Source organism: Microbacterium sp. KR10-403 (genome assembly GCF_040196215.1).
Classification (GTDB): domain Bacteria; phylum Actinomycetota; class Actinomycetes; order Actinomycetales; family Microbacteriaceae; genus Microbacterium.
Map to the genome: position 1 here is coordinate 112,857 of NZ_JBEGDC010000003.1, position 54,006 is coordinate 166,862.

The window sequence follows — 54,006 nt, forward strand, 5'->3', positions numbered from 1 at the left end:
CAGTCCGGCTCGCTCGAGGCCGACAAGGTGCTCATGTCGGTCGGGTTCGCCCCGAACGTCGAGGGCTTCGACCTCGACAAGACCGGTGTGAAGCTCACCGAGCGCGGCGCGATCGACATCGACGACCACATGCGCACGAACGTGCCGCACATCTACGCGATCGGCGACGTGACCGCCAAGCTGCAGCTGGCCCACGTGGCCGAGGCGCAGGCGGTCGTGGCGGCCGAGACCATCGCGGGCGCCGAGACCATGACGCTCGGCGACTACCGGATGATGCCCCGCGCGACGTTCTGCTCGCCGCAGGTCGCCTCGTTCGGCCTCACCGAGCAGCAGGCGCGCGACGCCGGCTACGACGTGAAGGTCGCGAAGTTCCCGTTCTCCGCCAACGGCAAGGCGAACGGCCTGGGCGAGCCGGTCGGCTTCGTCAAGCTCATCGCCGACGGCGAGCACCTCGAGCTGCTGGGCGGTCACATGGTCGGCCCCGACGTCTCCGAGCTTCTGCCCGAGCTGACCCTCGCGCAGAAGTGGGACCTCACCGCTCTCGAGGCGGCGCGCAACGTGCACACGCACCCGACGCTGTCCGAGGCGCTGCAGGAGGGCTTCCACGGCCTGGTGGGGCACATGATCAACCTCTAGACTGTCCGCCGTACGACGACGCCGCCCTGCTCGAAGCCGAGGGCGGCGTCGTTCTTTTCGGGACCGGAGACAGTAATCTGTGTGCATGGCCATCGCACGTCTCGCAGGAGGCCCGCTCGACGGGCAGATCATCCCGCTCGAACCGGGAGTGACCGACTCGCTCATCGTCCCCTACGGGGAGGGGCAGCTCATCTACCGCCGTGCCGGCGCGGATGAGAACACCGGACCGCACGACGGCCCCACCGAGGCGCGGTTCGTGTACGACGAGGCCACCGAGGACATCAACCCCGACCCCGACGGCCGGGACGAGTGAGCGCCGAGGCGAACCATTCCCTCGAGGTCGAGCGCAAGTACGACGTCGACGAGGCGGCGGTGCTGCCCGAGTGGACCACGCTGCCCGATGTGGCGAGAGTGGATGCCGCGGAGCACCGTGCCCTCGACGCCCGCTACCTCGACACCGCCGATCTGAGCCTCGGCCGCGCGGGCGTCGCCGTCCGGCGGCGCGAAGGCGGGCCCGACGCGGGCTGGCACATCAAGGCGTCGGCCCCCGAAGGCAAGCACGAGTGGCACTGGCCGCTGGGCGACGACCCCGCCGAGGACATGCCCGCCGCGGTCGTCGAGGCGCTCGCGCGCTGGGCGACGGGGCCGTTCCTGCCGCTTGCCCGCATCCGCAACGACCGCGTCGCCTACGCGCTGCGCGACGAGGCCGGGCGGCTCGTGGCCGAGGTGGTCGACGACCACGTGCACGCCACCGCCGAGCGCGGCGGCACCGCGTCGAGCTGGCGCGAGTGGGAGGTCGAGCTGGGACCCGCCGCCCCGACCGACCACGCGGCGTTCTTCGCCGCGGTGGACGCACTCGTGACCGCCGCGGGCGGCCGGGTGGCGGCATCCGACTCGAAACTGGCCCGCGCCGTCAGTGGGTCGGGAACCCCAGACTGATCTGGCTCTCGCTGGGCTCGGGCCAGCGAGAGGTGACGACCTTGCGGCGCGTGTAGAAGTTGAAGGCCTCCGACCCGTACATGTGCGTGTCGCCGAACAGCGAGTTCTTCCACCCGCCGAACGAGAACGATCCGACCGGCACCGGGATGGGCACGTTGATGCCGACCATGCCGACCTGGATGTCGTACTCGAACTGCCGGGCGGTCTTGCCGTCGCGCGTGAAGATCGCCGTGCCGTTGCCGTACGGATTGTCGTTGATCAGCTGCACGGCCTCGTCGTAGCTGTCCACGCGCACCACCGAGAGCACCGGCCCGAAGACCTCTTCGTCGTACACGGCCATGCCGGGCTTCACCTCGTCGACGAGGGACGCCCCGAGGAAGTAGCCGTCGGAGTCGAAGCGCTGCTCGCGTCCGTCGACGACGAGGCGAGCGCCCTCGGGCTCGGCACCGGCGACGAAGCCGCGGACGCGTTCGCGCGCGGCCTCGGTGATGAGGGGGCCGATCTCGTTGTCGGGGTCGAAGCCGTCGCCGATCTTCAGGCCCTTCATACGCTCGGCGACCTTCGCGACCAGCTCGTCGCCCACCCCGCCGACGGCGACCACGGCCGAGATGGCCATGCAGCGCTCCCCGGCCGATCCGAACCCGGCCGAGACCGCGGCGTCGGCCGCGGCATCCAGATCCGCGTCGGGCATGACCACCATGTGGTTCTTCGCCCCGCCGAGGGCCTGCACCCGCTTGCCGTGGGCCGCGGCCTCGGTGTAGATGTACTTCGCGATGGGCGTCGAGCCGACGAACGAGACGGCCTTGATCGTGGGGTCGGCCAGGATCGCGTCGACGGCGCCCTTGTCGCCGTGCACGACGTTGAGCACGCCGTCGGGCAGGCCCGCTTCGCGGAACACGTCGGCCAGCCACACGGAAGCCGAGGGGTCGCGCTCACTGGGCTTGAGGATCACGGCGTTGCCCGCCGCGATCGCCGTCGGCGCCATCCACAGGGGCAGCATCGCGGGGAAGTTGAACGGCGTGATGCATGCGACCACGCCCAGGGGCTGGCGCACCTGGTGCACGTCGAGGCCGGTGGCGATCTGCTCGGAGTACTCGCCCTTCATGTGGTGCATGAGGCCGGTGCAGAACTCGACGTTCTCGAGCCCGCGCGCCACTTCGCCGCGCGCGTCGGCGACGGTCTTGCCGTGCTCCGCGGTGATGATGCGGGCGAGCTCGTCGGCACGCGCGGTGATGATCTCGCGCACCCGGAACATGATCTGCGCGCGCTTGACGAGGCCGACGTCGCGCCAGGCCTTCTGCGCCTCGGCGGCCACGCGCGCGGCCTCGGCGACCAGGGCCGCGTCGGCCAGGCCGATCTCGCCGGCCGCAACGCCCAGCGACGGGTTGTAGACGGTGCCGCGCCGCTCGCCGGGATCGACGCGCTGCGCGCCGATCACGTGCGGGATCTGGGTGAGGGTGGTCTCGGTGACGGTGGTCATGGTGGGGTTCCTTCTTCTTCGTTTCGACGCGTATCGCTCGCTCAACGACCGTCGAGCGACGGGTCGTAGCCGCGCAGGGAGCCGTCGGCGGTGACGAGCTTGGTGATGAGCATGGTGTCTTTGGCGCCCAGTCCCTCGCCGATGAGCTGTTCGAACTGCGAGAGGGCGAGCTCGGCTGCCGGCAGGTGCAGGCCCGCGCCGGCGCCGGCCTGCAGTGCCAGCGAGCAGTCCTTCCGGGCGAGGTCGAGCGAGAACGTGGCGTCGAAGTTCTTGTCGGCCGCTCCCGTGGTCACCACACCCGGCACGGGATACCAGGTGCGCTGCGGCCAGGACTGCCCCGACGCCGCATCGGCTACCTGCCAGAAGACGTTCGGGTCGAGCCCGAGCTGCTCCGCCAGCTGCGATCCCTCGGCGACGCCCACGGCCGAGACGAACAGCATCATGTTGTTCACGAGCTTCGACGCGATGCCCGCCGTCGCCGTGCCGCACAGGATGACGGTGCCGGCCATCGGCTCGACGAAGGCCTTCGCCCGTTCGAGGTCGGCCGGCGCCCCGCCCAGCATGAACGCGAGCGAATGCTTCTCGGCGCCGGCGGTCCCGCCGGAGACCGGACTGTCGACGAAGGTGAAACCACGTGCGGTCGACTCGTCGTGGCACCAGCGCGACGTCTCGACGTCGACGGTGGAGGTGTCCAGCAGCAGTGTGCCGGCCGATGCGTGCGCCCAGATGCCGTCGGGGCCGTCGTAGACGCTGCGTACGTGCGCGGGCATCGGCAGCGAGGTGAAGCAGGCGTCGGCACCCTCGAGCGCGTCCGCGACCGAGGCCACGGTGGTCACGCCCCGGGCGGCGGCCGCCTCGATGCAGGCCGGCGAGATGTCATAGCCGCGCACGGTGTGACCGGCGGCCACGAGGTTTCCGCTCATCGGGGCCCCCATGTGCCCCAGTCCGATCCAGGCGATCGTCGACATCCTGCCTCCTCGAAGGTGTCGCACGGCGTCTCCGTCGACGTCGTGTCCCCGCCAGGATAGGCGCGCCCGGCACTGCAGTTCAATGCACAAAGACGAGAGAATGTTGCACGCTCCCTGTGCGTGAATGCACACTGTCAGCATGACCCGCGAACTGCAGCCCGAAGCCCTCATGACATTCCTGGCGGTGGCGCGGCTGGGCCGCTACACGGCCGCCGCCGAGGTGCTCGGCCTGAACCACTCGACGGTGTCACGGAGGATCGCGGCTCTCGAGGCGGCGATGGGCGGCCGCACGCTCGTGCGCACGTCGGGCGGATGGGAGGTCACCCCGCTCGGCCGACGGGCGATGGCCGCCGCCGAGAGCATCGAGGAGTCGCTGCGCGCGCTGGGCACCGACACCGGCGGCGACCCCGTGCAGGGCATGGTCCGCATCGCCGCTCCCGAGGCGTTCACCTCGGCGTTCCTGGTGCCCGCGGTGGCGCGGTTGCACCGGGACCATCCCACACTCGCCGTCGAGCTGCTCGCGGCCACGCAGCGGGTGCGGCAGAATCGCTCGGGCGTCGACCTCGAGGTCGTGGTGGGACGGCCTCAGGTGCACCGCGCGTATGCGACGCCGGTGTGCGACTACTCGCTGCGGCTGTATGCGAGCGCCGATTATCTGGAGCGGCACGGGGCTCCCGCATCGATCGACGAGCTGTCGCGGCATCCCGTCATCTACTACGTCGAATCGTCGCTGCAGGTCGACGATCTCGACCGCGCCGTGCAGCGACTGCCGGCTTCTCCCCCGTCCATCCGCTCGACGAGCGTGTTCGCGCACGTCGAGGCGACGGCCGCGGGCGCGGGCGTCGGCGTGCTTCCCGACTTCCTCGCCGACGCCGACGAACGACTCGTTCCGGTGCTGCGGGACGCGTACGCTCATCCGCTGTCGTACTGGGCCGTGGTGCGCGACGGCCCGCGTACGACGGCGGTCGCGGCGACGCTGGAGGCCCTGCACGCGCATGTGCGGTCAGTGGGAGCCGCCTGACTCCTTCTGATCCGCCTCGCGCTCGGCCGTGCGCGCCCGCTCGAGCTCATCGACGGCGAGCGCCACCGCGTCCTCCGCCTGCTGCACGCGCCGGTGCGCCATCGTGGGCGCCCCGTAGCGTGCGCGCACGCGGTCGTGCTGCTCGTCGACGGCGACGACGATGTACGACCCCGCCAGAAGCAGCACCTGCGCCGAGAGATTCATCCAGAGCAGCAGGGCGATGAGCGATGCGAACGAGGCGAGGAGCGGGTTGGATGCCGCGCCGCGGACGAACAGCGTCGACAGCTGCTGCAGCACCGTGAGCCCGACTCCTCCGAGCACGGCACCGCCGATGAGCGCACGGGGGCGCGGTCTCACACCCGACAGCGCCACGAACACCACCGCCACGATCACCGCATCGAACACGAAGATGACGAGGATCGCCGCAGCCTGCGTGCCGATGGCGGCGAACGACGCGATCGATGGACCCACGGCATCCTGCACCGCGTCGGCGAGCACACCCACCGCGAAGGTGGCGACCGCCGAGAGGATGATGCCGACCGCGATCGCCAGCGCGACGCCGATGTTGCGCAGCAGGACCCACACGAAGAAGACGTCGTCGTGACTGCGACCCGCGATCGTGCGCAGCGCCGTGCGGGTGGACGTGATGGCGCCCAGCGCCGCGCCCACCAGGCCGACCACGGCGACGACGCCGGCGACGGTCAACGCGCCGGGCGCCGTGATCGCACTGGGCGTGATCAGCCCGTCGTCGCCGAGCAACCCGGGGATGACGTCGCCGACGGTCGCGGTGAGCCGGTCCATCGCGTCGGGGTTGCCCGCCAGCCATGCCCCCGCGAGGCTGAATCCGAGCAGCACCGCCGCGAACACGCTGAAGAGGGCGCGGTACGTGATCGCATCGGCCAGCATCGGCCCATGACGTTCGCTGTAGTGCAGGTACGTCCGCACCAGCCTGAGCGACAATGCCCACGCGGTGATCCTCCGTACCCGTTCACGCACGCTTTTCACCCTAGCCGGGGGCCGCGCCGTCCGCTCAGGCCGTCAGTGCGGTGAGCCCCGAGTACCACGCCGTCAGCGCAGGTCCGGCGATCACGCCGATCCATGCTCCCGCGATCATCCATGGCCCGAACGGGATGCGGGTCTTCCCGGTGGCGCGTCGGAAGACGAGCAGCACGACGCCGAAGACGCCGCCGAAGAGGAACGCCGCACACCCGCCGATGACGAGCGCGGGCCAGCCCACCCACCCCAGGTGGATGCCGAGAACCCCCGCGAGCTTGACGTCGCCGCCGCCCATGCCCCCGGGCTGGATCAGGCGGAGCAGGGCGTAGAAGAGATAGAGCACCGCGCCGCCGATCAGCATGCGGACGACGGCCGCGACATCCCCTTCGATCAGTGACGCGGCGCCGAGCAGCACGACGCCGACCACGTAAGACGGCAGCACGATGACATCCGGCAGGCGGTGCACGTCGAGGTCGATCAGCACGAGCGCGACGCTGACGGCGGCGAGATACAGGAAGGCGATGAGCACGAGGGATGCCGCCACCCAGCCGCTCGCGGCGCCCACGTCGGCCGCGCCGAGGCCCGGCAGGTCGCTGCCCAGCAGCCACGCGACGACGCCGACGAAGGCGATTCCGGTCGCCAACGGGACCAGCCGGGGGCGCACACCACCCGCCACCGGCACCTGCGCGGGCACGCGTGTCACGACGACGTTGACGAGCGAACCGACGGCGACACCCACGAGTCCGACGATCACCAGCGCGATGACGAGCGCGGGTGCGGGAATCACGAGTCCTCCGGTACGAGTTGCAGAAACGCCAGATTACCCCGCGCGAGAGGCCGCACCGTGTGCGTCTCGCGCGGGACCCGGACATGTCGTCGGGCCCCACGCGGACACAGTCCCCACATAAGAAGATTAGAGGGATCTCATCTTCGGCGTCAAGCACATGGCAGAGTGGACATGTGCGCGCATCCGAACTCGACACCGCCGTCGACGCCGCCGTCGACGCAGGCGCCCCGCTGGTCATCGCCGGCGTCACCGGCCCCGACTCCACTTCCTACCTGCATGCGGGGCGCGCCGACACCGACACCGTGCTCGCCTTCTACTCGGCGACCAAGGCGTTCACCGCGACCGCCGCGCTGCAGTGCGTGGAGGACGGGCTCATCGACCTCGATGCGCCCGCACGCCGGTACGTGCCCGAGATCGCCGCCCTTCAGGTGCTGGAGGAGCTGGGTGACGACGGCACCGTGCGCACCCGGCCGCCGATCCGCGACATCACGCCGCGCATGCTGCTGCTGCACACCTCCGGGCTCGCCTACGACATGTTCGACAAGCGCTACGCCCTCCTCGCGCGCGAGCGGATGCGGCATCCCTCCGCCACTCCCCTGTGGGATTCGATCCAGACGCCGCTGCTACACGACCCGGGCGAGCGGTGGACCTACGGCACCTCGATGGACTGGATGGGTCTGATCATCGCCGCCGTGCGCGGACAGCGCCTCGAGGACGTGTTCGCCCAAAGGATCTATGCCCCGTGCGGCATGCACTCGACCTCGTTCGACGTCACCCCCGCGATGCGCACCCGACTGTCACCTGTCTACCGCCATCAGCGCGACGGGTCGATCGTCGCCACCAAGGTGTCACCGCCCGACACCCCCGAACTCGACATGGGCGGGCAGGGGCTCTTCTCCACTGTCCCCGACATGCTCGCGCTGATGCGCGTGTGGCTCGGCGACGGTTCCGCACCCGGCGGGCGCGTGCTGCGGCCCGAGACGCTCGCCTGGGCGACTCAGGCTGCGCCGGGAGTCGTCGTCACCCCTCTGCCGTCGGCGATCCCGGCGCTCACCCGCGAGGCCGACTTCTTTCCGGGTGCGCGCAAGAGCTGGGCGTACTCGTTCCTGCGCAATGAGGACGATGTGCCCGGCGGCCGGCGAGCAGGGTCACTCACCTGGGCCGGGCTGGCCAACGTCTTCTACTGGATCGACCGCGCGTCCGGAGTGGCCGCGGTGTGGGCGACGCAGCTGCTGCCGTTCTTCGACCCGATCGCCGAGGAGGGTGTCGCGGCCTTCGAGCGCGGCGTCTACGCCGGGTGAATCACCAGAGCGGGTGGATGTCGGCGCGCAGGCGACGATCGTAAACGTCGCGGACCGCGGCGTCGAACGCGTCGGTGTCGAACCCGTCGTCGAGCAGCGCGCCGGCCTCGGCGTTCGCGGTGGCCTGGGCGACGCTGCGGGCGCCCGGGATGACGGCGGTGACACCGGGTCGCGAGGCGATCCAGGCGAGGGATGCCGCGGGCAGGCTCACCCCGTCGGGCAGGGCCGCGGCGAGTTCGCGCGCGGCATCCACCCCGGTCTCGAAGTCGACGCCCGAGAACGTCTCGCCGCGATCGAATGCCTCGCCGTGGCGGTTGAACGTGCGGTGGTCGTCGGGAGCGAACGTCGTCTGCGCGGTGTACCTGCCGCTGAGCAGTCCCGAGGCCAGCGGCACGCGGGCGAAGATCGCGACGCCTGCCGCCCGCGCCGCCGGCAGCACCTCATCGAGGGGCTTGAGGCGGAACGGGTTGACGATGATCTGTACGTTCGTGACGCCCGGATGTGCGATGACGGCGAGCGCCTGCGCGCAGGTCTCGACGGAGACGCCGTACGCGGCGATCGCGCCGTCGGCCACGAGCGCGTCGAGGGCCTCGTAGGTCGCATCGGCTTCGACGACCGCCGTCGGCGGGCAGTGCAGCTGCACGAGGTCGAGCGTGTCGACACCGAGGTTGCGGCGACTGCGATCGGTCCAGGCGCGGAAGTTCTCCGGCGTGTAGTTCTCGGGCACCTGGTCGACGCGGCGGCCCATCTTCGTGGCGACCGTGATGCCGTGGCCCGGGCGGGAGGCGAGGAAGCGGCCGATGAGCGACTCCGAGCGCCCGTCACCGTAGACGTCGGCCGTGTCGAACAGGGTCACGCCGTGATCCGCGGATGCCGCGAGCACCGCGAGCGCGTCCTCCTCGCGCACGGCGCCCCAGTCGGCTCCGAGCTGCCAGGTGCCGAGTCCGATGGACGAGACGTCGCGGCCGGTGCGGGAGAGGGGATTGTGTCGCATGGTTCCAGCCTGGCATGCACACGCGGGGCCCGCGGCATCCACCCCTCAGAGCATGCTGCGCGCGGCGCGCAGCGCGCGGGCGCTCCACCGTCCGTCGTGGTGCGCGACGCCGATGGGGTGCTCGAACGCGCGCGTGACCGTCTCGGTCGTGACGGTCTCGTGGATGGGTCCGGATGCCACGATCCGGCCGCGTCCGATCAGCAGCGCATGCGAGGTGCTCTCCGGCAGCTCCTCGAGGTGGTGGGTCACGAGTACCGAGGCGAGCTCGGGCATCTCGACCGAGAGGTGGTCGACGGTTTCGAGCAGCTGCTCGCGGGCCGCGACATCCAGCCCCGTCGTCGGCTCGTCGAGCAGCAGCAGCTGCGGTTCGGGAGCGAGCGCACGGGCGATGAGGGCGCGTCCGCGCTCGCCCTGCGACATCGTCGGCCAGACGGCGTCACGACGCTCGGTCAGCCCGACCTGGGCGATGCGCTCGCGCGCCGCGGCGATCTGGGCGGCGGTGGGCTCCCAGCGCAGCGGCGTGTCGATCGTGCCGGTGAAGCCGGTGAGCACGACCTCTTCGACCGTCATCGGCGAGCGGATGGGATGCCGCGGGTTCACATGCCCGATGTGCCGCCGCAGCTCCTGGAGGTCGACGCGTCCGAGCCGGTGACCGAGCACATCGACGGTGCCGCTGGTCGGGTGCGCGCTCGCGCCGCACATGCTCAGGATCGTGCTCTTGCCCGCGCCGTTCGGGCCCAGCAGCGCCCAGTGCTCCCCTGCCGCGACCTCGAACGTGATGTCGTCGAGGATGAGCCGCCCGTTGCGCCGGAAGGTCACATCGTGCAGGGACAGAACGGTCATGCCAGGTTCTCCGCGAGGTCGGCGAGGTGGGAGCGGGTGCGGGATGCCGCGGCTGCGGCATCCTTCTCGGCGATCGCGTCGACGATCCCGCGGTGCACATCGCGATCGGCGCCCGCGTCGCGATGCGCGGGGCGGATGCGCAGCATGTCGATCATCGCACGCCGCACCCGCGGGACGAATCCGTCGAACAGCTGCGCCAACACCTCGTTGTGTGCTGCGGCGACGATCGCACGATGGAAGGCGATGTCGGCGTCGACGTACGCGGGGACATCGCCGTCGTGCGCGTCGCGGGCGTCGAGAAGGCGGTGCAGTGCGCGTAGCTCGACCGGGGTGCGGCGCGTCGCGGCCAGGGCCGCGGCCTCGGCCTCGATGGCCGTCCGGGCCTCGAGCACCGCGACGATGTCGGCCCGGCGCAGCAGCTGATCCCAGTCCTCGGGCGCCTGCAGCGCCAGGACGAAGACGCCGGCCCCCTGCCGCGACTCGAGGACCCCCCGCCCGGCCAGCTGCCGGATGCCCTCGCGCACGGTCGAGCGACCGACGCCGAGTTGCCCGGCCAGGGTCGTCTCTCCCGGCAGCTTGGCGCCCAGCGCCCACTCCCCGGCGGCGAGGCGCGCGAGCAGCGCGTCGGCCGCCTGTTCGGCGAGCGGTGCGGATCGTTGCAGCTGCGGCATCCTTCATCTCCTTCTTGTCAGCTTGTCTGAGGAGTTGCTACAGTCTACGACATGCCGCAGCGCATACACCTCCTCCTTCGTCGCCACGACGGGGCCTGATCGACCGGCTCCCCGTCGTGGCGTCGATCGCGCCGGTCGACCTTTCGACCCGCTTTCGAGGAGCACCACCATGAGCACGACCTTTCCCACCCTGACCACACCGGACCGCGGCATCCCGTCGAACTCCCCCGAATGGAACCGACAGCAACGCTCACACATGCCGTCGGACCGGTATCGCGACGTCTTCGCGCGTGTCGACGTGCCGTTGACCGCGCGCGCCTGGCCCTCGCGCACGCTCGAGCACGCGCCGTTGTGGGTGCCGGTCGACCTGCGCGACGGCAACCAGGCGCTGGCCGAGCCGATGGATCCGGCGCGCAAGCGCCGCTTCTTCGAGCTGCTGGTGGCGATGGGCTACAAGGAGATCGAAGTCGGCTATCCGTCGGCGTCACAGACCGACTTCGACTTCGTGCGGCTGATCGCCCAGACCGACCTCGCGCCCGACGACGTGACGATCGTCGTCTTCACTCCGGCGCGGGCGGACCTCATCGAGCGCACGGTGGCGTCGGTGCGCGGCATCCGCAATCCGGTGGTGATCCACATGTACGCGGCGACCGCGCCGACGTGGCGGGAGACCGTGCTGGGAGTCGACCGCGACGGGCTGCGCGAGCTGATCGTCGCCGGCGGACGCGAGATCCTGCGACACACCGGCGACCTGCCGCGGGTGCGGTTCGAGTTCTCACCCGAGGTCTTCATGCTGACCGAGCCCGACTACGCGCTCGAGGTATGCGACGCGATGACCGCGCTGTGGGAGGCATGCCCCGACCGGCCCGTGATCGTCAACCTGCCGGCCACCGTGGAGGTGGCCACACCCAACGTCTACGCCGATCAGATCGAGTACATGCACCGCAACCTCGCTCGGCGCGACGGGGTGATCCTCTCCGTGCATCCGCACAACGACCGCGGCACGGGCGTGGCCTGCGCCGAACTCGCGATGCTCGCCGGGGCGCAACGCGTCGAGGGATGCGTGTTCGGCAACGGCGAGCGCACCGGCAACGTGGACCTGGCCACCCTCGCACTGAACCTGCATGCACAGGGCGTGGATCCGATGATCGACTTCTCGGACATCGACGTGATCCGCGAGGTCGTCGAGAGCTGCACGCGCATGCCGGTAGGGCCGCGGCATCCGTACGTCGGCGATCTCGTGCACACGGCGTTCAGCGGCACGCATCAGGACGCCATCCGCAAGGGATTCGCCGAGCACCGCCGGCGGGCCGTGGCAGCGGGGGTCGACGAAGCCGAGCTCGAGTGGCGCGTGCCGTATCTGCCGATCGACCCGGCCGATCTGGGCCGCACCTATGAGGCGGTGATCCGCGTGAACTCGCAGTCGGGCAAGGGCGGGATCGCCCACGTGCTCGAGACGGAGTTCGGTGTATTCCTCGATCGCGACGACCAGATCGCCTTCGCCCGGCACGTGCAGGCCCACGCCGACGCGACGGGAGGAGAGGTGGATGCCGCGACCCTGGGGCTGCTCTACCGCGAGTGGGACGCGGCTCGTCTCCTCACGCCGAGCAGTGCGGTGTCGACGACGGCGAGCAGCGCGGAGGTCACGAGGTAGAGCACGATGTCGCGGGCGTCGAAGACGGTGCCCAGCACGAGCATGGCCGGCGGAAAGGCGGCGCCGAGTGCGAGCGGAACGCCGGTGAGCTGGAACAGCTCAACGGCGACGCACCACGCGGCCGCGATGGCGCCCGTCGCGAGAGGTCGAAGTCGCGGCGCCACGATGACCACTGCGAGGTACGCGGCGGCCGCGTAGAGCACGTCGCCGGAGATATCGGAGACCGTGCCTTGCGGCGCCCCGTAATGGATGCCGATGCCCGCCGCGATCGCGCAGAGCAGAAGGATGAGCGCGGTGAGGCGTCGGCGGGTGGCGTTCCGCGGGTGCGAGGTCACGGGGCGAGCGTAGCGATCGCATCTGATGAATGGCCCACTCCCCTACGGTGCCGGCGCGCGATAGAGTGTTTTCCACAGTGTTCACTGTGGAAAACATCGACGATGGGAGCGATATGAGCATCGCGGTTCGCAATGCGACGACGACGTGGGACGGGGCACTCGCCTCGGGCAAGGGAACGTTCGGCTCGACCAGCAGCGGCGCGCTCGACGGCCAGGAGGTCACCTGGGTCTCGCGCACCGAGGCGCCCGGTGGCAAGACGAGCCCCGAAGAGCTGCTCGCCGCCGCTCACTCGTCGTGCTTCTCGATGGCCCTCGCCCTGACGCTCGGCGAGCACAAGATCACGCCGACGCGCCTGGTCGTCAGCGCCGAGGTCCACCTCGACCCGGTCGACGGCGTCCCCACCATCACGACCTCGAACATCACGGTGCGCGGAACGGTGCCGGGAGTGGATGCCGCGGCCTTCGCAGACCTCGTGGACGAAGCCGCGAAGCTCTGCCCCGTGTCGCGGCTGTTCGCCGGCGCGACGATCTCGGTCGACGCGCAGCTCGAGCAGTGATCGGGCGATGAGCGCCGCCACCGTCCTCGCCGACGCGCTCACCACGGAGCACCACGAGATCGACACCGGCATCGAGACGTACCTCGCGGGGCTCGATGCCGGCGGCGGCGACGCCGCTCCGCTCCAAGCCGCCATGCACGCGCTGCGTCGGCACATCTATCTGGAGGAGACGTTCCTGTTCCCCCCGCTGAAGGCCGGCGGGCTCATGATGGCGATCATGGTGATGGAACGCGAGCACGGCGAGCTGTGGCGTGGCATGGACGCACTCGAGCACACGCTGGTGGCCCCGCGCGACCCGGAGGAGCTGCGCGACGCCTGTCGCAGCCTGCTCGCGCTGCTCGACGACCACAACAGCAAGGAGGAGCCGGTGGTCTACCCACGCGCCGACGCCGACCTCACCGGCCAGCAACGTGATCAGCTCGCGGCGTTCCTCGAGTCGGGCACGTTCCCCGACGGCTGGGTGTGCGCCAAGGCGTGAGCATCGCGGGAGAGCACGAGGTTCGCAGCCCCGGCGGCCACGACGATCGCCGCCGAGACGATCGGCGCGATCAGTGCCGCCGGGGTCCCGAGCCTCTGCGCGAGCTCACCGGTGACCGCCGAGCTGAGCGACTGCCCCACGATGACCGCCGATCCCAGGATCGCCATGACGGTCGACGAGCGGCCGACCGGGCTGCGCTCGGCCCCGATGCTGTACTGGGTGACGAGCGTCGGGCCGATGCCGAGGCCCATGATCGCCAGCACGACGGCCATGCCGCCGAGGCCCGATACGAACGGCAGGGCGAGTGATCCCGCGAGGATCACTGCACCGAACACCAGCCACCGCCACCCGCGGGTGAACCGCTCGGGGAACAACGCCACGCCCAGCGCGAGGGACGCCGAGCCGATCCCCATCACGCCGTAGAGGAGGCCCGCCTGCTCGGCCGCGCCGCGATCGTCCATGAACGCGGTGAGCGAGGTGAGCATCGCGCCGAAGAAGAAGCCGACCCCGAGGATGCCGACGACCACGACCACCAGCGCCGGGCGGAACAGCTCGGACACCGGACCCGCCGTCATCCCGTGCGACCGCGTCTGCGGCGGCGGAGCCGTCGGGTGCACGGCGAACGCCGTGACGAACACGACCGTCAGCAGTGCGGCACCCACCAGCGGCGCCCAGGGTGCGAGGAACGAGGCGAGGATGCCGACGATGAACGGCCCGAAGACGAACACGGTCTCGTCGGCCGCCGACTCGTATGCCATCGTCGAGTTGAAGACCCGCTCGTACCGGCCGCGATCGATGCGCAGGCCGATGATCGTCACGAGCCGCGCCCGTGACAGCGGAGCCACCTGCGGGGCGGTCGCGCCGATGAGGAACGCCCCGATGAGCATCACGGCGTCGGGCGCCGGACTGTAGACGAGCCAGGCGAAGCCCGCGAGCACGATCCCATTCGCGATGCCGACCGTCAGCAGCACGGGGCGCTGGCCGAATCGGTCGGATGCCGCACCCAGCAGCGGCCCGAAGCACGCCGTGCCCAGCCCCACCGCCGCCGAGTTCAGGCCGCCGAGCGACAGCGATCCGCGCACCGACACGACGAGTGTCAGAACGCCGACCACCATCATCGCAAACGGCATGCGCGCGATGAAGGCGATCACGAAATAGGGCAGACCGACCTGTCGCAGCAGGCCCGGCGCCGGGGCGTCGGATGCGCTCATGCCGTGCGCGCCGCCAGATGCGCGGTGCACACGTCGGGGTCCTCGCGGCGTTCGAGGGTGTCGACCGACGAGTCGCTCCCCCACGCCTGCAAGGCCCCCTGCATCAGTCCGAGGTGCACGGAGCACACGACATCGGGGTGCTCGCGCGCGAGTTCGAGGAACGGGCAGCGGCACACGTCGACGCGCCCGTCGGCGGTGCACGCCCGCGGTTGGAAGCCCACGCGCTCGAGCAGGTTCACAAGCCCCTCGATGGGCTCGCGCGCGGGATCGCGCTCGGCCTCGCGACGCCCCCAGCGGCGGCCGGCCTCGATCGCCGCGCGCTGCGGCTGCGGCGACTCGGCGAGCTCGTCCACGAGGATCTCGGCGAGCATCCGATACCGACCGGGGTCGGCCCCCGGCTCTTTGCACGCGCGACGGTACAGTTGCGCGGGACGGCCCGGGATGCCGCGGCCGTCGGAGGTGCGCTCGACGTGGCCCTCGGCGACCAGCCTCTCCAGGTGCAGTCGCACGGTGTTGGGGTGCGTGCCCAGGCGAGCGGCGAGCGCTGCCACGGTGAGCGGCTCGTCTGCCTCGTCGAGAAGGCGCAGCACGTCTTCTCGTCGGCTGGCCCGGATGCCGGTTGCCATGACCGCCATCCTACCGAGCGCAGCGGGCACGGGCTCCGTTTCCGGTCGTAGAGTCGAGGCCATGGGTGAGCTCACCGTCTGGACGATCGGCCACTCGACGCGCACGGTCGACGAGTTCGTCACGCTGCTGACCGCCCACGGCGCACGGGGCGTCGTCGACGTGCGCACCGTGCCGCGCTCACGGCACACTCCCCAGTTCAACGAGGACGTCTTCGGCCCGGAACTGGCCGGCCGCGGCATCCCGTACCGACATCTGAGCGCGCTCGGCGGTCTGCGCCACACACGCAAGGACTCGATCAACACCGGCTGGCGCAACGCGAGCTTCCGCGGCTACGCGGACTACATGCAGACGCCCGCTTTCGCCGCGGGGGTCGACGAGCTGCTCGAGATCGCGAGCGAGACCCCCACCGCGATCATGTGCGCCGAAGCCGTGCCCTGGCGCTGTCACCGCTCGCTCATCGGCGACGCGCTGATCGTGCGCGGCGTGCGCGTGCTCGACATCGTCGGCGCAGGCGAGGCACGCGAGGAGACCCTGACCTCATTCGCGCACGTCGACGGACCGACCGTCACCTATCCGGGAGACGAGGAGAACGATGCCTGAACCCATCGCCGTGCAGGGCGACATCACCGCGCAGCACGTGGACGCCGTCGTCAATGCCGCCAACAACGCCATGCGCGGCGGCGGAGGCGTCGACGGCGCCATCCACCGCGCCGGCGGCCCCGCGGTTCTACGGGACTGCATCGCGCGCTTCCCGAACGGGCTCGCCACCGGCGACGCCGGGTGGACCACGGCCGGCGATCTGCCCTCTCGCTGGGTCGTCCACACCGTCGGGCCGAACTTCAGCGCCGGCGAGCGCGATCGCGCGCTGCTCGTCTCGTGCTATCGCCGCAGCCTCGAGGTGGCCGACGAGCTGGGCGCTGAGTCCATCGCCTTCCCGCTCATCAGCGCGGGCGTGTACGGATGGCCGAAACGGGATGCCGCAGCCGCGGCCGTCGACACGATCCGAGCGGTCGAGACCGCCGTTCAGGCGGTGCGGATCATCGCCTTCGACACGGCGACGTTCGACCTCATCACCGACGTGATCACATCTCGCTGAGCGCGCCGATCAGAGCGTCTTCGACGGCGGCACGCGCGACGGCCACGCCGCCCGGCACCTCGTCGCGCAGAGTGCCGAAGGTCGCGGCATCCCACTCCAGCCCCAACGCCGCGTTCACCGCCACGAGCACGTCGACCAGGTGTGCGACATCGCCGAGTGCCACCATGCCCGAGAGCAAGCGCGCCCCGCGCACCGCGCGCTGCGAGGTGCCGATGAGCTTGACCGTCCCCCGCGCGTTGACGCTGAACTCGCCCGGGCAGTACTCTCCCGGCACCTCGCCGACGCGCGCGTCGGCGCCCAGCCGGCGCATGCCCGCGACCAGCGCCTCGCCGACGCGCAGGAAGAACGCGCTCTGATCGCCGAGCCCCGCCTCGCGTTCGATGACGTCGAACACGATGCACGACGTGTCGTAGGCGACCGCACGTCCGCCGGTGGGCCGGATGACCGGCGCGAACCCGCGATCGACCGCGGCCCGGGCGGCGACCGCGAAGCCCGGCATCCTGCTCTCGCGCCTGCTCATCGCCACCGTCGGCAGCGGCGCGTACACCCGCACGACGCGCTCGTCGCGCATCGTGCCCGCCGCCACGGCCCGCAGCAGTTCGACGGACAACTCGAGGTCGGCCGCGGCATCCCGCGCCGGCTCATCGCGGAGGACGAGGGTGGATGTCACAGCCAGGCGTTCCCGTGCCGCTGGCGCAGATCGCGGAATGCGACGCCCAGCGAGAGGAGGACGACGACCACGATGACGAGGAAGCCCACCATGAACGCCCCCGCCCAGGAGGTGACGGCCAGCACCGCGTACACCACGGCGGTGATGATGGCGATGCCCATCGACGTGCCGACGCGCTGGCCCGTCTGCATGATGCCGCCCGAGCTGCCGGCATACTGCAGCGGCACCTCGGCGAGCGTCAGCGCTTGGTTGGGACTGATGACGGCGCCCTGCGCGATGCCGACGAACGACAGGCTCAGCAGCAGCCACCACTCGCTCGCGACGCCCTGGGCATGCAGCCACACCACGAGGATGCTCAGCACCAGGCCCAGCACCGCACTGAACAGGCCGCCGATGACGACCTTGCGGCCCAGCCGGGCGACGCTGCGACCGGCCCACAATGCGGCGAACGCCGACAGCACTGAGCTCGGCAGGCTCACGAAGCCGGCCTCGAGCGCACTGTGCCCCAGTCCCTCCTGCATGTACAGGGTCACGATGACCCAGACACTGGTCACCCCCAGGAAGTACAGGCTCACCAGCAGCGTGCCGTTCGCGAAGCTCGTGACACGGAAGATGTGCAGGTCGACCATGGGGGCGCGACCGCCGTCCTTGTAGCGGTTCTCCCACCAGATCCACCCCAGAAGGATGACCACGCCCAGCGGCAGCGCTATCCACACCAGGGGCGTCGCGCCGGTCTCCAGGAACGGGAACATCACGGCGAGCACCGCCAGCCCCAGCAGCACCGAGCCGATCGGGTCGAGGTCGCGCACCGGTTCCACCTCGCCGAGCGTCTTCTCGCGGTTGCGGTTCAGGAGCGGCTTGGGAATCCAGATGAACGCGGCGATGATGGCCAGGATGCCGATCGGCACGTTCACGAAGAAGGTCCAGCGCCACCCGGCATCCGCCCCACCCGCCTGGATGAGCAGCCCGCCCAGCAGCGGCCCGATCGACACCGAGACGCCCACGACGCTGCCGAAGATCCCGAACGCGCGGCCGCGCTCGGCGCCGCGGAAGTACTGCTGGATCATGCCGACCGCCTGCGGGCTGATCAGCCCCGAGCCGATGCCCATGACCGCGCGCGCGATGTTCAGGTGCAGCGGGTCGGTGGCCAGGCCCGCCCAGATCGAGCACGCCGTGAAGATCGCCGTGCCGGCGATGAACAGCGGGCCGCGGCCGTAGATGTCGCCCGCGCGGCCGGCGGCGACCAGCCCGATGCCGAACGTCAGCGCGTAGCCGGAGAGCACCCACTGCAGCTCGGACTGGGTGGCGTGCAGGCTCTGCTGGATCGTCGGCAGTGCGACGTTGATGCTGCTCACGCTCATGAGCGACATGAACAGCACGACGACCAGGACCGAGAGCACCTGCCAGCGGCGCGGGTCGGGGATGTACTCCTCGGTCTTCTCCTGCTCGGTCGTCACCGATCAACACTAGCGCCGGGGTGGGCCGGCTTCGGTGTCGAGCGCGACCAGCAGCTCGCGTTCCTCGTCGTCGGTGAGTCCGGCGCCCTCGACGGTGCGGCCGTCTGCAGCGAGCACATCGGCGAGGGTCTCGGCCAGCGGGCGACGATCGAGTCCGGCCGCGAGCGCCCGGGCGCATGAGCGGGTGTTCATCCCGTGCGCCTCGGGCCCCGTGAGCCAGAGCGGCAGCGAGCGCGGCCCCATCCACTCCGCGACGTCATGGCGATGCAGCCACTCCGCCGCGGCCGGCGCCAGCGTGCCGGCGTGCGCCGCGACGCGCCGGGCGACGGCGACGTGCTCGCCGAAGTTCAGCGGCGCGCCGAGCACGTTGAAGGCCCCGGATCCGTCGCCCGCGGCGAGAGCGAGGATGAACCCGGCGAGGTCGCGGACGTCGATGACCGCCGTCGGCTGCTCCGCGGCATCCGGGACCAGCACCCGACCGCGCGGATTCGACGGATGCGCGAACCGTCGCGGCCAGTACGTCGTGCGCCCGGTGCGATCGCCGGGCCCGCCGATGAGTCCGGGGCGCACGATGGCGTGGCGGTCGCCGGGGAACGCCGCGCGCACCGCCTGCTCGCACGCGGCCTTGGCCGGACCGTAGTCCACCATGGTGCGCATGGCATCCGCGGTCAGCGGGGTGAACAGGGGCGCCGTCTCGTCCGCCCCGCTCTCGGCCTGGTCGGCGTAGGCGCTCACCGACGAGACGTGGATGTACTTCGTCGCCACGGGTGCGAGGTCGCGCACCGCTCGGCGCACGTACACGGGCTGGGTCGCGACATCCACCACGGCGTCCCAGTGCTCGGTCGCCGGCCCCGCGAGCGCGTCGTCGAGCTCGCGGTCGGTGCGGACGAGCGTCGCGCCGACCGGGGCGTGCTCGCCGCGGGCGACGCAGGTGACGTCATGACCGGACGCCACGGCCTGTGCCGCGACGGTGCCGCCGAGCCATCCCGTGCCGCCGAGGACGAGGAGTCGCATAGGGCAAGTGTCGCAAACCGAGGGCCCGCGGGCGAGAGACGAACCCGCACGCCTACGCTGGTGACATGCCCGGCTCTCCCTTCGACGACCCCGAACTCGCCGCCGCGATGGCCGCCGCGGGCGTGGACCTCGAGCTGATGACGGGCGTGGGCGTCGTCCGCGACCAGGCGCTGGCGGTGTTGCGCGAGATCGCCGAAGCCGTCGCCGACGGTCGCGACGACGTCGCGCACGACCTCATCGCCGCGATCGAGCCCGATCCTGAGCGCGACGACCAGGCCGCCGTCGCACACGTCATCGGCGTCGGACTCGGCCTGCTCGACACGTGGTTCACCGAGCGGCAGCCGGCGATGCCCGCCGTCCGTGCGCCGCGGTGGACCACGCCCGGGCGGAGCGCCGCCACCGACATTCTCGCCGTCGCCCGCAAGGGCCGCGCGTTCGCCGCGACCGACGGGCTCATCCGCCGGCACCGCGGCTTCACGGTGCTCGAGGGGACCGCACTCGCGGTCGCCGGTGCGGTGCAGGCCATTGCCGCGCAGAGCGGAACGGCGGTGGTGGATGCCGCTGCCGACCTTCTCATCGATGATGCGGCACGCGCCTCCCTTCCGCCGCGCACGCGGCGCCCGGCGACGCCGGCGTCGTTCCGCGGCACGGGTCTGCGCGCCGCCGACCGTGCGGTGCTGGCGGAGTTCGCGGCGTGGCTGCAGGTACAGGACGAGATCGCGGCGCCGACACCCGAGCTCGAGGCCGGCATGTTCCAGCAGCTTCTGATGCTCGCGCGCTCGCACGACATCGACCCGCTCGCGGCGAGCGGGATCGACCCGATCATCGACCTCATCCTGAACGCCGAAGAGCATGCCGGCACCGAGCTGACCGACAGCGCGCTGCTGGCGCTCGACGACTACGTCGCCTTCCGGCTCGACACCCTCGACGACACCGCGCCGTGGGAAGAAGCGCAGCAGATCCTCCAGCAGCTCGGCGACGAGCACCCCGTCGTGGAGTCGATCGCCGAGGCGTTCGAGGCGTCGCGGGCGCTGCCGGACGCCGAGCGGATCGCGGCGCTGGCAGCGACGCGCGTGATCGCGGCGATCCCCGCGTTCCTCGAATGGCTCGGTGACGGGCGGGCGACGACGGTCCGCGGGAGCCTGCGACGCGCCGATGTTCCCGACGTCGCGGTGATCCTCGGCATCCCCTCGGCACCACGCGTGCACTCGGTGTCGAATCTGCCGGCTCTGGGCGCCTGGTGGGCGTCGCTGGAAGACGGCGCGGTGATCGACGTCGGCGGCGAGCGCGTCGTCCCCGGAGACACTGGCGCCGATTGGTCGGCCCAGGCGGCCTCGCTCAAACTCCTCGAGACGATCGCCGTCTCGTTCATCTCGCACCTCATCCTCGCCGACCTGGCCAGCGGGCAGCCCATCCCCGATGCGGCGCGAGCCGGCGACGCGTTCGCGGCGCTGGCGCGCGCGATCGGCTCCGATGTGTCCGATTCCCCCACAGACCCCACGCCGCGCACCCGACAGACTCTCGAGGGCATGGAACAGGTCGGGATGCTGCGGCGCACCGAGAACGGCAGGCTCGAGGTGCCCGAGCTACTGCGCGCCACCGTCGGCAGCGCCCTGACGATCACCCTCGCCTTCGTCGACGACGAGGGCGACGACTGATCACAGCGCCAGCAGGCGCCGCAGCACCGTGAGCACTCCCCCGTCCTCATTGGAGGGGGCGAGGTACCGCGCCGCCGCGCGGATGTCGGGGTGGGCGTTGGCCATCGCGAACGACAGGTCGCCCTCGCCGAGCATCTCGAGATCGTTGAGGTAGTCACCGAACACCGCGGTCTGCGCCGATGAGATGCCGAACGCCTCCTGCATCGCACGCACCGCGCGGCCCTTGTTGGCCTCCGTGCTCATGACATCGACCCAGTTCGTGTTCGAGACCACGACCTGATGGTCGGCCTCGAACGGCGCGAACACCTCGGGCGCGACGACGGCGGCGTCATCGAACGTGTAGATCGCCAGCTTGAGCACCTCGTCGTCGACCGTGTGCAGGTCGTCGAATACCTGCAGGGCGACGTAGTACTTCTCGACCTGCTCGACGAACGCCTCGTCGGTGCGCTCGATGTACGCGCTGTCACGGCCGCAGACCACCAGGCCCAGGTCGTGATCGGTCGTGCGCGCGGCGTCGATGACCCGATCGACCGTCGGCCGGTCGATGTCGATCGTCGACACGACCCGGCCCTCGTGCACGACGATCGTCCCGTTCTCGGCGATGTACGTGTCGGCGCCCGGGAACATCCTCGCGAGCGTCGCGTACTGACGCCCGCTTGCCGGGGCGAAGTCAATGCCGCGCTCGTGCAGCTGTTGCAGGAGCGGCCAGAACTCCGCAGGCACGTCGCCCGCGGCATCCAGCAGCGTCCCGTCCATGTCGCAGACGACCAGACGCACATCGGCGTCGGCGGGCGCATCGGTCCAGGGGCGCGCCGTCATGAATGCTGCCCACGAGTGCAAGCCGCGATGGTCTCGGCGGTCGTCGTGACCTCGGCGAAGCCGCCCCCGGCCAGGTTCACCGCCGTGATGCGGATGAGTGTCTCGGCATCGGCCGCCTCGCCGGCACCGGCCAGCGGGAACGTCGTCGTGGCGTCGAGCGCGACCACCACCCGATAGCCGAGGTTGCCGCCCATGCGCGCGGTGGTCTCCACGCACATATTGGTCTGGATGCCGCACAGCACGATGGTGTCGAGCCCGCGCTCGCGCAGCCAGGCGCCCAGGTCGGGGCTGCCGAGGAATGCCGAGTTGACCGACTTCGTGACGAGCACGGCCGGGTCGATCGCGGCGATCTCGTCGAAGAACGCGTTGCCCGCGGCATTCCGCCGCAACGGCGATGTCGGCTTGTCGCTGTCGTGCCGCACGACGACGACGGGCCGCCCGGCGCTCTCGAAGGCATCGACCAGTTCACGCACGTGGGCGCGGCATCCGTCGAGGTCGGCGGGATCGCCCCACGACGGGTCGGTGAACCCCTGCTGCATGTCGATGACGATGAGGGCGGTCGTGTCGGGAAGGTCGGGAAGGGTCATGCTCCCATCCTGGCCGAGCACGCGCAGATGTGCTCGAGGCGCCGGCGGAGCTGGGGACTCCGATCCGGCGCCTCGTGCGGACAGACCTCGGTGACGGCGACCCCCCGGGCGCCGTCTGCCCGAACCGATGGGCGACGGAATGCTGTGCACTGGGGATGCCGGTCGCATCCTGTCGCCCGACGGACAGTTCACCGACGGTGTACCACCACGCTATGACGCTGCTCGCCGCGGTGACACCCGCAGGATTTCAGATGGTGAATCGCTAGAGCTGCCCGCCGAGGCTCTCGGCGCCCAGACGCAGCGACAGTCGATTCGCGATCGCCCGCAGCTGGCCGGCGATCGCGGCCGTGTCGGGCGTTGGCCCGTCGGTCGGGAGGGAGACGGCGAGGGATGCCGTCACCCCCGGCGCACGCACGGGCACCGCCAGGCAGGTGTAGCCGATCGCGTACTCCTGCTCATCGCGCACCGCCGGAGCCGGACGCTCGAGCTGCTGGAGCAGCAGGCGCCGGTCGCGGATCGTGTACGGGGTGAGCTCTTCGAGGGCGTGACGCGACAGATAGTCGCGGCGTTCCTCGGGCGAGAGCTCGGCGAGGATCTGCTTGCCGAGCGCCGTCGCGTGAGCACTCGAGTGCAGCCCCACCCACAGCTCCACACGGGGGCTCGACTCGGCGTCGAGGATGTCGACGAGGTTGACTTCGCCGTCCGCGTACCGCGACAGGTACGCGGTGGCGCCCACCCCGTCGGCGACGTCGTGCAGCGATTCACGCACGCGCGCGAGGAACACACCCGACGCGCTGACGTTGCTGATCGCGGGAAACCGGGATCCCAGCACCAGTCCATCGGGCTCGGCGGACAGATACTCCTCGCGCAGCAGCGTGCGCACGAGGTTGTAGGTCGTGCCCAGTGTCAGACCAGAGGCGTGAGCGAGGGCCTTCGGCGTCACCGGGCGGGGCGCGTTCGCGACGATGTCGACCAGCCGCAGCGCGCGCTGCACCGATGCGATGAGCGTTTCGCCGCTCGCCTGCACCTCAGAGACCATCGCGTCCCCCTCCTGGGAACAGGATAGGGCGGTGCCGGCGGAACCGCGCGAAATCGACACGGTGAGAACGGACGGGATGCCGCTCGTCCACGTTTCGACGGCCACCGAAGCGTTCCGGGGTCAGGATGGGGGCATGGCAACGCATGACTACGAGACGTCCCTCGAATGGACCGGCAGCACCGCAGCGGGCTATCGCGCTTATGACCGTGCCCACGCGGTGACGGTAGGAGCCACGCCGATGACTCTCAGTGCCGACGCCCCGTTCCGCGGCGACCCGTCGCTGCCGAACCCCGAGCAGCTGCTGCTGGCCGCCGCGAGCTCATGCCAGCTGCTGTCGTTCCTCGCGCTGGCGGCGCTCGAGAGAGTGGACGTGATCCGCTACGAGGATTCCGCACACGCCGTCATGCCTCAGGGCGATGGCCCCACGCGGATCACCGAGATCACCCTGCGGCCCACGATCACCGTGCGCGGAACCGACGAAGGGACCGCACGCGCATTGCTCGAGCGCGCACACGAGCAGTGCTACATCGCCAACACGCTCACCGCCGATGTGCAGCTCGACGCGAGCATCGAGGTGGCGGCGTGAACGACATCACGGTCGCTGTGGCGGATGCGGCATCCCTCTCCCGTCTTGGACGTGTGCTGGGAGAAGCGGGTGTCTCGCTCGAGGGCGGTGGGCTGTGGGCGGGTGTCGCCCACTATCTCGTCGCCGACGGTGAGGCTGCCCGGCGCGCGCTGAGGGGCGCTGGGATCACCGACGTCGACGTGCGCGAGGCGGTCGTCGTACCGCTGGACGCGGACGTGCCGGGCGCGCTGGGCCGGATGATGGACCGCCTCGCCGCCGCCGGGGTGACACTGATCGCGCAGTACACCGACCACGACAACCGCAAGGTGCTCGTCGTCGACGACCCGCCCGCGGCGAGGGAGGCGCTGGCATGAGCGGAACGCCGCGTCTGCCGCTCGACGAGCTCGGTCGCGTCGTCGGCGAGCCGGCGCGGCTGCGCATTCTGCAGGAGCTTCTGGGCGGGCCCGCCCTGCCCGCGGGTGCACTCGCGGCGCGGCTCGACCTCGCGCCGTCAACCGTCAGCGCGCATCTGACGCGACTGCACGATGCCGGCCTCGTCGACATCGAGCCCGACGGTCGGCGCCGGCTCGTGCGCATCGCCGATCCCGCGGTGGCCGCCGCGATCGAGGCGCTGCTGCAGCTGTCGGACGAGGCACGGGTCAGCTCGCTGTCGGGCTTTCACCGCCGCGCGCTGATGCGCGAGGCACGCTCGTGCTACGACCACCTCGCCGGCCGCGTCGGCGTCGCCGTCACCGACATCGCGCGAGAGCGAGGCTGGTTCGTCGAGCGCGACGGCGGGTGGGCGCTGCCGCACGACGAAGACGTCGACGAGATCTCCGACGCGCTGGGACTGCGGCTCTCATGGACGCGGTCACCCCGCCCCGCCGTGCGCCCCTGCTCGGACTGGACCGAACGAGTACCGCACCTTGCCGGGAGGCTCGGCAAGAGCCTGCTGGACGGGATGCTCGACGACGACTGGCTGCGCCGCCGCCGCGACGACCGGGCACTGGTGGTCACCGAGCGCGGCCGTGAGCGGCTGGAAGCGCTCGGAGTGAGCGGATTCTGAGCCCGCCGGTCACCGACGCTGCGGGCGCCCCGTCAGCACGCCCGCGAACGCGATCGCGACGACGCCGGCGATCGGCACGACGAGCAGGCCCACGCGCAGACCCGCGTGGTCGGCGATGAGGCCGACGAAGGGCGGCGAGAGCAGGAACCCCAGTCGCAGCAGCCACGACAGCATCGTGAGGCCTGCGCCGTGCCGCAGTCCAGGCAGCGTGTCGGCCGCCTGCAGCGCCGCGGGGATCAGGGTGGCCGTGCCGAACCCCGCGATCGCGAAGCCGATGATCGTGCCGGGAACCGTCGGGAACGCCAGCGCCTGCCCCATGCCGACCGCGATGAGCAGGCCGCCCACGCGTGCGACCGCGCGCTGGCCGAACCGGTCGACGAAGCGATCGCCGATCATACGCCCGACGAACTGCGCGCCGACGAGGGCGATGTAGCCGGTGGCGGCGAGCGCGGCAGGAGCCGCGAGCGAGGTCGAGAGATACAGCGTCGCCCACGACATTCCTGCGTCTTCGACCACGGCGCCGGCGATCGCGATCAGCGTGAGGGCGGCGATGACGGCGATCGTGGTGATCGGGATGCGGCGGGCCTGTGTCTGGTCGCTCGTGACCGGGGCCGCGGCATCCCCCGCCTCATCACGACCCGGAAGGCACAGCCGGTGCGCGACGAGGGCGACGACGCAGAAGACCAGCGCCGAGATCGAGAGGTGGATGCCGAGCGGCACGTGCAGCGCGATGGCGCCGGCCGCCATCGAACCGCCGATGACGGCGCCCACCGACCAGATGGCGTGGAACGAGTTGATGATCGAGCGGCCATATCCGCGCTGCACGCGCAGGCTGTGCGCGTTCTGACCGACGTCGGTGATCGCGTCGGCCGCACCGCCGACGAAGAGGGCGAGGGCGAACAGGACGGCGCTCGGCGCGATGCCCGCGCTCAGCAGACACACACTGGTGATCACTGTGCCGATGACGGCGACGTGCGCCGAACCGAACCGGCGGATCAGCGCTGCGGCGGCGAGGCCCGCGGTGATCGCGCCCGCAGGGAAAGCGGCGACGGCGAGGCCGTAGGAGGTGGCATCCATCCCCAAGGCCGACTTGATCTCGGGGTACCGCGGCAGGATGTTCGCGTACAGTGCGCCGTTGGTCAGGAACAGCATCGCCACCCCGACGCGGGCACGGCGGAGAGCGGGCGGTGCAGGGGGCATGGGACGAGCCTATGCGGCGCGCGTTTCGCAGATGCCCCCGCGGGCATGAACGGCGCAGTAGCGTGTGGCCCATGAAGGATCTTCAGCGTCGCGGATCGCGTCTTCTCGGTTTCGGCCACTTCCAGCCCGAGCGTGTGCTGACCAACGACGAGTTGGCGACCATGGTCGAGACCAGTGACGAGTGGATCAGGGAGCGCACCGGCATCCGCGAGCGGCACATCGCCGGACCCGACGACAGCGTGGCCTCGATGGCGGCGGCGGCCGGACGCGCGGCGCTGGATGACGCGGCTGTGTCATCCGTGGACCTCGTGATCGTGGCATCCACCACCGCCACCGATCGCAGCCCGAACACCGCCGGCCGCGTGGTCGCCGAGCTGGGACTGGACGGGGCCGCCGCGATCGACGTGAACACGGCGTGCTCGGGCTTCGAGTACGCGCTGGGCGTGGCAGATCAGGCCGTTCGCGCGGGTTCCGCCGACACGGCGCTCGTCATCGGCTCAGAGACGCTCAGCGCCATCACCGACTGGACCGACCGGTCGACGTGCGTGCTGACGGCCGACGGCGCCGGGGCTGTGGTCATCGGGGCCGCGGATGAGTCGGGCATCTCCCCCGTGGTGTGGGGCACGGTGCCCGGGCTGACCGAGGCGGTGAAGGTGAGCGGCGATCCGCAGCGGTTCTCCCAGGACGGGCGGCAGATCCTGCGGTGGGCATTGAAGGATGCCACGGGCATCGCCGAGCGCGTGCTCGAGGTCGCGGGGGTCACGCGGGAGGAGATCGACGTGTTCGCATTCCATCAGGCGAACCTGCGGATCATCGAGCCGCTCGCCCGGTCCCTCGGCGTCACCGACCGCCAGATCGTGATCCACGACGTCGAGGTGTCGGGCAACACGTCGGCCGCCTCGGTGCCGCTCGGTCTCTCGAAGGCGTGGCACCGCGGCGAGCTGCCCCGCGGCGCGAAGGCGATGCTGTTCGGGTTCGGCGGCGGCTTCGCGTATGCCGGGCAGGTGGTGGAGCTACCGCGCTGACCGCGCGCGACCTTCTGGTCAACGATCGGCGAGCACCCGCGCGGTGAACGCATCGACCCCGTCGACGACCGCCTCGAAACGGGCCGAGTGGAAGACGTCGAAGGAGTGCTGACCGCCCGGAAGCTCGGCGTAGACGACGGTGCCACCCGCTTCTTCGAGTCGGGCGGCGAAGTCGCGCGCGCCTTCGACCGTGCCCCAGCCGTCGCTCGTGCCGTGTGCGATGAAGACCGGCGGGGCGCCCGTGCGCAGATACCCCTGCGGCTGAAGCGGTGACGTCTGCGCCGGCGGCGCGCCGAAGTAGTGCCCGTAATAGCCGTAGAGGAGGACGGCCCCGGTCACGGTCGTGTCGACGGACTCGAAGCCGGGCTGGAACATCGGATCGTTGGGAGTGAACGCGCACACGCCCGCGATGTTCGCACCCGCCGAGCTGCCGGCGACGAACAGCCGCGACAGATCGGCACCATAGGTCGCGCCGTGCTCACGGACCCACGCGATGACCTTCTTGCCGTCGATCTGGTGGTCGGGAAAGCTCGCTTCGGGGCGCAGCCGGTAGTTGGCGCTGATGCACACCCATCCCCGGTGGGCGAGCCAGGTCAGGAGCGGGCGGGCCTCGCGGCTCTTCTTGCCCGACGTGAATCCGCCGCCATGGAAGTAGATCAGCACCGGCGCGTTCTGCGGCGCATCGCGTCGGCGATAGACGTCGAGCAGGTTCTGGCGCCCGGCATCGCCGTAGCTGATGTTCGAGATCCGCTCGACATCGGCCCGTGACCGCACGAACGGCAGCAGAATGATGCGCAACCATGGACGATGCCTGCGCAGCGGCGCGTGCACCTGTTGCCGCCATTGCGGGCCCCAGTGCCGCTCGAGCGCCGCCCGCACGGCACGATCGCTGAGCACTCCGCGCCAGGCCGCGACGACGAGCCCCACGATGACCAGAAGCGCAACGGCGCCGGTGATCCGGCCCGCGGGCGAGGCAAGGTCGCCTTCGGCGGCGGCGAGCGCCGTGGCCGCGAGGAGGAAGAGGATCGCGAGGAACGGCAGCTCGTTCACCACCATGCCGAAGAACCAGCTCATCTTCGCGAGCAGATTCGGGCGGCGGGGCGCCACGACCGCGAAGAACGTGCACCACCCCACGATCACCACGGTGATGATGTAGCCGATGGGCCAGGTCATGGTCGGCGGTCCTCTCCTGTGCCGGGGCGCGGACCAGCCACGCTACCGTGCACCTCCGACGTCGCGAGGGGCGCCGCTTATCGCGAGCGCTCGACGAGCCGGTTGAGCCGCTCGGACATCACCAGGCCCAGCGCGACCAGGAGAAGCAGCGTGAGCGGGAGGATCCAGAGACCCGTCCATCCCGAGATCGCACCGAACGCAGGCGGCGCGAGCGTCGAACCCGCGTAGGCCGCGGCCATCTGGATGCCGATGATGGCCTGCGAGTTGCGACGACCGAAGTTGACCGGGGTGGAATGGATGATCGCCGGGTAGATCGGAGCCGCGCCGAGGCCCGCCACCACAAGTCCGGCGAGCGCGACGACGTTCGTCGGCAGCGGGAGGGCGAGCATGACCACACCTGCCCCGATGGCCACGAACCCTCCGCGGATGAGCAGTCGGTCGCCGATGCGATCGGCCACGAAGCCGGCGAGGAAGCGGCCCGCCGTGATGCCCAGGAGGAAGAGCGAGGCGAACGCGGCGGCCGTCGCCGGGGCGACGCCGCGCGCGTCGACCAGGTACGTCGACGCCCACAGGATCGCCGTGCTCTCCAGTGCGCAGTATGCGAAGAACGCCGCGAGGATGAGGGTGACACCCGGTATCCGCAGCGCCTGGGCCAAGGAGACGTGCGACCGAGTCTCGCCGGAGTGGTCGGCCGCGGCATCCTGATCCGGCTCGTTCTTCACACTGCGGGCAGCGTGCACCCTGCCCCACAGCGGCAGGCTGACCAGCAGCGCGAAGGTGAGCGCGGCCTGGATCACGCCCACCGTGAGGTACGCGCCCGACCACCCCAGGCCGGCGCTGATCGCGTGGCTCATGATGAACGGGCTGATCGAGGCGCCGACGCCCCAGAAGCTGTGCAACCAGTTCATGTGCCGCGCGGCGTAGTGCAGCGCGACGTAGTTGTTGAGTGCGGCATCCACCGCTCCCGCGCCCAACCCGTACGGGATGGCCCAGAGGCACAGCATCCAGAACTGTCCCGAGACCGAGAACCCCACCAGAGCCGCCGCGGTCATGCCGACGCTGACCGCGGTGACCAGACCCGCGCCGAACCGGCGGGTGAGGCGCTCGGAGGCGAGGCTGGAGAGCACGGTGCCTGCGGCGATGATCATCGTCAGGATGCCGGCGAAGCCGACGGGCACGCCGAGGTCGCGCTGCATGACCGGCCATCCGGCGCCCAACAGCGAGTCGGGCAGGCCCAGGCTGATGAACGCGAGGTAGATGATCGCGAGGAGGAGCGAGTACACGGCGGGCGGAGCGGCCTTTCACGGCAGAGTTCGGCGGCGCGTGACGGAGGCGCCCTGAACGATCATCGTCTCGATTCGATCTTCCCAGCGCTCGGGTCGGCGGCGCCAGGTTCTGTCCAGGCCGGATCGGTAAAATAGAGGCTGGAGGGAGACCCCCGATGAGCACCGAGATCCTCCCCGACCAGGGCACCCGTATCGACCGCCGTCGTGACGCCGAAACGACCGTCGTCGAGTACGCGGACTTCCCCACCGACGGCATCCACGGCGTGCACGTGGAGTGCCAGCGGTATGCCCCGTTCAAGACGACCTGGTGCGGCATCGCCGTCGAAGATTCCGGCTATGCGGGCGACTCGGCAGATGCTTCGGCGACCGCGTGCCCCGCCTGTGATGCCGCGAAGAAGTGCCCGGTGTGCGGTGTCGTGATGCTGTACACCGTCACGGAGCTTCTGCGGGCGTAGAGCGGGCGGCGTCGGAACGCGCGCTTTCTGGCCCTGAGGGGCACGCAGGGGGCATATGACAAAGGCCTGATGATCCGATTCCTCGTCTTACCAGGGATCTTCGTCGGGATGCGCCCGACCTTGATCAGCGCGAGTAATGAGGAGAGGGCCCGCCTTTCGGCGGACCCTCTCCTCATTCCGTCGGGATGACAGGATTTGAACCTGCGACCCCCTGACCCCCAGTCAGGTGCGCTACCAAGCTGCGCCACATCCCGATGCCCACCGGAGCAGGCAACTCGTCCATCTTAGCCGGTCCGAGCGGGTGCCGCGAACCGCGGCATCCCTTGTCGATGTCCGACCCCGCTCGTACGGTGGACCGCATGTCCACGATCACGATCGAGCCCGCGACGCAGCAGCGGTTCGCGGACACCGAACACGCCCTCACCGGCGGAGGCGACGGCGCCTCGTGCCAGTGCCAATGGTGGCTCATGACGAACAGCGAGTTCGACCACACCACCCGCAAAGAGAAGGAAGAGCGGCTGCGCATCGAACTCGGCACCACTCCCGCGCCCGCCCTCATCGCGTACGTCGACGGCGTGCCGGCCGGCTTCGTGCGCGTCGGGCCCCGCACGAAGCAGCCCAAGCTCGCACGCACGCGCTCATTCAAGCCGTCGCCGAGTCCGTGGGACGACCCCGACGTCTGGGCGGTGACGTGCTTCGTCGTGCGCCGCGAGTTCCGCAACCAGGGATTGAACAGGAAGCTGCTGGATGCCGCGATCTCCCACGCGCGCGCGAACGGGGCGCGTGTGCTCGAGGCGTATCCGAGCGACCCGAACGCGAAGAAGATCCCCACGAACGACCTCTTCATCGGGGTGCTGTCGACGTTCCTGGCGGCCGGCTTCCACGAGGTCGTCGAACGCCCCGCCCCGCACCGCACCATCGTGCAGCTGGAGCTGACTCAGGCCTGATGTCGCGTATCCGCCTCGACGGCGACCACGGCCAGCGCGAGCAGCACGGCGGTGGCGGCGAGGGATGCCGGGGGCACGAGCGCCGACACGATGACGAGCACCGCCAGCCCGATCACCACGGCCGACGTCGCGCGAGAGACGACTGGGCGCAGCATGACGAGCCACATCGCGAGCATGAACGCCGCCACGGGAACCGTGAGCACGAACGATGCGGTCGACGCCGACAGTGCGGTGTGGCCGGTCGCGACATCCACTCCCGCTCCGATGCCGGCCGACACGGCGCCCGCCGCCGCGAAGACGACGTAGTGCGCATAGCCGAACCCGAAGCCGCGATCGATGTCGGCCAGGCGCGGCCCCTGCTCACGCTCGAAGTAGAGCCACCACATGCCCGCCGCGATCGCCAGCCCGGCGGCGGCCAGCCCCACGAGCGCGAGGACATGAGCGCCCTGGCCGCGCGCCTGGAAGATCGCCGTCGCCGAGGCCAGCACACTCTCACCGAGGACGATGAGGGTGAAGCACCCGTACCTGTCGGCGATGTGATGGGGATGCCACGCGGTCCGCCCCTGACGCTCGGCGACCACCGGCACCATCACCTCGGCGACCACGAGCACGAAGAACGTCACGAACTGCCAGGTCGTGTCGAGCAGGTAGAGCCGGGCGACCCAGAGCACCTGCACGATCGCGATGCCGACGGCGAAGAACAGGGCGGTACGGCGCGATGCGGGATCGGATGCCGCCGCCCTCAGCCACTGCCCCACCATGGCCAGCCGCATGATGACGTAACCCCAGGTGACGAGCGTCAAGTCATACGTCGCCATCGCATCGTGCACGCCCGCCGCCAGAACGAGCACGCCGCCCATCTGCGCGATCGTCATGACGCGGTACGCCCAGTCGTCGGTGTCGAACGCGGAGGCGAACCAGGTGAAGTTCATCCACGCCCACCAGATCGCGAAGAACACCATGAGGTACGACAGGGCGCCCTGAGCGACATGCCCCTCGCTGACGAGCTCGTGCAGGCTGTCGGAAGCCTGCGAGACCGCCACGACGAACACGAGGTCGAACAGCAGCTCGAGCGGCGACGCGACCCGGAATGCCTGCGTGCGGTCACGCGCCACCATGCGGCGCAGGCCCGCGTGCGATTCGCTCACGGTGTGAGCATACGATGGACGACATGCCGACGCGGACGTCCACCACCCCGAGCGTGGCGGGCTTCCTCCCGTACGCGGTCGTCGCCTCGCTGCAGGTCATCGCCCTCTGGATCGGCGACGGCGGTGTCGCCCTGGTCACCAAGCTGCTGCTCATGCCGCTGCTGGCCGTAGGCGTCCTCTGGGCACGACGGCTGCGAGGCGCGCCCCTCGTGCTGCTGCTCGTGGCCATCGGTTTCTCGTGGCTCGGTGACGGCACGGCGCAGTTCTTCCCGTGGCTGCCGAACCTGCCGATGATGCTCCTGTTCTTCGGGATCGCGCACCTCGCCTACATCTGGCTGTTCCAACGCCACCTCGCCGTGCGACGTGTGCCGGCGTGGGCCCTCGTCTACGTGGCCTGGTGGGTCGGGATGCTGCTGGTGCTGTGGCCGCATCTCGGCGATCTGCGCTGGGCCGTCGCCGCCTATGGTCTCGTGCTCGGTGGAACCGCGGCATCCACCGCCCGCGGCGTCCCGATGGTGACGCTCGGCGGCGCGTTCTTCCTGTGCTCCGACACCGTGCTGGCCTTCCGGCTATTCATCCCCGACGCAATGCCGTGGTGGACGAGCCCGCTCGTGATGCTGACCTACTGCCTCGGGCAGGGCCTGATCGCCGCCGGCGTCGTGAGCAGGAAGAAGGCGCGCCGTGGCTGAGTCGGTGAGGGTGGATGCCTGGCTCTGGGCCGTCCGCGTGTACAAGACGCGGTCCGCGGCCACGACGGCATGCCGCGCGGGGCATGTGCGCGTCAACGGCGAGCGAGTCAAGGCCGCGCAGGCCGTGCGCCCGGGCGACGAGCTGCGGGTGCGGATCGCAGGGTTCGACCGGACGCTCATCGTGCGGCAGCCCATCGCCAAGCGCGTGGGCGCGGCGATCGCGGCGACCGCGATGGAGGACCGGACTCCCCCGCGCGAGCCGGCGCCGAAATTCGCGCAGCGCGATCGCGGCGCGGGCCGGCCGACAAAGCGCGAACGGCGCGAAATCGATCGGCTGCGGGGGCGGGAGCTGTAGCCGATGCGCGAGGTCTTTCATGTGCGCACGCCGCTGGCGCCGGGCACGGATGCACTGCTGCCGCTCGACGCACTGCGCACGCTCGACCCGCCTGCCTATGCGCGCGCGATCGCGAAATACGATGACACGCCCGAGCGGCGGCGGCTGCGCGACACCGTCGTGCCGCTCATCGCGAAGCGATGGACCGAGGTCGTTTTCCTCTCCCCCGTGCATCCGCATGCGACGTGGCGCGCCTGGCGCGAGATCAGCGGGCGCGCACTGCCCCCGGTCGAGTTCTGGGCGATTCCGGTAGATGACGTGCCGTCCGACGCCGTCGTCTTCGACCGGCGGCGCAGTCTCGTCGGCGATCCGATCGACGTGCGGGACGTGGCATCCCTCGATCCAGCGACTTATGAGACGGGAATGGAAGTGCCGCCGGCAAACCGTGAGTGGCTCGAGAACCTCGCCGCCGCCGGGCACTCCGGTGCCTGGTTCAACCTGATCCCGCACGTGCTGACCGCGGGGCCGGTGCCGCTCACTCACGCACGGGTCATCTCGTGGAACGACGGGTTCGGCGGGCGGATCTGAGGACACCGTTGCACGGCGCTGTGTGGCATCCTCGGGGCGCCTTCGCTCAGCGGCTGTCTCTCACAGAGTTCGGAGGGTCGCGGCAAGTGCGGATGCTTTCGCCGATTCGCTCCGAAGTTGGTGAGATGTTCCGAAGCCTGTGAGTGCTCGACGCGCCTCGGCGACGGGACGGTGATCTCGGCGCACAAGCGCGACGCGCGACCTCGCGAAGACGCGTGCGACCTCGCGAGAAACCGTGCGACCTCGCGAGAAGAGGGAGAGCGGGGTCAGGACGTGAACGTGCCGTAGACGCGCTCGGTGGTGGCGGCGAGCTGCGCGCAGAGGTCGTCGACGTCCATCCCGCGCTCGGCGGCCATGAAGCGCACGGTCACCGGCACGAGATACGGGGCGTTCGGGCGGCCGCGCAGCGGCGACGGCGTCAGGAACGGCGCGTCGGTCTCGACCATGATGCGATCGAGGGATGCCACGGCCAGCGCATCGCGCAGATTCTGGGCGTTCTTGAACGTGATGTTTCCGGCGAACGAGAGGTAGTAGCCGCGCTCGGTCGCGTACCGCGCCATGTCGGCATCGCCTGAGAAGCAGTGGAAGACGGTCTTCTCGGGAGCTCCGACCCGCTCCAGCGTCTCGAACACCGCCTGGTGCGCATCGCGATCGTGGATCTGCATCGCGATGTCATGCTTCTTGGCCAGCGCGATGTGCGCCTCGAACGACCGGAACTGTGCGTCCCGGCCCTCTTCGCCGGTGCGGAAGAAGTCCAGCCCGGTCTCACCGATGGCCCGCACGCGCGGCTGCGCGGCGAGCTCGTCGATCACCGCGATCGCCTCGTCCAGGCGGCCCGCGGCGTCGTACTCCGGCGCCTCGTTCGGGTGGATGGCGACGGCCGCCAACACGCGCGGGTGGCGGGATGCCGCATCCGCCGACCACCGGCTCGAATCGATGTCGCCACCGGCCTGCACGACGCCCGCGATGCCCACCGCCAGCGCACGGTCGAGCTGTTCGTCGAGCGAGAACCCGCCCTCGTCGCCGTCGGCGATCTCGAGGTGGCAGTGGTTGTCGTAGACGGGCACGGCCAACGGCTCGGGAGCCGGCGGGTACGAGACGTCGCGCGAGCCCTTCTCGCGTTGACGGACGTAGTTCGACGGGTCGTCGGGCATCAGAGCATCAGGCCTGCTCGACGCGCGGGAACAGCGGCGCGAGCCCGTTCACCGAGGTGCCGGGCTTGAGGATGCCCCAGTCTCCGGCTTCGCGGATACCCTGCTCCTGCAGTCGGCCCAGCGACTCGGCGGCCCCGAGGGCGATCCAGAGCTTCTCGGTCGCGATCGGCATCACCGGCGAGAGCAGCACCGCGAGCGCCCGCAGACCCTCGGCGGCGGTATACAGCACCGTACCCAGGCGCTCGCGCTGCGCGTCGTCCTTGGCCAGCGCCCACGGCTCGTTGTCGGTGATGTAGCCGTTGAGCTCATCGACGATCGTCCAGATCGCGGTGATCGCCTCGTCGATGCGGAAGCGCTCGATCGCCGCATCGGCGGCGGCCGCGGCATCCCGCACCGTCTTCTGCACGGCCAGGTCGCCCTCGGCGTACTCGCCGGGTGCGGGCACGATGCCCTCGAAGTAGCGCTCGATCATCGCGGTCGTGCGCGAAGCGAGGTTGCCGAAGCCGTTCGCGAGCTCGGCCTGGTAGCGGGCCGACAGGTCTTCCCACGAGAACGATCCGTCATGTCCGAACGGAATCGCGGAGAGGAAGTAGAAGCGGTACGCGTCGGAGCCGAACACGTCGGTGATCTCGGTGGGCGCGATGCCGGTGAGCTTCGACTTCGACATCTTCTCGCCGCCGACCAGCAGCCAGCCGTGCGCGAAGACGCCGCGCGGCACCTCGAGACCGGCAGCCATGAGCAGGGCCGGCCAGATGACGGCGTGGAAGCGCAGGATGTCTTTGCCCACCACGTGGTAGGCCGGCCAGCGGCGCTGGAAGTTCTCTTCGTCGGTGCCGTAGCCGATCGCCGTGACGTAGTTCAGGAGCGCGTCGACCCACACGTAGATGACGTGCGAGTCGTCCCACGGCACCTTGATGCCCCAGTCGAACGTCGAACGCGAGATCGACAGGTCCTTCAGGCCCTGCTTCACGAACGACACGACCTCGTTGCGCGCCGAATCGGGGCGCACGAAGTCGGGCTCGGTCTTGTAGAGCTCGAGCAGCTTGTCCTGGAACTCGCTGAGCTTGAAGAAGTAGTTCTTCTCCTGCAGCAGCTCGAGCGGCTTGGAGTGGATCGCGCAGACCTTGAGCCCCTCGAAGGGCCCCGTGCCGTCGACGATCTCGGACTCGGGCTTGAACTCCTCGCAGCCCACGCAGTACAGCGCCTCGTACTCCCCCGCGTAGATGTAGCCGCGGTCGTACAGCGCCTGGAAGAACGCCTGCACGGCCTCCTCATGGCGCGGCTGGGTCGTGCGGATGAAGTCGTCGTTCGCGACGTCGAGCGTCTTCAGGAGCGGGAACCAGCTCTCGGCGACGAGCTTGTCGACCCACTGCTGCGGCGTCACGCCGTTGGCCGCTGCGGCCCGCAGCATCTTCTGGCCGTGCTCGTCGGTGCCTGTCAGCATCCAGGTGTCGTCACCGCCCTGCCGATGCCACCGTGCGAGAGTGTCGACGGCGACACTCGTGTAGCCGTGCCCGATGTGCGGAAGGTCGCTCGGGTAGTAGATCGGCGTCGTGATGTAGAAGGAGCCCGCGGAAGTCACCCGACAAGTCTAGATTGAGCGGATGCCGCGGCCCGACGTGTGACCGGGGGTGCCCCGCGCGCGTGCGGAATTCGGCGAAATGTCACATTCAGACATCCGATGTTTGGCCGGTTCTGTCGCTACGATGTCGTCATGGCCGTGACCGACGATGCCATTCTGCGCATCAAAGAGATGATCGTTTCGGGCGAGCTGCACCCCGGCGACCGCCTGCCCCCGGAGAAGGAGCTCGGCGAGCGCCTCGGCGTCTCGCGCAGTTCGCTGCGGGAGGCGGTCAAAGCGCTGGAGGTGATCCGGGTGCTCGACGTGCGCCGCGGCGACGGCACCTACGTCACCAGCCTCGAGCCGCGCCTGCTGATGGAGGCCATGAACTTCGTCGTCGACCTTCACACCGACCAGTCGGTGCTGGAGATCTTCGCCGTCCGCCGCATCCTCGAGCCCGCCGCCACGGGCATGGCCGCCGCCCGGCTCGACGACGAGCAGCTCGCCCGCCTCGAGGCGCTGCTCGCCGAGACCGACGCCGCGGCATCCATCGAATCGCTCGTCGAGCACGACCTGGCCTTTCACCAGGCGATCGTCGAGGGTGCCGGCAACGAGTACCTCAGCCGCCTCGTCGAGTCCATGCAGTCGGGCACGCAGCGCGCGCGCGTCTGGCGGGGCCTCACCCAGCACGACGCGGCCGGGCGCACGATCGCCGAGCACCGGGCGATCCTCGATGCGCTGCACGAGCATGATGCCGAGCTGGCGTCGGCGCTCGCGCTCTCACACATCGCCGGTATCGAACGATGGCTGCGCGAGGCATCGGAGGGATCCCGCTCATGAGGGTTGCCCTGCACTCGGTCATCGTCGACGGCTCGGTCGACGACTACCGCGCCGAGCACGCCCGCGTGCCCGACGAGCTCGCCGCACTCTTCGAGCGGGCCGGCATCCGCGACTGGACGATCTGGCGCAGCGGCGACCGCCTGTTCCACGTCGTCGACTGCGACGACTGGGAGCACGCGATGCAGGTCGTCAAGGGCGACCCCGCCGACGACCGCTGGCAGGCGCACATCGGCCGCTTCGTGGCCGGGTTCCGCGGCCCCGACGGCGAAGACGCGTACGCGCCGCTCGACGAGGTCTGGTCGCTCGCGCGGCAGGTCGGCGCGTGAGCCTGCTCGACGCGCACGTGCACGTGTGGGACACGTCGGTGCTCGACTACCCCTGGCTCGCGGGCGTGCCGGCGCTCCCACGCCGCGCACTGCCCGCCGACGTCGATCGCGCCGACGGTCGCACGACGCGCATGATCTTCGTGGAGGCCGACCGTGCCCCCGACCGGGGGCTCGCCGAAGCGGAGTGGGTGGATGCCGCGGACTGGCCCGAATTGGCGGGAATCGTCGCGTTCGCCGACCTGACGGCATCCCCCGATCTCGACGCCCTCGCCGCGGTCGACCGCGTCGTCGGGGTGCGGTACTCGCTGCAAGACATCCCTGTCGAGCACTGGAACGTGCCCGCCCTCGCCGACGGGCTGCGCGAGCTGGCACGTCGCGGCCTGACCTTCGACGCGTGCGTGCGCCACCCGCAGCTGCCCGCGCTGGCCGCGCTGCTCGAGCAGTCGCCGGAGACACACGTCGTGCTCGACCACCTGGGCAAGCCGCCGCTCGACGCCGGCCTCGACAGTGACGACGGCCGGGCCTGGCACGACGCGCTGCACCGCCTCGCAGCCCTGCCGAACGCGCACGTCAAACTGTCGGGGCTGGCAGCGGAGACGCAGGATGCCGCAGCCTACGCCCGACACGCCGACGCGTACATCGCGGTCGGCGTCGAGGAGTTCGGCGTCGACCGCGCGATGATCGGGAGCGACTGGCCGGTCTCGGCGCGAACAGGCGTCGGGACGACCATGGCTGCCTGGGCCGATCGGGTGCGCGGGGCGACGGCGGTTGACGACGAGGACTGGGCGCACATCGCCGAGGAGACTGCGGCCCGGTTCTACGGCGTGTGAGCCGCGGCATCCCACCCACACGAGAAAGAGGGGACGGCCGAAGCCGCCCCCTCTCCCCGATCGGGACGTCACTCGTAGAGGACGGCCTGGATCTTCTCGTCGTCGATGTTGCTCTGGTCGTACCAGTAGAACCCGGTGTCGATGGTCTTCGGCAGCTCCTTGCCGTCGAGCGCCTGGACGGCCGCCTTCACCGTCTCGTAGCCGATGCCGATCGGGTTCTGGGTGATGGCGCCGAGCATGAGACCGTCGTTGATGGCGTCGATCTGGGCCTTGCCCGAGTCGAAGCCGACGATGGCGAGCGTGCCCTTGTCGATCCCGAGCTCCTTCACGCCCTGCACGACGCCGATCGCCGAGCCCTCGTTCGAGCCGTAGATGCCCTTGAGGTTCGGGTGCGCGGCGATGAGCGCCTTGGTGAGGTCGGCCGACTTCGCCTGGTCGCCGCCGCCGTACTGGATGTCGACGATCTTGATGTTCGGCTCGTTCTTCTCCATGTACTCGACGAAGCCGTCGCGGCGGTCCTTGCCGGTCACCGATGTCTGGTCGTGCACGACCAGCGCGACCTCGCCTTCGTGATCGATCGCATCGGCCATGTGCTTGGCGGCCTCTGCGGCGGCGGCCTTGTTGTCGGTCGCAGCAGTGGTCAACGGGATGTCGCTGTCGACACCCGAGTCGAAGGCGATGACCGGGATGTTCTGATCCTGGGCCTGCTGCAGCAGGGGTGCTGCGGCCTGGCTGTCGAGAGCCGCGAAGCCGAGTGCTGCGGGCTGCTTGTCGAGGGCGGTCTGCAGCATCTGGATCTGCTGGTCGACGTTCGACTCGGTGTCCGGGCCCTCGAACGAGATCTCGACGTCGAACTCGTCGGCGGCCTGTTCGGCGCCCTTCTTCACTGCCTGCCAGAACTGGTGCTGGAAGCCCTTCGAGACCAGGGCGATGTACGGCTTGTCGCCGTTCGCGGCGTCGCCGCCGCCGTTGCCGCTGTCACCGGCGCAGCCGGCCAGCGCGATCGCCGCGGCCGTCAGGCCGACGACGGCGCCGAGCATACGCTTCTTCCACATGTGAACTCCTTTGTCGGTGTGTCGGGATTGCATGTTGCAGGTTGCCCCGGAGGGCGGATGCCCCGCGGGGCGTCTCAGGCCCGCCGGCGGCGCAGCATGTCGAGGTAGACCGCGATGAGCACCACGATCCCGACGACGACGCTCTGCCATTCCTGCGGAACGGAGATGATGCGGAGGCCGTTGGTGAGAACGGCCATGATGAGGGAGCCGATGACGGTACCCACGATCGAGCCCTTGCCCCCTTGCAGGGAGGTGCCGCCGATGACGACGGCCGCGATGGCGAGCAGCTCGATGCCCATGCCGCCGGTCGGCTGCGCCGACGAGAGGCGCGACGCCGACAGCACGCCGGCGAGGCCGACGAAGAGGCCTGCGAGCGTGTAGATCGTGATCTCCCACCGCTTCACGTTCACGCCGGAGAGTGCGGTGGCCGAGCGGTTCGAGCCGATCGAGAACGTGTAACGCCCCAGGATCGTCTTCGACAGCACGACCGCGGCGACCGCGATGGCGACGATGAAGATCACGACGCCCATGGGGAAGCGCATGCCGGGGATGATCGACAGATTCATGATCTTCTGGAAACCGGGGTGCTCGGTGAAGTAGATGGGCTTCGTGCCCGAGATCACGAGCGACAGACCGGATGCCACGAGCATCATCGCCAGCGTCGCGATGAACGACGGGATGCCGAGGATCGAGACGTTCACTCCGTTGATGAGCCCGATCAGCCCGCCGAAGAGGATCGTCGCGATCACGCCGAGCCACAACGGCCAGCCCCAGTAGGTCAGGAAGACACCCGCCATCACACCGCACAGGATCATGCCGGTGCCGATCGACAGGTCGATGCCACCGGTGATGATCACGAAGGTGGTGCCGAGCGCCAGGATGCCCGTGGTCGTGGCCGCCACGAGGATCGAGAGCAGGTTGTTCGCGGTGAAGAAGACCGGGCTCGCGATCGAGAAGAAGATGAGGATCAGCACCAGGCTGACGCCGGCCAGCAGCTGCTGGATCGAACCGCGCAGCCGGGCGAAGCGCGGGCCGCCCTTCTCGATCGCTCGGAAGGCCGTCGTCGACGGCGTGGTCTCGGGCTGCGTGGTCATCGGGCGACCGTCCCTTCTGCACTGAAGCGGGTGGCATGTTCCATGAGGTTCTCCTGCGTGGCATCGGCGTTCTCGAGCACGGCGGTGAGCCGGCCCTCGGCCATGACCGCGATGCGATCGGCGAGCCGCAGCACCTCGGGCAGCTCGGACGAGATCATGACGATGGCCTTGCCGGAGGCCGCCAGCTCGCGCAGCAGGCCATAGATCTCCTCCTTGGCCCCGACGTCGATGCCCCGGGTCGGCTCGTCGAAGATGAGGATGTCGCAATCCTTCACGAGCCACTTGGCGATGACGACCTTCTGCTGGTTGCCGCCGGAGAGGTTCTGCACCAGCTGCGCGGTCGAGGGCGTCTTGATGCGCAGCTTGTCGACGTACTCGCGTCCGACCTGCTCGATATGCCGCTCGCGGACGAACCCGCCGGCGCTGAAGTCGTCGCTCAGCGCCGACAGCGCGATGTTCTCGCGCACGCTGCGCTCGAGCAGCACGCCGAGCTGCTTGCGGTCTTCGGAGAGGTAGCCGATGCCGTGCCGCGCGGCCTCGGCCGGGCTGGAGATCGACACCTCGGCGCCGTGCACGCGGATGACGCCGGTGGTCTTCCGGTCGGCGCCGACCACGGCGCGGGCGACCTCGGTGCGCCCGGCGCCCATCAGCCCCGCGAAGCCGAAGATCTCGCCCTTGCGCACCTCGAAGCTGACGTCCCGCAGCAGGTGCTTGGTCGACAGCCCCTCGACGGCGAGGGCGATCTCTCCGTCGTGGCCGGATGCCGCGGGCCGCGCCTCGCCCTGGATCGTGCGGCCCACCATCATCGAGATGACCTCGCGCTGGCTCGTCGCCGCGGTGTCGACGGTGCCGACGTAACGGCCGTCGCGCAGCACCGTGATGCGGTCCGAGATGCGCTCGAGCTCCTGCATCCGGTGCGAGATGTAGATGACGCCGTGCTCGGTCGAGCGGAAGCGCTCGATGAGCTGGAAGAGCACGTCGACCTCGGCGTCGTTGAGCGCCGCGGTCGGCTCGTCCATGATGAGCACCTTCGCGTCGAACGACAGCGCCTTGGCGATCTCGACCATCTGCTGGCGTGCGACGGTGAGGTTCTCGACGCGCTCGGCCGGGTCCAGGGCCAGCCCGAGGTCGTCGAACAGCTTCTGCGCGCGACGGTTGAGCGCGCGATCGTTGAGGAACACGCCGCCCGAGGCACGCTCACGCCCGATGAAGATGTTCTGCGCGACGGTGAGGTCGGTCATCAGGTTGAACTCCTGATGGATGATCGCGATGCCCTGTTCCTGCGCGTCGCGGGGCCCGGCCACGTGCAGCTCTTCGCCGTTGAGCCGGAACCGGCCCGCGTCGGGGGTGTAGATGCCCGCCAGCAGCTTCATGAGCGTGGACTTGCCCGCGCCGTTCTCGCCCACCAGCGCCAGCACCTCGCCGTGGCGCAGCGTGAAGTGCACATCGTCGAGCGCCTTCACGCCCGGAAAGCCCTTGGAGACGCCCTCGGCCTCCAGCAGCAGTGTCTCGCTCACACCCCGACCTCCTCGTCGATGGACTCGAGTTCGGCCCACCGCGCCTCCGGCACCTCCGCCGCGATGCGGGCCAGGTTCTCCGTGACGGCCGAGGCGCGCGCCGTGCCGACCACCACCGCCACGACCTGCGGCAGTCGGAGCGGAAAGTGCAGTGCCGCCGTCGGCAGGTCGATGCCGTGCCGCTCGCAGACCGCGGCCATCCGCTCGACCCGGTCGACCAGCTCGGGCCCCGCGGGCAGGTAGTCGTACAGTGCACCGGGCGCGGGCCGGCGCGTGGCCAGCAGGCCCGAGTTGAACGGGGATGCCGCCACGATCCGGGTGCCGCGGCGCACGCATTCCGGGATCAGCGCATCGAACCCGTGCGGCCGCAGCAGACTGCATCGCCCCGCGACCATGACGATGTCGAGATCGGCCTCACGCACGGCCCGGGCCGCCACCTCGGCGTCGTTCACGCCCACGCCGATCTCGCCGATCAGCCCCTCCGAGCGCAGCTGCTCAAGCGCCGGCAGCCCTTCACCGAGGCCGCGCTCGAGGTCGTAGACATCGGGGTCGTGCAGGTACGCGATGTCGATGCGGTCGAGCCCGAGCCTGGACAGCGACTCCTCCAGGCTGCGACGGATCCCGGCGAGCGACGGGTCGAACCGCCGGACGAGGTCGTCGGGAACGTCGAAGTCGAAGGCGAGGTCGCGCCCTCCGGCGAAGTCGGGGTTGGGCTCGAGCAGCCGCCCGACCTTCGTCGACAGCACGAACTCGTCGCGCGGCCTCGTGCGCAGGTAGGCGCCCAATCGCTTCTCGCTGAGCCCGAGGCCGTAGTGCGGGGCGGTGTCGAAGTAGCGGATGCCGCCGCGCCAGGCGGCATCCATCGCCTCCCACGCCTGCTGATCGGAGACGGTGCGGTACAGATTGCCGATGGATGCCGCCCCGAAGCCGAGCGGGTTCAGCCCCGCATCGCCCGGCGTCATGCGGCGACCTCCGCGCGCCAGGTGAACTCGGCGATCGAGGCCGGAAGCATCTCGCCGCCGGCGCCCGGCGCCTCGGGCACGAGGTACCGGCCGCGCTCGATGACGGTCGGGGTCACGAAGTGCTCGTGCAGGTGGTCGACGTACTCGATCATGCGGCCGTCCATGGTGCCCGAGACCGCGACGAAGTCGAACATCGACAGGTGCTGCACCCGCTCGCACAGCCCGACGCCGCCCGCGTGCGGGCACACCGGCACGCCGAAGCGGGCGGCCAGCAACAGGTGCGCGATGTTCTCGTTGACCCCGCCCACCCGCGTCGCATCGATCTGCATGACGTCGATCGCCTCTGCCTGCAGCAGCTGCTTGAAGATCACCCGGTTCTGCGCGTGCTCGCCGGTCGCGACGCGCACCGGCGCGACCCCGCGGGCGATCGCCGCGTGCCCGAGCACGTCGTCGGGGCTCGTGGGCTCCTCGATCCAGGCCGGATCGAACGGCGCCAGCGCGTTGACCCAGGCCACGGCATCCGGAACATCCCAGCGCTGGTTCGCGTCGATCGCGATCGGGAAGTGCTCCCCCACGCACTCACGGGCGATGCGCATGCGGCGCAGGTCGTCGTCCAAGTCGGCGCCCACCTTGAGCTTGATCTGCCCGAAGCCCTCGGCGACGGCCTCGCGGCACAGGCGCGCGAGCTTCTCGTCGGAGTAGCCCAGCCAACCCGGCGACGTCGTGTAGGCCGGATAGCCGCTCTCACGCAGCTGCGCGATGCGCTGTGCGCGCCCGGGCTCGGCGGCGCGCAGGATCTGCAGCGCCTCGTCGGGCGTGAGCGCATCGCTCAGGTAGCGGAAGTCGACGAGCGAGACGATCTCTTCGGGCGACAGGCTCGCCAGGTGCAGCCACAGCGGCTGACCGGCGCGCTTGGCACGCAGATCCCACAGCGCATCGACGACGGCGCCGATCGCCATGTGCATCACGCCCTTCTCGGGGCCCAGCCAGCGCAGCTGCGAATCGCCGATCAGGCGCTGCGATGCCGCGCCCATGTCGCCCAGGAGCGCGTCGACGTCCTGCCCGATCAGGTAGGGCTTCAGCGCCTCGAGCGCCGCCGTCTGCACGTCGTTGCCACGACCGATCGTGAAGACGAAGCCGTGTCCTTCCAGGCCGTCGCCCGCATCCGTGCGCACGATGAGATAGGCCGCGGAATAGTCGGGGTCCGGGTTCATCGCGTCGGAGCCGTCGAGGCTGAGCGACGTGGGGAACCGGATGTCGAACGTGTCGACGGCAGTGATGACGGCCATGTCTTCCTTTCGGGACTGCTGAAGTCCGAGAATAAAGGTCGGATGTCTGCTCGTCAAGATACCCCGAATATGCAACAATCGTGACTGTGGAGCCGCCCATGCGACTTCAGAGTTCTGACCTTACGAAGGATGCTCATGCGTTTCGCTCGCCTCGGCCCCCGCGGCCGTGAGGTCCCCGTCGTCGTGGACGGCGACCGGTTCCTCGACCTGACCTCGGTCACCGCCGACATCGACGGCGCCTTCTTCGAGAACGGGGGTGTCGAGCGCGCACGCGAGGCCGCGGCATCCGGCTCCCTCCCCGCCCTGCCCGATGCGGCGACGCAGCGCATCGGCGCACCGGTCGCGCGACCCTCGGCCGTGTACTGCATCGGCATGAACTACGCCGCCCATGCGGCCGAGAGCGGCAGCGAGCCGCCCGAGCACATGGTCATGTTCATGAAGTCGCCCAACACCGTGGTCGGCCCCGATGACGACGTCGAGATCCCGGTGGGCAGCACCAAGACCGATTGGGAGGTCGAGCTGGCCATCGTGATCGGCGCACGCGCGCAGCGCCTGCGCTCGACCGCCGACGCGGCCGCCCACATCGCCGGGTACGCGCTGGGGAACGACCTGTCGGAGCGCGACTGGCAGATGGCCGTGTCGGGCGGGCAGTGGTCGAAGGGCAAGTCGGCACCCGGCTTCCTGCCGCTCGGGCCGTGGCTGGTGACGCCGGACGAGGTGGATGCCGCGGATGTGCGGCTGCGCTCGTGGGTCAACGACGAGCCGCGTCAGGACTCGCGCACCTCCGACCTCATCTTCCCGATCGATCACATCGTCTGGGAGCTCAGCCAGTACCTGACCCTCGAACCCGGCGATGTGATCCTCACGGGTACGCCCGAGGGCGTCGCGCTGTCAGGCCGCTTCCCGTACCTGTCGGTCGGCGACGTCGTCGAGATGGAGATCGAGGGGCTCGGCCGCCAGCGCCAGCAGTACATCGCCGTGCGCGCGGAGGAGGACTGACATGACCGGACCCCTGGACGGCCTCGTCGCCGTCGTCACCGGCGGCGCGTCGGGCCTGGGCGCGGCGATCGCGTCGCGCCTGCGCAGCGATGGCGCGCGCGTGGTGGCGTTCGACGTGAACCCGGATGCCGCGACCGATGTCGACCTCGCCGTGGCTGTGGACGTCACCGACGACGCATCGGTGATCGCCGGCGTGGAGCGCGTGGTCGCCGAGCTCGGCGGCATCGACATCCTCGTGAACAACGCCGGGATCGGCGCCCAGGGCGACGTCACCGTCAACAGCGACGACGAGTGGCACCGGGTGTGGGACATCAACGTGGTCGGCATGGCGCGGGTCATGCGCGCCGCCCTCCCCCACCTGCGGCGCTCGAGCGCGGCGGCGGTGTGCAACACCTCCTCGATCGCGGCGACCGCGGGCCTGCCCCAGCGCGTGCTGTACAGCGCCACGAAGGGGGCCGTGCTGTCGATGACGAAGGCGATGGCCGCCGATCACCTCGCCGAGGGCATCCGCGTCAACGCGGTCAACCCGGGCACCGCCGACACCCCGTGGATCGGGCGCCTGCTGGGAGCTGCCGACGACCCGGCGGCCGAGCGGGCCGCGCTCGAAGCGCGGCAGCCGCACGGCCGCCTGGTCTCACCCGACGAGGTCGCCGACGCGGTCGCCTACCTCGTCGGGCCGCACGCCCGGTCGACGACCGGCATCGGGCTGGCCGTCGACGGGGGCATGCAGGAGCTGCGGCTGCGCCCGCGGGGCTGATCGTCAGGCTTCTTCAGCCTCGACCACCGGCACCGCACCGCTCTCGGCGCGCAGGCGCTCGCGGTCGACGCGGTCGATCTCGTGCAGCGACGCACCGCGCGTCTCACGCAGCGACAGGACCGCGATGAACGTGATCGCCGCCGCGATGGCCAGGTACACCGCGATGGGGATGTACGAGCCGAAGTGCGACAGCAGCGAGGTCGCGATGATCGGCGCGATCGATCCCGCGACGATCGACGTGACCTGGTAGCCGACCGAGACGCCCGAGTAGCGCATCCGGGTCGGGAACATCTCCGACATGATCGCAGGCTGCGGCGCGTACATGAAGGAGTGGATGACCAGGCCGAGCACGATGGCCAGGATGATCACGATCGGGTTCTGCGTGTTGAACATCGGGAACGCGACGAAGCCCCAGACCGCCGCGCCGACGGCGCCGATGCCGTAGACCGGCTTGCGTCCGATCCGATCGGTGAGTCCGCCGACCAGCGGGATCACGATCATGTGCACGACATGGCCGATGGCCACCAGCCCCAGGATCTCGGCGGTCTCCATCTTCAACGCGACGGCGAGGTAGGTGATCGAGAACGTCACGACCAGGTAGTACATGATGTTCTCGGCGAAGCGCAGACCCATCGCGGTGATGACGCCACGCGGGTAGCGCTTGATCACCTCGAGCACGCCGTAGCGCTGGCGAGCGGACTTCTCGTCCTGCTCGCGCGCCTCGATGAAGATCGGGGCGTCGGTGATGCGGCTGCGGATGTAGTACCCGATCGCCACGATGACCACCGAGAGCCAGAATCCGATGCGCCAGCCCCAGCCGAGGAACGCGTCGTCGGAGAGCGTGCCCGACAGGACCAGCAGCACGATCGTCGCGATGAGGTTGCCGACCGGAACGGCCGCCTGCGGCCATGACGCCCAGAAGCCGCGGCTCTTGTCGGGCGAGTGCTCGGCGACCAGCAGGACGCCGCCGCCCCACTCCCCGCCGACGGCGAAGCCCTGGCCGAAGCGCAGGATCACAAGCAGCGTCGGCGCCAGGTAGCCGACCGCCTGGTAGGTCGGCAGGCATCCCATGAGGAACGTGGTGACGCCGACGAGGATGATCGCGAACTGCAGCAGCTTCTTGCGACCGTACTTGTCGCCGAAGTGGCCGAACACGATGCCGCCGAGGGGGCGGGCGATGAAACCGACGGCATAGGTCACGAACGCGGCGATGATACCCGCGTAGGGATCGTCCGACGGCGGGAACATGATCTTGTTGAAGACCAGCGTCGCGGCGGTGGCGTAGAGGAAGAACTCGTACCACTCGACGACGGTGCCGGCCATGGCTGCGACGACGACTTTTCCCAGACGTGATGTCGGGGCGGGGGCTGATGATGCCATTGCGCAGATACCTCCTTGTTTCTGACGCGGATGCGACGGTGCATCGCGCCGACAGTACCTGAATTGGGCGTCATGTTTAAGGCCGAATGACGCACACCCGCGTGTGCATCAGCGCACACCGTGATTCAGGTTCGTGCGCATCCGCGCGCAGCGGAGCGCTCCGGCGGCTTCCTCAGCCGTTCTTCACGGCCAGCGCGGCCTGGTACAGCTCGCGCCGGGAGTGGCCGGTCGCCTCGGCGACGTCGGCCGCGGCATCCTTCATCCGCACTCCGGTGCGGGTGAGCTCGAGGACCTCGGTGACGGCGTCCGACAGCGCGATCCGCTGCGGGGCGGCCCCGCCGACCACGACGACGATCTCGCCGCGCACGCCCGGATCGGCCCAGTCCGCGAGCTCGCCGAGCGGGCCGCGCCTGACCTCCTCATGCAGCTTGGTGAGCTCACGGCACACCGCCGCGGGCCGATCTGCGCCGAAGGCCCCGGCCATGTCGTGCAGGGTCTGGGCGATGCGTGACGGCGCCTCGAAGAAGACCATGGTGCGCGGCTCGGTCGCGAGGGCCCGCAGCGAGTTCTCGCGCTCGGCGGGCTTGCGGGCGACGAATCCCTCGAAGGTGAACCGGTCTGTGGGCAGCCCCGCCACGGCCAGCGCCGTGATGACGGCGCTCGGCCCCGGGATCGCCGTGACTTCCACGCCCTGTGCGGCGGCCTCGGCGACGACGCCGTAGCCGGGGTCGCTGACGGTCGGCATGCCGGCGTCGCTGAGCAGCAGCACGTCGCCCTCACGGGCGAGCGCGACGATCTCCGGGGCGCGGTCCTTCTCGTTGTGATCGTGCAGCGCGAGCAGCCGCGGCCGGTTCTCGATGCCGAGCGCCGCGATCAGTCGCTGCGCGGTGCGGGTGTCTTCGGCGGCGACGACGGTCGCGGCATCCAGAGCCTCCACAAGGCGCCGAGAGGCATCCCCCAGATTTCCGATGGGCGTGGCCGCGAGGATGATCACCGCCCCAGCATAGGCTGGGACGGTGACTGCGACGGTCGACCCCCTGATCCCGGCGGTGAGGCCGACGCGCCTGGACCGCTGGCGCGCCCGGGTGCGCACCTCACCGGTGCTGCGCCGCCGCATCGACGTGCTCGCACCGGTCGCGGTGACGCTGCTGGCCGCCGTGCTGCGCTTCGTCAACCTCGGCCACCCGCACGCCCTCGTGTTCGACGAGACGTACTACGTGAAGGACGCTTGGAGTCAGTGGGTGCTCGGCTACCCGGCGAGCTGGCCCGACGACGCCGACGCGAAGTTCATCACCGGGCAGACCGACATCTTCTCAGCCGCGGGCAGCTTCGTCGTGCATCCGCCGCTGGGCAAGTGGATCATCGGCTTCTTCATGTGGCTCTTCGGGCCCGACTCGTCGTTCGGCTGGCGGTTCGGCGCCGCCCTGTTCGGCACGGCGACCGTGCTTGTCGTGTACCTGCTCGCCAAGCGTCTGACCCGCTCGACGACGTTCGCGACCGTCGCCGGCTTCCTCATGGCGATCGACGGTCTCGCGATCGTGCTGAGCCGCGTGTCGCTGCTCGACATCTTCCTCACCTTCTTCAGCGTGCTGGCCTTCCTCTTCCTCGTGATCGACCGCGAGAAGCACCTGGCCCGGCTCGCCGAGCGGCTGGCGGGGGTCGACTCCGCGCCCGACTGGGGGCCCCTGCTGTGGGGCCGGCCGTGGCTGTTCGCCGCGGGCGCCGCCGCGGGAGCTGCGACCGCCGTGAAGTGGTCGGGACTGTATGTCCTGGCGGCGATCGGCATCTACGCCGTGGTCAGCGATGCGCTCGCACGCCGCCGCGCCGGGGTGCGGTTCTGGCCTCAGGATGCGATCCGGCAGGCCGCGGCATCCTTCGTCCTCCTCGTCCCCGTCGCGTTCGTGGTGTACCTCTCCTCGTGGACCGGGTGGCTGGTCACCGCGAACGGATACGACCGGCAGTCGTCGCCGAACCCGTTCGTCGCCCTGTGGAAGTATCACGAGGCGATCTACGCGTTCCACGTCGGGCTCACCACTCCGCACAGCTATGCGAGCCCTGCGTGGCAGTGGCCGTTCCTGATCCGTCCGACCTCGATGTACTGGCATCAGGACGCGTACGGGAAGGAGGGATGCCTGTGGCAGAGCAACTGCGTGCAGGCGATCTCGTCCATCCCGAACCCGCTGATCTGGTGGGGCGGGATCGTCGCGGCGGTGTTCCTGCTCATCGCGTTCGTGTTGCGCCGTGACGCCCGGCACGCCATCGTGCTCACCGGCATCGCCGCCACCTACCTGCCGTGGCTGCTGTTCCCCGAGCGCACGATCTTCCAGTTCTACACGATCGCCATCCTGCCGTTCACGGTGCTGGCGCTGACCTTCGCCCTGCGCGAGATCGCGGGGTACCGCTCCCGGGACACGCGGCGCAGACTCGCCGGCCAGCGCACCGTCTGGGTGTTCCTCATCGCGGTCACGGTGCTGTCGGCGTTCTGGTATCCGGTCTGGGTCGCGATGAAGGTGCCGTATGCCTTCTGGCTCGTGCACAACTGGATCCCCAGCTGGATCTGAGCGCTAGTCTCGTGGGGTGACTGTTCACATCGAGAAGGTCGACCTCCCGGGCATCGGGGTGCGACACGACCTCGTCACCGAGAGCGGCCGGCGCCTGGCCGTGGTGCGCTACCGCGACGGCGACCGCGAGCTGGGTCTGTACGACGCCGACGACCCCGACAGCTGCGTCGAGTCGCTGCACATCTCCGACGAAGAGGCCGAGGCCCTCGCCGACCTGTTCAGCGCCTCACTGGCGGTGAGCCGCCTGACCAAGCTCACCGAGGAGACCGACGGGCTCTACACCGAGAAGATCACGCTGCCGCCGGACTCGCCGTTCGTCGACCGCACCCTCGGCGACACGAAGACCCGCACCCGCACACACGTGTCGATCGTCGCGATCATCCGCGACCGGCACGTGATCCCCTCCCCCACGCCGGGCGAAACGCTCCGCGAGGGGGACGTCATCGTCACCGTCGGCACGCGTGCCGGATTGGATGCCGCAGCCCGCCTGTTCGCAGACGGACCCGAATGATCCCCGGGCGCCGCCTGTGACCGACACCACGATCGTCCTCGTCGAGGTCGGCGCTCTGCTGCTGGGGATGAGTCTGCTCGGTCGCCTCGCGAATCGGTTCGGGCTCTCCCCCATTCCGCTGTACCTCGTGGCCGGGCTCGCGTTCGGCACCGGCGGTGTGCTGCCGATGGACGCCAGCCAGGGGTTCTTCGAGATCGGCTCGGAGATCGGCGTCATCCTGCTGCTGGCGCTGCTCGGCCTGGAGTACTCCGCCGACGAGCTGATCCACGGCCTCCGCCGTTCGAAGATGGCGGGTCTGCTCGACATGGCGCTGAACGCCGTGCCGGGGGCGGCGTTCGCACTGATCCTCGGCTGGGGGCCGGCGGCGGCGGTCGCGGTCGCCGGCATCTGCTGGGTCACCTCGTCGGGTGTGGCGGCGAAGCTGCTGCGCGACCTCGGCCGCATCAGCAACCGAGAGACCCCGGTCATCCTGTCGATCCTCGTGATCGAAGACCTCGCGATGGCGTTCTTCCTGCCGACCGTCTCGGCGCTGGTGATCGGCGTGAGCCTCGCGCAGGGCGCGGTGCGGGTGGCGATCGCCGTCGCCGTGGTGCTGGTCATCCTGTTCGTCGCCCTGCGGTTCGGTCCGACGATCTCGCGGCTGTTCACCCCCGACCTCGCCGAGCCGCTCGTGCTGGGCGTGCTCGGGCTCACGATGCTCGTGGCGGGTCTGGCCGAAGAGGTCAGCGTGTCGGCCGCCGTCGGCGCGTTCCTCGTCGGCATCGCCCTGTCGGGGCGCGTCGCGCAGTCGGCGCGCGAGGTGCTCACGCCGCTGCGCGACCTGTTCGCGGCGGTGTTCTTCATCTTCTTCGGCCTGGCCACCGACGCCACGCAGCTGCCGCAGATGATCGTGCCCGGGCTGATCCTGGCCGCGATCACGATGGGCACCAAGATCGTCACCGGGTACATCGCCGCGCGGCGCGCCGGCATCGGGCGCCCCGGACGCTGGCGCGCCGGCATCGGCCTGACGCCCCGCGGCGAGTTCTCGATCGTCATCGCGGGAATCGCGGGCGGCACCGCACCGATGCTCGCCCCGCTGGCTGCGGTCTACGTGTTCATCACCGTGATCGGCGCGACCCTGCTGGCCCGCCTGAGCGACACCGCCTGGTTCCGCCGGGTCACGAAGCCGAAGAAGAAGGTCACAGCGCCGTGACGTCGGTCACCGGCAGGCGGCACGCGAAGTCGCGGCAGTCGTAGACGGCCTCGGCGGTCTTGCCCTCGAACAGCGTGAAGCCCGCCGCGGCGAACGCTCGTGCCTGCGCCGTCGTCACGAAGGCGGTCACATCGGTCGGGATGCCGCGGGCCGCCGCCACGAGCGGGGTCTCGGCGCCGGCCACCACGACGAGCTGGTGCGGTGGAACGGCGAGCTGCGCGGCCACACGCAGCAGGGCGCCGTGCGCGGTCGGCTCGGCGAGCGCCTGCTCGGCACGGGAGGCGACGAGGGATGCCGCGGCGTCCCGATACCGGTCGCCCGCGCCCAACAGCCACAGTCCGAGCGCGGCCGCGGCCATCGCGGACGGGCCGGACGGGTGGTCGCCGTCGCCGGCCGACGCACCGCCGGGCACCGCGTGCTCGGCGAGCACGGGGTCGCCGTCACCCGGCACCGCGATGTCGCCGCCGTCGCCCACGCACGCATCGACGAGCTCGCGCGCCCGCGTCGCGTACGCGACTTCACCGGTCGACGCGGCCAGCGCCAGCAGACCGCCGGCCAGCAGTCCGTAGTCCTCGAGCGTCGCGGCCGCGGTCGAGACGATCTCGTCGAGCGAGGCCCGCGCGAGCCGCCCGTCGGGCGAGACGTTCGACTCGAGCACCGCGTCGGCGGCCCAGCGCGCGGCATCCCGCGCCCTGTCATCGCCGAGCACCGCGCCGGCGCGTGCGAGGGCGCCGATCGCCATGCCGTTCCAGCCGGTCACGATCTTGCCGTCGAGCGCCGGCGGCTCGAGGGCCGCGCGGCCGTCTGCGTCGCGGGCGTAATAGCCGCCCTCGCTGCGCTGCCCGTCGATCCACGATTCCGAGTCCTGTGCCGCCGCGAAGCCGCCGCCGGGCTGCTGCAGCACGTCGATCAGGAATCCGGCGATGCCCCGCGCCGTGTCGTGATCGCCGGCGTCGAGCGCGACGTCGAGCAGGCCGGCGTTGTCGGTGAGCATGCGCTCGTAGTGCGGGACCGTCCAGTCGCGGCGGGTCGCATAGCGGAAGAACCCGCCGTCGACCGCGTCGCGCAGCGGCGCGCCGGCCATCGCGCCGAGGGCGCGCTGCACGGCCGCGCTCGCCTCGGGGACTGCGTCGGTCAGCGCGGGCGCCTGCAGAAAACGCAGCAGCGGCACGGTCGGGAACTTCGGGGTCGCCATCGTCGCGCCCGGCGGCGCGAACCCGCCGTACTCGCGGTCTTCCCGAGCCAGCGCGCGGGTCGCCGCTGCGGCGAGCGCGTCGAGGTCCGGAAGATCGGAGGCGGTGGATGCGGCATCCTGCGCCGTCCGCAGCGCCTGCACGACGGCATCCGCCGTCTGCTGCACATCCGTGCGACGCTCGGTCCACGCCTCGCGCACCGCGGCGAGGATCTGCCGGAATGCCGGGCTGCCACCGCGCGGAATGGGCGGGAAGTACGTGCCGGCGAAGAACGCCCGGCCGGTCGGCGTCGCGAACACCGACAGCGGCCACCCCAGGTTGCGAGTGAAGGCGGATGCCGCGGCCATGTACGCGTCGTCGACGTCGGGGTGCTCCTCGCGGTCGACCTTGATCGCCACGAACCCCTCGTTGAGCTCGGTGGCGGTGGCGGCATCCTGGAACGATTCGCGGGCCATGACGTGACACCAGTGG

At 70.3% G+C, this 54,006-nt stretch carries 58 protein-coding genes and 1 tRNA gene (2 of these 59 running past the window's edge); 28 read left to right on the forward strand and 31 right to left on the reverse strand.

Annotation, left to right across the window (positions count from 1 at the left end):
- The 3 genes from lpdA to ABMQ42_RS07270 all read left to right on the forward strand — a co-directional run.
- A protein-coding gene (lpdA, locus tag ABMQ42_RS07260; RefSeq protein ID WP_349722216.1) for a dihydrolipoyl dehydrogenase crosses the window boundary here: on the forward strand, window positions 1–636 show its final stretch. The gene continues 762 nt to the left of window position 1, outside the view; the window shows 636 of its 1,398 coding nt (coding positions 763–1,398); its start codon lies off the left edge, out of view; the stop codon is at window positions 634–636.
- Window positions 637–721: 85 nt separating this feature from the next.
- On the forward strand, window positions 722–949 hold the full coding sequence (locus ABMQ42_RS07265) for a response regulator (RefSeq protein ID WP_349722217.1): 228 nt from the start codon (window positions 722–724) through the stop codon (window positions 947–949).
- A complete protein-coding gene (locus ABMQ42_RS07270; protein WP_349722218.1) occupies window positions 946–1,575 on the forward strand; it encodes a CYTH domain-containing protein in 630 nt (209 codons plus the stop codon). Before ABMQ42_RS07265 ends, ABMQ42_RS07270 begins: the two co-directional genes overlap by 4 nt.
- On the opposite strand, the gene ABMQ42_RS07275 is transcribed toward ABMQ42_RS07270, so the two are convergent.
- Both ABMQ42_RS07275 and ABMQ42_RS07280 read right to left on the reverse strand, forming a co-directional pair.
- On the reverse strand, window positions 1,550–3,055 hold the full coding sequence (locus tag ABMQ42_RS07275; RefSeq protein WP_349722220.1) for a CoA-acylating methylmalonate-semialdehyde dehydrogenase: 1,506 nt from the start codon (window positions 3,053–3,055) through the stop codon (window positions 1,550–1,552). The genes ABMQ42_RS07270 and ABMQ42_RS07275 overlap by 26 nt on opposite strands.
- Before the next feature lie 41 nt (window positions 3,056–3,096).
- A complete protein-coding gene (locus ABMQ42_RS07280) occupies window positions 3,097–4,023 on the reverse strand; it encodes an NAD(P)-dependent oxidoreductase (protein ID WP_349722221.1) in 927 nt (308 codons plus the stop codon).
- Between the two features lie 139 nt (window positions 4,024–4,162).
- Here ABMQ42_RS07280 and ABMQ42_RS07285 point away from each other — a divergent pair, with 139 nt between their 5' ends.
- A complete protein-coding gene (locus ABMQ42_RS07285) occupies window positions 4,163–5,044 on the forward strand; it encodes a LysR family transcriptional regulator (RefSeq protein WP_349722222.1) in 882 nt (293 codons plus the stop codon).
- Here ABMQ42_RS07285 and ABMQ42_RS07290 read toward each other — a convergent pair.
- On the reverse strand, window positions 5,027–6,040 hold the full coding sequence (locus ABMQ42_RS07290) for a YihY/virulence factor BrkB family protein (RefSeq protein WP_349722224.1): 1,014 nt from the start codon (window positions 6,038–6,040) through the stop codon (window positions 5,027–5,029). The two genes, ABMQ42_RS07285 and ABMQ42_RS07290, sit on opposite strands and share 18 nt — an antisense overlap.
- Before the next feature lie 34 nt (window positions 6,041–6,074).
- Entirely contained in the window at window positions 6,075–6,827 is a 753-nt protein-coding gene (locus ABMQ42_RS07295) for a prepilin peptidase (RefSeq protein ID WP_349722225.1), read from the reverse strand.
- Between the two features lie 173 nt (window positions 6,828–7,000).
- Here ABMQ42_RS07295 and ABMQ42_RS07300 point away from each other — a divergent pair, with 173 nt between their 5' ends.
- Window positions 7,001–8,128 carry a serine hydrolase domain-containing protein gene (locus ABMQ42_RS07300; protein ID WP_349722226.1) on the forward strand — a complete coding sequence of 376 codons (1,128 nt, stop codon included), beginning with the start codon at window positions 7,001–7,003 and terminating at the stop codon, window positions 8,126–8,128.
- 1 nt (window position 8,129) lies between these two features.
- Here ABMQ42_RS07300 and ABMQ42_RS07305 read toward each other — a convergent pair whose 3' ends face one another.
- From ABMQ42_RS07305 to ABMQ42_RS07315, 3 genes are read right to left on the reverse strand one after another with little or no spacing between them, the layout of a single operon-like run.
- Complete coding sequence (locus ABMQ42_RS07305; RefSeq protein ID WP_349722227.1) at window positions 8,130–9,122, reverse strand: aldo/keto reductase; 993 nt, start codon at window positions 9,120–9,122, stop codon at window positions 8,130–8,132.
- A 45-nt stretch (window positions 9,123–9,167) separates the two neighbouring features.
- Window positions 9,168–9,965: an ABC transporter ATP-binding protein gene (locus tag ABMQ42_RS07310; protein ID WP_349722228.1), complete on the reverse strand. Its 798-nt coding sequence runs from the start codon at window positions 9,963–9,965 to the stop codon at window positions 9,168–9,170.
- Entirely contained in the window at window positions 9,962–10,636 is a 675-nt protein-coding gene (locus tag ABMQ42_RS07315) for a FadR/GntR family transcriptional regulator (RefSeq protein WP_349722229.1), read from the reverse strand. Before ABMQ42_RS07315 ends, ABMQ42_RS07310 begins: the two co-directional genes overlap by 4 nt.
- A 169-nt stretch (window positions 10,637–10,805) precedes the next feature.
- Between ABMQ42_RS07315 and ABMQ42_RS07320 the strand changes: the two genes are divergently transcribed.
- The gene (locus ABMQ42_RS07320; protein ID WP_349722231.1) at window positions 10,806–12,290 is read left to right on the forward strand and encodes a 2-isopropylmalate synthase; all 1,485 of its coding nucleotides are present in this window, start codon (window positions 10,806–10,808) and stop codon (window positions 12,288–12,290) included.
- On the opposite strand, the gene ABMQ42_RS07325 is transcribed toward ABMQ42_RS07320, so the two are convergent.
- A complete protein-coding gene (locus tag ABMQ42_RS07325) occupies window positions 12,206–12,625 on the reverse strand; it encodes a DUF2809 domain-containing protein (RefSeq protein ID WP_349722232.1) in 420 nt (139 codons plus the stop codon). The two genes, ABMQ42_RS07320 and ABMQ42_RS07325, sit on opposite strands and share 85 nt — an antisense overlap.
- Before the next feature lie 113 nt (window positions 12,626–12,738).
- Between ABMQ42_RS07325 and ABMQ42_RS07330 the strand changes: the two genes are divergently transcribed.
- Together ABMQ42_RS07330 and ABMQ42_RS07335 are read left to right on the forward strand one after the other, a co-directional pair.
- The gene (locus ABMQ42_RS07330; protein WP_349722234.1) at window positions 12,739–13,182 is read left to right on the forward strand and encodes an OsmC family peroxiredoxin; all 444 of its coding nucleotides are present in this window, start codon (window positions 12,739–12,741) and stop codon (window positions 13,180–13,182) included.
- Between the two features lie 7 nt (window positions 13,183–13,189).
- Window positions 13,190–13,660 (forward strand): hemerythrin domain-containing protein, encoded by a 471-nt coding sequence (locus ABMQ42_RS07335; RefSeq protein WP_349722236.1) that lies wholly within the window; start codon window positions 13,190–13,192, stop codon window positions 13,658–13,660.
- Here the strand turns inward: ABMQ42_RS07335 and ABMQ42_RS07340 are convergent.
- Window positions 13,597–14,871 carry an MFS transporter gene (locus ABMQ42_RS07340; RefSeq protein WP_349722237.1) on the reverse strand — a complete coding sequence of 425 codons (1,275 nt, stop codon included), beginning with the start codon at window positions 14,869–14,871 and terminating at the stop codon, window positions 13,597–13,599. The genes ABMQ42_RS07335 and ABMQ42_RS07340 overlap by 64 nt on opposite strands.
- Window positions 14,868–15,497 carry a helix-turn-helix transcriptional regulator gene (locus ABMQ42_RS07345; protein WP_349722238.1) on the reverse strand — a complete coding sequence of 210 codons (630 nt, stop codon included), beginning with the start codon at window positions 15,495–15,497 and terminating at the stop codon, window positions 14,868–14,870. The genes ABMQ42_RS07340 and ABMQ42_RS07345 overlap by 4 nt, the downstream gene beginning before the upstream one ends.
- 61 nt (window positions 15,498–15,558) lie before the next feature.
- Between ABMQ42_RS07345 and ABMQ42_RS07350 the strand changes: the two genes are divergently transcribed.
- Together ABMQ42_RS07350 and ABMQ42_RS07355 are read left to right on the forward strand one after the other, a co-directional pair.
- Window positions 15,559–16,098, forward strand: coding sequence for a DUF488 domain-containing protein (locus ABMQ42_RS07350; protein WP_349722239.1), 540 nt, complete (start codon window positions 15,559–15,561; stop codon window positions 16,096–16,098).
- Window positions 16,091–16,594: an O-acetyl-ADP-ribose deacetylase gene (locus ABMQ42_RS07355; protein WP_349722240.1), complete on the forward strand. Its 504-nt coding sequence runs from the start codon at window positions 16,091–16,093 to the stop codon at window positions 16,592–16,594. The genes ABMQ42_RS07350 and ABMQ42_RS07355 overlap by 8 nt, the downstream gene beginning before the upstream one ends.
- On the opposite strand, the gene ABMQ42_RS07360 is transcribed toward ABMQ42_RS07355, so the two are convergent.
- Genes ABMQ42_RS07360 through ABMQ42_RS07370 form a run of 3 tightly spaced genes read right to left on the reverse strand, consistent with a single transcriptional unit; the run spans window position 16,581 to window position 19,735 of the window.
- Window positions 16,581–17,264 (reverse strand): lipoate--protein ligase family protein, encoded by a 684-nt coding sequence (locus ABMQ42_RS07360; protein WP_349722242.1) that lies wholly within the window; start codon window positions 17,262–17,264, stop codon window positions 16,581–16,583. The genes ABMQ42_RS07355 and ABMQ42_RS07360 overlap by 14 nt on opposite strands.
- Window positions 17,261–18,721: an MFS transporter gene (locus ABMQ42_RS07365; RefSeq protein ID WP_349722244.1), complete on the reverse strand. Its 1,461-nt coding sequence runs from the start codon at window positions 18,719–18,721 to the stop codon at window positions 17,261–17,263. The genes ABMQ42_RS07360 and ABMQ42_RS07365 overlap by 4 nt, the downstream gene beginning before the upstream one ends.
- Before the next feature lie 9 nt (window positions 18,722–18,730).
- Entirely contained in the window at window positions 18,731–19,735 is a 1,005-nt protein-coding gene (locus tag ABMQ42_RS07370) for an NAD-dependent epimerase/dehydratase family protein (RefSeq protein ID WP_349722245.1), read from the reverse strand.
- A 65-nt stretch (window positions 19,736–19,800) separates the two neighbouring features.
- Between ABMQ42_RS07370 and ABMQ42_RS07375 the strand changes: the two genes are divergently transcribed.
- Complete coding sequence (locus ABMQ42_RS07375; protein ID WP_349722247.1) at window positions 19,801–21,393, forward strand: hypothetical protein; 1,593 nt, start codon at window positions 19,801–19,803, stop codon at window positions 21,391–21,393.
- Here ABMQ42_RS07375 and ABMQ42_RS07380 read toward each other — a convergent pair whose 3' ends face one another.
- The 3 genes from ABMQ42_RS07380 to ABMQ42_RS07390 all read right to left on the reverse strand — a co-directional run bounded on the left by ABMQ42_RS07380 (window position 21,394) and on the right by ABMQ42_RS07390 (window position 23,838).
- Window positions 21,394–22,212, reverse strand: coding sequence for a Cof-type HAD-IIB family hydrolase (locus ABMQ42_RS07380; RefSeq protein ID WP_349722248.1), 819 nt, complete (start codon window positions 22,210–22,212; stop codon window positions 21,394–21,396).
- Complete coding sequence (locus ABMQ42_RS07385) at window positions 22,209–22,799, reverse strand: cysteine hydrolase family protein (protein ID WP_349722249.1); 591 nt, start codon at window positions 22,797–22,799, stop codon at window positions 22,209–22,211. The genes ABMQ42_RS07380 and ABMQ42_RS07385 overlap by 4 nt, the downstream gene beginning before the upstream one ends.
- Window positions 22,800–23,061: 262 nt before the next feature.
- Window positions 23,062–23,838, reverse strand: coding sequence for an IclR family transcriptional regulator (locus tag ABMQ42_RS07390; RefSeq protein WP_349722250.1), 777 nt, complete (start codon window positions 23,836–23,838; stop codon window positions 23,062–23,064).
- A 133-nt stretch (window positions 23,839–23,971) separates the two neighbouring features.
- On the opposite strand from ABMQ42_RS07390, the gene ABMQ42_RS07395 reads away from it, so the two are divergent.
- The 3 genes from ABMQ42_RS07395 to ABMQ42_RS07405 are packed head-to-tail and all read left to right on the forward strand — an operon-like array spanning window position 23,972 to window position 25,469.
- The gene (locus ABMQ42_RS07395; RefSeq protein WP_349722251.1) at window positions 23,972–24,424 is read left to right on the forward strand and encodes an OsmC family protein; all 453 of its coding nucleotides are present in this window, start codon (window positions 23,972–23,974) and stop codon (window positions 24,422–24,424) included.
- Window positions 24,421–24,777: a hypothetical protein gene (locus tag ABMQ42_RS07400; protein WP_349722252.1), complete on the forward strand. Its 357-nt coding sequence runs from the start codon at window positions 24,421–24,423 to the stop codon at window positions 24,775–24,777. Before ABMQ42_RS07395 ends, ABMQ42_RS07400 begins: the two co-directional genes overlap by 4 nt.
- Window positions 24,774–25,469: an ArsR/SmtB family transcription factor gene (locus ABMQ42_RS07405; protein WP_349722253.1), complete on the forward strand. Its 696-nt coding sequence runs from the start codon at window positions 24,774–24,776 to the stop codon at window positions 25,467–25,469. The genes ABMQ42_RS07400 and ABMQ42_RS07405 overlap by 4 nt, the downstream gene beginning before the upstream one ends.
- A 9-nt stretch (window positions 25,470–25,478) precedes the next feature.
- Here ABMQ42_RS07405 and ABMQ42_RS07410 read toward each other — a convergent pair whose 3' ends face one another.
- On the reverse strand, window positions 25,479–26,669 hold the full coding sequence (locus ABMQ42_RS07410) for an MFS transporter (protein WP_349722254.1): 1,191 nt from the start codon (window positions 26,667–26,669) through the stop codon (window positions 25,479–25,481).
- A gap of 71 nt (window positions 26,670–26,740) precedes the next feature.
- Here ABMQ42_RS07410 and ABMQ42_RS07415 point away from each other — a divergent pair, with 71 nt between their 5' ends.
- Window positions 26,741–27,694, forward strand: a complete 954-nt coding sequence (locus ABMQ42_RS07415) for a beta-ketoacyl-ACP synthase 3 (RefSeq protein WP_349722255.1) — start codon at window positions 26,741–26,743, stop codon at window positions 27,692–27,694.
- An 18-nt stretch (window positions 27,695–27,712) separates the two neighbouring features.
- On the opposite strand, the gene ABMQ42_RS07420 is transcribed toward ABMQ42_RS07415, so the two are convergent.
- Both ABMQ42_RS07420 and ABMQ42_RS07425 read right to left on the reverse strand, forming a co-directional pair.
- Window positions 27,713–28,867, reverse strand: coding sequence for an alpha/beta hydrolase (locus ABMQ42_RS07420; protein ID WP_349722257.1), 1,155 nt, complete (start codon window positions 28,865–28,867; stop codon window positions 27,713–27,715).
- Between the two features lie 77 nt (window positions 28,868–28,944).
- Window positions 28,945–30,150 (reverse strand): MFS transporter, encoded by a 1,206-nt coding sequence (locus ABMQ42_RS07425; RefSeq protein ID WP_349722259.1) that lies wholly within the window; start codon window positions 30,148–30,150, stop codon window positions 28,945–28,947.
- A gap of 158 nt (window positions 30,151–30,308) precedes the next feature.
- Between ABMQ42_RS07425 and ABMQ42_RS07430 the strand changes: the two genes are divergently transcribed.
- The gene (locus ABMQ42_RS07430; protein ID WP_349722260.1) at window positions 30,309–30,608 is read left to right on the forward strand and encodes a hypothetical protein; all 300 of its coding nucleotides are present in this window, start codon (window positions 30,309–30,311) and stop codon (window positions 30,606–30,608) included.
- Between the two features lie 180 nt (window positions 30,609–30,788).
- Here the strand turns inward: ABMQ42_RS07430 and ABMQ42_RS07435 are convergent.
- Window positions 30,789–30,862: transfer RNA gene (locus ABMQ42_RS07435), tRNA-Pro, on the reverse strand.
- A 105-nt stretch (window positions 30,863–30,967) separates the two neighbouring features.
- Here ABMQ42_RS07435 and ABMQ42_RS07440 point away from each other — a divergent pair.
- Window positions 30,968–31,555: a GNAT family N-acetyltransferase gene (locus tag ABMQ42_RS07440; RefSeq protein WP_349722261.1), complete on the forward strand. Its 588-nt coding sequence runs from the start codon at window positions 30,968–30,970 to the stop codon at window positions 31,553–31,555.
- On the opposite strand, the gene ABMQ42_RS07445 is transcribed toward ABMQ42_RS07440, so the two are convergent.
- Window positions 31,546–32,703 (reverse strand): low temperature requirement protein A, encoded by a 1,158-nt coding sequence (locus tag ABMQ42_RS07445; RefSeq protein WP_349722262.1) that lies wholly within the window; start codon window positions 32,701–32,703, stop codon window positions 31,546–31,548. The two genes, ABMQ42_RS07440 and ABMQ42_RS07445, sit on opposite strands and share 10 nt — an antisense overlap.
- Before the next feature lie 23 nt (window positions 32,704–32,726).
- Between ABMQ42_RS07445 and ABMQ42_RS07450 the strand changes: the two genes are divergently transcribed.
- The 3 genes from ABMQ42_RS07450 to ABMQ42_RS07460 are packed head-to-tail and all read left to right on the forward strand — an operon-like array spanning window position 32,727 to window position 34,314.
- Entirely contained in the window at window positions 32,727–33,392 is a 666-nt protein-coding gene (locus ABMQ42_RS07450; protein ID WP_349722263.1) for a lysoplasmalogenase, read from the forward strand.
- Window positions 33,385–33,747, forward strand: coding sequence for an RNA-binding S4 domain-containing protein (locus ABMQ42_RS07455; protein WP_349722264.1), 363 nt, complete (start codon window positions 33,385–33,387; stop codon window positions 33,745–33,747). Before ABMQ42_RS07450 ends, ABMQ42_RS07455 begins: the two co-directional genes overlap by 8 nt.
- A gap of 3 nt (window positions 33,748–33,750) precedes the next feature.
- Entirely contained in the window at window positions 33,751–34,314 is a 564-nt protein-coding gene (locus ABMQ42_RS07460) for a hypothetical protein (protein ID WP_349722265.1), read from the forward strand.
- Between the two features lie 266 nt (window positions 34,315–34,580).
- Here ABMQ42_RS07460 and ABMQ42_RS07465 read toward each other — a convergent pair whose 3' ends face one another.
- Together ABMQ42_RS07465 and metG are read right to left on the reverse strand one after the other, a co-directional pair.
- Window positions 34,581–35,468: a TatD family hydrolase gene (locus ABMQ42_RS07465; protein ID WP_349722266.1), complete on the reverse strand. Its 888-nt coding sequence runs from the start codon at window positions 35,466–35,468 to the stop codon at window positions 34,581–34,583.
- A gap of 7 nt (window positions 35,469–35,475) precedes the next feature.
- Window positions 35,476–37,050 (reverse strand): methionine--tRNA ligase, encoded by a 1,575-nt coding sequence (gene metG / locus ABMQ42_RS07470; protein WP_349722267.1) that lies wholly within the window; start codon window positions 37,048–37,050, stop codon window positions 35,476–35,478.
- A 132-nt stretch (window positions 37,051–37,182) separates the two neighbouring features.
- Here metG and ABMQ42_RS07475 point away from each other — a divergent pair, with 132 nt between their 5' ends.
- From ABMQ42_RS07475 to ABMQ42_RS07485, 3 genes are read left to right on the forward strand one after another with little or no spacing between them, the layout of a single operon-like run.
- On the forward strand, window positions 37,183–37,869 hold the full coding sequence (locus ABMQ42_RS07475) for a FadR/GntR family transcriptional regulator (protein WP_349722268.1): 687 nt from the start codon (window positions 37,183–37,185) through the stop codon (window positions 37,867–37,869).
- On the forward strand, window positions 37,866–38,195 hold the full coding sequence (locus tag ABMQ42_RS07480) for an L-rhamnose mutarotase (RefSeq protein ID WP_349722269.1): 330 nt from the start codon (window positions 37,866–37,868) through the stop codon (window positions 38,193–38,195). The genes ABMQ42_RS07475 and ABMQ42_RS07480 overlap by 4 nt, the downstream gene beginning before the upstream one ends.
- Window positions 38,192–39,025 (forward strand): amidohydrolase family protein, encoded by an 834-nt coding sequence (locus ABMQ42_RS07485; RefSeq protein ID WP_349722271.1) that lies wholly within the window; start codon window positions 38,192–38,194, stop codon window positions 39,023–39,025. Before ABMQ42_RS07480 ends, ABMQ42_RS07485 begins: the two co-directional genes overlap by 4 nt.
- Before the next feature lie 68 nt (window positions 39,026–39,093).
- Here ABMQ42_RS07485 and ABMQ42_RS07490 read toward each other — a convergent pair whose 3' ends face one another.
- The 5 genes from ABMQ42_RS07490 to ABMQ42_RS07510 form a co-directional block, all read right to left on the reverse strand.
- On the reverse strand, window positions 39,094–40,080 hold the full coding sequence (locus ABMQ42_RS07490) for an ABC transporter substrate-binding protein (RefSeq protein ID WP_349722272.1): 987 nt from the start codon (window positions 40,078–40,080) through the stop codon (window positions 39,094–39,096).
- 74 nt (window positions 40,081–40,154) lie between these two features.
- The gene (locus tag ABMQ42_RS07495; protein ID WP_349722274.1) at window positions 40,155–41,174 is read right to left on the reverse strand and encodes an ABC transporter permease; all 1,020 of its coding nucleotides are present in this window, start codon (window positions 41,172–41,174) and stop codon (window positions 40,155–40,157) included.
- The gene (locus ABMQ42_RS07500) at window positions 41,171–42,691 is read right to left on the reverse strand and encodes a sugar ABC transporter ATP-binding protein (RefSeq protein WP_349722275.1); all 1,521 of its coding nucleotides are present in this window, start codon (window positions 42,689–42,691) and stop codon (window positions 41,171–41,173) included. Before ABMQ42_RS07500 ends, ABMQ42_RS07495 begins: the two co-directional genes overlap by 4 nt.
- Complete coding sequence (locus tag ABMQ42_RS07505; RefSeq protein ID WP_349722276.1) at window positions 42,688–43,653, reverse strand: aldo/keto reductase; 966 nt, start codon at window positions 43,651–43,653, stop codon at window positions 42,688–42,690. Before ABMQ42_RS07505 ends, ABMQ42_RS07500 begins: the two co-directional genes overlap by 4 nt.
- On the reverse strand, window positions 43,650–44,942 hold the full coding sequence (locus tag ABMQ42_RS07510) for an L-fuconate dehydratase (protein ID WP_349722277.1): 1,293 nt from the start codon (window positions 44,940–44,942) through the stop codon (window positions 43,650–43,652). Before ABMQ42_RS07510 ends, ABMQ42_RS07505 begins: the two co-directional genes overlap by 4 nt.
- Before the next feature lie 135 nt (window positions 44,943–45,077).
- Here ABMQ42_RS07510 and ABMQ42_RS07515 point away from each other — a divergent pair, with 135 nt between their 5' ends.
- Window positions 45,078–45,941, forward strand: coding sequence for a fumarylacetoacetate hydrolase family protein (locus tag ABMQ42_RS07515; protein WP_349722278.1), 864 nt, complete (start codon window positions 45,078–45,080; stop codon window positions 45,939–45,941).
- Between the two features lies 1 nt (window position 45,942).
- Window positions 45,943–46,698 carry an SDR family NAD(P)-dependent oxidoreductase gene (locus tag ABMQ42_RS07520; RefSeq protein WP_349722279.1) on the forward strand — a complete coding sequence of 252 codons (756 nt, stop codon included), beginning with the start codon at window positions 45,943–45,945 and terminating at the stop codon, window positions 46,696–46,698.
- A gap of 3 nt (window positions 46,699–46,701) precedes the next feature.
- Here the strand turns inward: ABMQ42_RS07520 and ABMQ42_RS07525 are convergent, their stop codons facing one another.
- A complete protein-coding gene (locus ABMQ42_RS07525; RefSeq protein ID WP_349722280.1) occupies window positions 46,702–48,078 on the reverse strand; it encodes an MFS transporter in 1,377 nt (458 codons plus the stop codon).
- A 172-nt stretch (window positions 48,079–48,250) separates the two neighbouring features.
- Window positions 48,251–49,072 (reverse strand): 16S rRNA (cytidine(1402)-2'-O)-methyltransferase, encoded by an 822-nt coding sequence (gene rsmI / locus ABMQ42_RS07530; RefSeq protein WP_349722281.1) that lies wholly within the window; start codon window positions 49,070–49,072, stop codon window positions 48,251–48,253.
- A gap of 22 nt (window positions 49,073–49,094) precedes the next feature.
- Between rsmI and ABMQ42_RS07535 the strand changes: the two genes are divergently transcribed.
- Genes ABMQ42_RS07535 through ABMQ42_RS07545 form a run of 3 tightly spaced genes read left to right on the forward strand, consistent with a single transcriptional unit; the run spans window position 49,095 to window position 52,342 of the window.
- Window positions 49,095–50,639: a dolichyl-phosphate-mannose--protein mannosyltransferase gene (locus ABMQ42_RS07535; protein WP_349722282.1), complete on the forward strand. Its 1,545-nt coding sequence runs from the start codon at window positions 49,095–49,097 to the stop codon at window positions 50,637–50,639.
- Window positions 50,640–50,655: 16 nt separating this feature from the next.
- Complete coding sequence (locus ABMQ42_RS07540; RefSeq protein WP_349722283.1) at window positions 50,656–51,150, forward strand: cation:proton antiporter regulatory subunit; 495 nt, start codon at window positions 50,656–50,658, stop codon at window positions 51,148–51,150.
- Window positions 51,151–51,166: 16 nt separating this feature from the next.
- The gene (locus ABMQ42_RS07545; protein ID WP_349722285.1) at window positions 51,167–52,342 is read left to right on the forward strand and encodes a cation:proton antiporter; all 1,176 of its coding nucleotides are present in this window, start codon (window positions 51,167–51,169) and stop codon (window positions 52,340–52,342) included.
- Here ABMQ42_RS07545 and ABMQ42_RS07550 read toward each other — a convergent pair.
- Window positions 52,329–54,006, reverse strand: partial view of a thioredoxin domain-containing protein gene (locus tag ABMQ42_RS07550; RefSeq protein WP_349722287.1) — the 3' portion only. It continues 149 nt past the right edge of the window; only the last 1,678 of its 1,827 coding nucleotides appear in the window; the start codon falls outside the window, past its right edge — the gene reads right to left on this strand; it ends in the stop codon at window positions 52,329–52,331. The two genes, ABMQ42_RS07545 and ABMQ42_RS07550, sit on opposite strands and share 14 nt — an antisense overlap.

Excerpts from the sequence above, each read along its gene's own strand:
- ABMQ42_RS07265 (WP_349722217.1), top strand. The coding sequence starts at position 722 with ATGGCCATCGCACGTCTCGCAGGAGGCCCGCTCGACGGGCAGATCATC.
- ABMQ42_RS07275 (WP_349722220.1), bottom strand. The coding sequence starts at position 3,055 with ATGACCACCGTCACCGAGACCACCCTCACCCAGATCCCGCACGTGATC.
- ABMQ42_RS07280 (WP_349722221.1), bottom strand. The coding sequence starts at position 4,023 with ATGTCGACGATCGCCTGGATCGGACTGGGGCACATGGGGGCCCCGATG.
- ABMQ42_RS07285 (WP_349722222.1), top strand. The coding sequence starts at position 4,163 with ATGACCCGCGAACTGCAGCCCGAAGCCCTCATGACATTCCTGGCGGTG.
- ABMQ42_RS07305 (WP_349722227.1), bottom strand. The coding sequence starts at position 9,122 with ATGCGACACAATCCCCTCTCCCGCACCGGCCGCGACGTCTCGTCCATC.
- ABMQ42_RS07310 (WP_349722228.1), bottom strand. The coding sequence starts at position 9,965 with ATGACCGTTCTGTCCCTGCACGATGTGACCTTCCGGCGCAACGGGCGG.
- ABMQ42_RS07315 (WP_349722229.1), bottom strand. The coding sequence starts at position 10,636 with ATGCCGCAGCTGCAACGATCCGCACCGCTCGCCGAACAGGCGGCCGAC.
- ABMQ42_RS07320 (WP_349722231.1), top strand. The coding sequence starts at position 10,806 with ATGAGCACGACCTTTCCCACCCTGACCACACCGGACCGCGGCATCCCG.
- ABMQ42_RS07330 (WP_349722234.1), top strand. The coding sequence starts at position 12,739 with ATGAGCATCGCGGTTCGCAATGCGACGACGACGTGGGACGGGGCACTC.
- ABMQ42_RS07335 (WP_349722236.1), top strand. The coding sequence starts at position 13,190 with ATGAGCGCCGCCACCGTCCTCGCCGACGCGCTCACCACGGAGCACCAC.
- ABMQ42_RS07340 (WP_349722237.1), bottom strand. The coding sequence starts at position 14,871 with ATGAGCGCATCCGACGCCCCGGCGCCGGGCCTGCTGCGACAGGTCGGT.
- ABMQ42_RS07345 (WP_349722238.1), bottom strand. The coding sequence starts at position 15,497 with ATGGCAACCGGCATCCGGGCCAGCCGACGAGAAGACGTGCTGCGCCTT.
- ABMQ42_RS07350 (WP_349722239.1), top strand. The coding sequence starts at position 15,559 with ATGGGTGAGCTCACCGTCTGGACGATCGGCCACTCGACGCGCACGGTC.
- ABMQ42_RS07355 (WP_349722240.1), top strand. The coding sequence starts at position 16,091 with ATGCCTGAACCCATCGCCGTGCAGGGCGACATCACCGCGCAGCACGTG.
- ABMQ42_RS07370 (WP_349722245.1), bottom strand. The coding sequence starts at position 19,735 with ATGCGACTCCTCGTCCTCGGCGGCACGGGATGGCTCGGCGGCACCGTC.
- ABMQ42_RS07375 (WP_349722247.1), top strand. The coding sequence starts at position 19,801 with ATGCCCGGCTCTCCCTTCGACGACCCCGAACTCGCCGCCGCGATGGCC.
- ABMQ42_RS07380 (WP_349722248.1), bottom strand. The coding sequence starts at position 22,212 with ATGACGGCGCGCCCCTGGACCGATGCGCCCGCCGACGCCGATGTGCGT.
- ABMQ42_RS07385 (WP_349722249.1), bottom strand. The coding sequence starts at position 22,799 with ATGACCCTTCCCGACCTTCCCGACACGACCGCCCTCATCGTCATCGAC.
- ABMQ42_RS07390 (WP_349722250.1), bottom strand. The coding sequence starts at position 23,838 with ATGGTCTCTGAGGTGCAGGCGAGCGGCGAAACGCTCATCGCATCGGTG.
- ABMQ42_RS07395 (WP_349722251.1), top strand. The coding sequence starts at position 23,972 with ATGGCAACGCATGACTACGAGACGTCCCTCGAATGGACCGGCAGCACC.
- ABMQ42_RS07405 (WP_349722253.1), top strand. The coding sequence starts at position 24,774 with ATGAGCGGAACGCCGCGTCTGCCGCTCGACGAGCTCGGTCGCGTCGTC.
- ABMQ42_RS07410 (WP_349722254.1), bottom strand. The coding sequence starts at position 26,669 with ATGCCCCCTGCACCGCCCGCTCTCCGCCGTGCCCGCGTCGGGGTGGCG.
- ABMQ42_RS07415 (WP_349722255.1), top strand. The coding sequence starts at position 26,741 with ATGAAGGATCTTCAGCGTCGCGGATCGCGTCTTCTCGGTTTCGGCCAC.
- ABMQ42_RS07420 (WP_349722257.1), bottom strand. The coding sequence starts at position 28,867 with ATGACCTGGCCCATCGGCTACATCATCACCGTGGTGATCGTGGGGTGG.
- ABMQ42_RS07430 (WP_349722260.1), top strand. The coding sequence starts at position 30,309 with ATGAGCACCGAGATCCTCCCCGACCAGGGCACCCGTATCGACCGCCGT.
- ABMQ42_RS07440 (WP_349722261.1), top strand. The coding sequence starts at position 30,968 with ATGTCCACGATCACGATCGAGCCCGCGACGCAGCAGCGGTTCGCGGAC.
- ABMQ42_RS07450 (WP_349722263.1), top strand. The coding sequence starts at position 32,727 with ATGCCGACGCGGACGTCCACCACCCCGAGCGTGGCGGGCTTCCTCCCG.
- ABMQ42_RS07460 (WP_349722265.1), top strand. The coding sequence starts at position 33,751 with ATGCGCGAGGTCTTTCATGTGCGCACGCCGCTGGCGCCGGGCACGGAT.
- ABMQ42_RS07465 (WP_349722266.1), bottom strand. The coding sequence starts at position 35,468 with ATGCCCGACGACCCGTCGAACTACGTCCGTCAACGCGAGAAGGGCTCG.
- ABMQ42_RS07475 (WP_349722268.1), top strand. The coding sequence starts at position 37,183 with ATGGCCGTGACCGACGATGCCATTCTGCGCATCAAAGAGATGATCGTT.
- ABMQ42_RS07480 (WP_349722269.1), top strand. The coding sequence starts at position 37,866 with ATGAGGGTTGCCCTGCACTCGGTCATCGTCGACGGCTCGGTCGACGAC.
- ABMQ42_RS07490 (WP_349722272.1), bottom strand. The coding sequence starts at position 40,080 with ATGTGGAAGAAGCGTATGCTCGGCGCCGTCGTCGGCCTGACGGCCGCG.
- ABMQ42_RS07495 (WP_349722274.1), bottom strand. The coding sequence starts at position 41,174 with ATGACCACGCAGCCCGAGACCACGCCGTCGACGACGGCCTTCCGAGCG.
- ABMQ42_RS07505 (WP_349722276.1), bottom strand. The coding sequence starts at position 43,653 with ATGACGCCGGGCGATGCGGGGCTGAACCCGCTCGGCTTCGGGGCGGCA.
- ABMQ42_RS07510 (WP_349722277.1), bottom strand. The coding sequence starts at position 44,942 with ATGGCCGTCATCACTGCCGTCGACACGTTCGACATCCGGTTCCCCACG.
- ABMQ42_RS07515 (WP_349722278.1), top strand. The coding sequence starts at position 45,078 with ATGCGTTTCGCTCGCCTCGGCCCCCGCGGCCGTGAGGTCCCCGTCGTC.
- ABMQ42_RS07520 (WP_349722279.1), top strand. The coding sequence starts at position 45,943 with ATGACCGGACCCCTGGACGGCCTCGTCGCCGTCGTCACCGGCGGCGCG.
- ABMQ42_RS07525 (WP_349722280.1), bottom strand. The coding sequence starts at position 48,078 with ATGGCATCATCAGCCCCCGCCCCGACATCACGTCTGGGAAAAGTCGTC.